Annotated in this window: 57 protein-coding genes and 2 tRNA genes (1 of these 59 only partly in view); 32 read left to right on the plus strand and 27 right to left on the minus strand. The window is 68.0% G+C overall.

Annotation, left to right across the window (positions count from 1 at the left end):
* Positions 1-194: 194 nt before the first annotated feature.
* Together VN779_RS01695 and VN779_RS01700 are read right to left on the minus strand one after the other, a co-directional pair.
* Positions 195-407: a hypothetical protein gene (locus tag VN779_RS01695; RefSeq protein WP_325719429.1), complete on the minus strand. Its 213-nt coding sequence runs from the start codon at positions 405-407 to the stop codon at positions 195-197.
* A 480-nt stretch (positions 408-887) separates the two neighbouring features.
* Positions 888-1,460 carry a MarR family winged helix-turn-helix transcriptional regulator gene (locus VN779_RS01700; protein WP_325719431.1) on the minus strand — a complete coding sequence of 191 codons (573 nt, stop codon included), beginning with the start codon at positions 1,458-1,460 and terminating at the stop codon, positions 888-890.
* A gap of 161 nt (positions 1,461-1,621) precedes the next feature.
* Here VN779_RS01700 and VN779_RS01705 point away from each other — a divergent pair, with 161 nt between their 5' ends.
* From VN779_RS01705 to VN779_RS01720, 4 genes are all read left to right on the plus strand, one after another.
* A complete protein-coding gene (locus VN779_RS01705) occupies positions 1,622-2,005 on the plus strand; it encodes a phage holin family protein (protein WP_325719433.1) in 384 nt (127 codons plus the stop codon).
* Between the two features lie 207 nt (positions 2,006-2,212).
* Complete coding sequence (locus VN779_RS01710) at positions 2,213-2,743, plus strand: low molecular weight protein-tyrosine-phosphatase (protein ID WP_414639552.1); 531 nt, start codon at positions 2,213-2,215, stop codon at positions 2,741-2,743.
* The gene (locus VN779_RS01715; RefSeq protein WP_325719436.1) at positions 2,740-3,588 is read left to right on the plus strand and encodes a fructosamine kinase family protein; all 849 of its coding nucleotides are present in this window, start codon (positions 2,740-2,742) and stop codon (positions 3,586-3,588) included. Before VN779_RS01710 ends, VN779_RS01715 begins: the two co-directional genes overlap by 4 nt.
* A gap of 318 nt (positions 3,589-3,906) precedes the next feature.
* A complete protein-coding gene (locus VN779_RS01720; protein ID WP_325719438.1) occupies positions 3,907-5,010 on the plus strand; it encodes a peptidoglycan-binding protein in 1,104 nt (367 codons plus the stop codon).
* A gap of 17 nt (positions 5,011-5,027) precedes the next feature.
* On the opposite strand, the gene VN779_RS01725 is transcribed toward VN779_RS01720, so the two are convergent.
* The gene (locus VN779_RS01725; protein ID WP_325719526.1) at positions 5,028-5,306 is read right to left on the minus strand and encodes a TfoX/Sxy family DNA transformation protein; all 279 of its coding nucleotides are present in this window, start codon (positions 5,304-5,306) and stop codon (positions 5,028-5,030) included.
* Positions 5,307-5,523: 217 nt separating this feature from the next.
* Here VN779_RS01725 and VN779_RS01730 point away from each other — a divergent pair, with 217 nt between their 5' ends.
* The gene (locus tag VN779_RS01730) at positions 5,524-5,847 is read left to right on the plus strand and encodes a multidrug efflux SMR transporter (protein ID WP_325719440.1); all 324 of its coding nucleotides are present in this window, start codon (positions 5,524-5,526) and stop codon (positions 5,845-5,847) included.
* A gap of 178 nt (positions 5,848-6,025) precedes the next feature.
* Complete coding sequence (locus tag VN779_RS01735) at positions 6,026-7,129, plus strand: hypothetical protein (protein ID WP_325719442.1); 1,104 nt, start codon at positions 6,026-6,028, stop codon at positions 7,127-7,129.
* Positions 7,130-7,141: 12 nt separating this feature from the next.
* On the opposite strand, the gene VN779_RS01740 is transcribed toward VN779_RS01735, so the two are convergent.
* Both VN779_RS01740 and pheA read right to left on the minus strand, forming a co-directional pair.
* A complete protein-coding gene (locus VN779_RS01740) occupies positions 7,142-8,077 on the minus strand; it encodes a hypothetical protein (RefSeq protein WP_325719443.1) in 936 nt (311 codons plus the stop codon).
* A 406-nt stretch (positions 8,078-8,483) separates the two neighbouring features.
* Positions 8,484-9,422 carry a prephenate dehydratase gene (pheA, locus tag VN779_RS01745; RefSeq protein WP_325719444.1) on the minus strand — a complete coding sequence of 313 codons (939 nt, stop codon included), beginning with the start codon at positions 9,420-9,422 and terminating at the stop codon, positions 8,484-8,486.
* A 192-nt stretch (positions 9,423-9,614) separates the two neighbouring features.
* Here pheA and VN779_RS01750 point away from each other — a divergent pair, with 192 nt between their 5' ends.
* The 6 genes from VN779_RS01750 (at position 9,615) to VN779_RS01775 (ending at position 13,328) form a co-directional block, all read left to right on the plus strand.
* Positions 9,615-10,079, plus strand: coding sequence for an ATP-binding protein (locus VN779_RS01750; protein ID WP_325719446.1), 465 nt, complete (start codon positions 9,615-9,617; stop codon positions 10,077-10,079).
* A gap of 33 nt (positions 10,080-10,112) precedes the next feature.
* The gene (mobA, locus tag VN779_RS01755) at positions 10,113-10,760 is read left to right on the plus strand and encodes a molybdenum cofactor guanylyltransferase (protein WP_325719447.1); all 648 of its coding nucleotides are present in this window, start codon (positions 10,113-10,115) and stop codon (positions 10,758-10,760) included.
* Between the two features lie 19 nt (positions 10,761-10,779).
* The gene (locus tag VN779_RS01760) at positions 10,780-11,046 is read left to right on the plus strand and encodes a DUF6457 domain-containing protein (protein WP_325719448.1); all 267 of its coding nucleotides are present in this window, start codon (positions 10,780-10,782) and stop codon (positions 11,044-11,046) included.
* An 87-nt stretch (positions 11,047-11,133) separates the two neighbouring features.
* Positions 11,134-12,111 carry an NAD(P)H-quinone oxidoreductase gene (locus VN779_RS01765; RefSeq protein WP_325719450.1) on the plus strand — a complete coding sequence of 326 codons (978 nt, stop codon included), beginning with the start codon at positions 11,134-11,136 and terminating at the stop codon, positions 12,109-12,111.
* Positions 12,112-12,156: 45 nt separating this feature from the next.
* Positions 12,157-12,729: a bacterial proteasome activator family protein gene (locus VN779_RS01770; RefSeq protein ID WP_325719452.1), complete on the plus strand. Its 573-nt coding sequence runs from the start codon at positions 12,157-12,159 to the stop codon at positions 12,727-12,729.
* Positions 12,730-12,758: 29 nt separating this feature from the next.
* Complete coding sequence (locus VN779_RS01775; protein WP_325719454.1) at positions 12,759-13,328, plus strand: dihydrofolate reductase family protein; 570 nt, start codon at positions 12,759-12,761, stop codon at positions 13,326-13,328.
* Positions 13,329-13,409: 81 nt separating this feature from the next.
* Here VN779_RS01775 and VN779_RS01780 read toward each other — a convergent pair whose 3' ends face one another.
* A complete protein-coding gene (locus VN779_RS01780) occupies positions 13,410-14,414 on the minus strand; it encodes a phosphotransferase enzyme family protein (protein ID WP_325719456.1) in 1,005 nt (334 codons plus the stop codon).
* Between the two features lie 151 nt (positions 14,415-14,565).
* Positions 14,566-15,843: a serine--tRNA ligase gene (serS, locus tag VN779_RS01785; protein ID WP_325719458.1), complete on the minus strand. Its 1,278-nt coding sequence runs from the start codon at positions 15,841-15,843 to the stop codon at positions 14,566-14,568.
* Positions 15,844-16,233: 390 nt separating this feature from the next.
* On the opposite strand from serS, the gene VN779_RS01790 reads away from it, so the two are divergent.
* Positions 16,234-16,566 carry a rhodanese-like domain-containing protein gene (locus VN779_RS01790; protein ID WP_414639553.1) on the plus strand — a complete coding sequence of 111 codons (333 nt, stop codon included), beginning with the start codon at positions 16,234-16,236 and terminating at the stop codon, positions 16,564-16,566.
* On the opposite strand, the gene VN779_RS01795 is transcribed toward VN779_RS01790, so the two are convergent.
* Both VN779_RS01795 and VN779_RS01800 read right to left on the minus strand, forming a co-directional pair.
* On the minus strand, positions 16,548-18,101 hold the full coding sequence (locus VN779_RS01795) for a hypothetical protein (RefSeq protein ID WP_325719461.1): 1,554 nt from the start codon (positions 18,099-18,101) through the stop codon (positions 16,548-16,550). The genes VN779_RS01790 and VN779_RS01795 overlap by 19 nt on opposite strands.
* Positions 18,098-18,835 (minus strand): glycosyltransferase family 2 protein, encoded by a 738-nt coding sequence (locus VN779_RS01800; RefSeq protein WP_349260598.1) that lies wholly within the window; start codon positions 18,833-18,835, stop codon positions 18,098-18,100. The genes VN779_RS01795 and VN779_RS01800 overlap by 4 nt, the downstream gene beginning before the upstream one ends.
* 177 nt (positions 18,836-19,012) lie before the next feature.
* Here VN779_RS01800 and VN779_RS01805 point away from each other — a divergent pair, with 177 nt between their 5' ends.
* Both VN779_RS01805 and VN779_RS01810 read left to right on the plus strand, forming a co-directional pair.
* Complete coding sequence (locus VN779_RS01805; RefSeq protein ID WP_325719463.1) at positions 19,013-19,639, plus strand: hypothetical protein; 627 nt, start codon at positions 19,013-19,015, stop codon at positions 19,637-19,639.
* A 263-nt stretch (positions 19,640-19,902) separates the two neighbouring features.
* Positions 19,903-20,673, plus strand: coding sequence for a TetR/AcrR family transcriptional regulator (locus tag VN779_RS01810; protein WP_325719464.1), 771 nt, complete (start codon positions 19,903-19,905; stop codon positions 20,671-20,673).
* Between the two features lie 194 nt (positions 20,674-20,867).
* On the opposite strand, the gene VN779_RS01815 is transcribed toward VN779_RS01810, so the two are convergent.
* A complete protein-coding gene (locus tag VN779_RS01815) occupies positions 20,868-21,503 on the minus strand; it encodes an ATP-binding protein (protein ID WP_325719527.1) in 636 nt (211 codons plus the stop codon).
* A 417-nt stretch (positions 21,504-21,920) separates the two neighbouring features.
* Positions 21,921-22,727 carry a glycerophosphodiester phosphodiesterase gene (locus VN779_RS01820; protein WP_325719467.1) on the minus strand — a complete coding sequence of 269 codons (807 nt, stop codon included), beginning with the start codon at positions 22,725-22,727 and terminating at the stop codon, positions 21,921-21,923.
* A gap of 119 nt (positions 22,728-22,846) precedes the next feature.
* On the opposite strand from VN779_RS01820, the gene VN779_RS01825 reads away from it, so the two are divergent.
* On the plus strand, positions 22,847-23,203 hold the full coding sequence (locus VN779_RS01825; protein ID WP_325719469.1) for a YbjQ family protein: 357 nt from the start codon (positions 22,847-22,849) through the stop codon (positions 23,201-23,203).
* Between the two features lie 141 nt (positions 23,204-23,344).
* Here the strand turns inward: VN779_RS01825 and VN779_RS01830 are convergent.
* The 4 genes from VN779_RS01830 to VN779_RS01845 all read right to left on the minus strand — a co-directional run bounded on the left by VN779_RS01830 (position 23,345) and on the right by VN779_RS01845 (position 25,729).
* A tRNA-Ser gene (locus VN779_RS01830) sits at positions 23,345-23,429 on the minus strand.
* A 53-nt stretch (positions 23,430-23,482) separates the two neighbouring features.
* A complete protein-coding gene (locus VN779_RS01835; protein ID WP_325719470.1) occupies positions 23,483-23,794 on the minus strand; it encodes a hypothetical protein in 312 nt (103 codons plus the stop codon).
* A 116-nt stretch (positions 23,795-23,910) separates the two neighbouring features.
* Positions 23,911-24,990, minus strand: a complete 1,080-nt coding sequence (locus VN779_RS01840) for an inositol-3-phosphate synthase (RefSeq protein ID WP_325719472.1) — start codon at positions 24,988-24,990, stop codon at positions 23,911-23,913.
* 97 nt (positions 24,991-25,087) lie between these two features.
* Positions 25,088-25,729: a PadR family transcriptional regulator gene (locus tag VN779_RS01845; protein ID WP_325719474.1), complete on the minus strand. Its 642-nt coding sequence runs from the start codon at positions 25,727-25,729 to the stop codon at positions 25,088-25,090.
* A gap of 385 nt (positions 25,730-26,114) precedes the next feature.
* Here VN779_RS01845 and VN779_RS01850 point away from each other — a divergent pair, with 385 nt between their 5' ends.
* Both VN779_RS01850 and VN779_RS01855 read left to right on the plus strand, forming a co-directional pair.
* The gene (locus tag VN779_RS01850; protein WP_325719476.1) at positions 26,115-29,159 is read left to right on the plus strand and encodes a transglycosylase domain-containing protein; all 3,045 of its coding nucleotides are present in this window, start codon (positions 26,115-26,117) and stop codon (positions 29,157-29,159) included.
* A 237-nt stretch (positions 29,160-29,396) separates the two neighbouring features.
* A complete protein-coding gene (locus VN779_RS01855; protein WP_325719478.1) occupies positions 29,397-31,076 on the plus strand; it encodes a glycosyltransferase family 87 protein in 1,680 nt (559 codons plus the stop codon).
* Here the strand turns inward: VN779_RS01855 and VN779_RS01860 are convergent.
* The 4 genes from VN779_RS01860 to VN779_RS01875 are packed head-to-tail and all read right to left on the minus strand — an operon-like array spanning position 31,066 to position 34,474.
* On the minus strand, positions 31,066-32,097 hold the full coding sequence (locus tag VN779_RS01860; RefSeq protein WP_325719480.1) for an alanine racemase: 1,032 nt from the start codon (positions 32,095-32,097) through the stop codon (positions 31,066-31,068). The two genes, VN779_RS01855 and VN779_RS01860, sit on opposite strands and share 11 nt — an antisense overlap.
* A gap of 1 nt (position 32,098) precedes the next feature.
* Positions 32,099-33,232 (minus strand): lipid II:glycine glycyltransferase FemX, encoded by a 1,134-nt coding sequence (locus tag VN779_RS01865; RefSeq protein ID WP_349260599.1) that lies wholly within the window; start codon positions 33,230-33,232, stop codon positions 32,099-32,101.
* 59 nt (positions 33,233-33,291) lie between these two features.
* Complete coding sequence (locus VN779_RS01870; RefSeq protein ID WP_325719484.1) at positions 33,292-34,110, minus strand: deoxyribonuclease IV; 819 nt, start codon at positions 34,108-34,110, stop codon at positions 33,292-33,294.
* 49 nt (positions 34,111-34,159) lie between these two features.
* Positions 34,160-34,474 carry a hypothetical protein gene (locus tag VN779_RS01875; protein WP_325719485.1) on the minus strand — a complete coding sequence of 105 codons (315 nt, stop codon included), beginning with the start codon at positions 34,472-34,474 and terminating at the stop codon, positions 34,160-34,162.
* Positions 34,475-34,698: 224 nt separating this feature from the next.
* On the opposite strand from VN779_RS01875, the gene rpsF reads away from it, so the two are divergent.
* The 5 genes from rpsF (at position 34,699) to dnaB (ending at position 38,156) form a co-directional block, all read left to right on the plus strand.
* A complete protein-coding gene (rpsF, locus tag VN779_RS01880; protein WP_325719486.1) occupies positions 34,699-35,001 on the plus strand; it encodes a 30S ribosomal protein S6 in 303 nt (100 codons plus the stop codon).
* A 93-nt stretch (positions 35,002-35,094) separates the two neighbouring features.
* The gene (locus VN779_RS01885) at positions 35,095-35,658 is read left to right on the plus strand and encodes a single-stranded DNA-binding protein (protein WP_325719487.1); all 564 of its coding nucleotides are present in this window, start codon (positions 35,095-35,097) and stop codon (positions 35,656-35,658) included.
* Positions 35,659-35,690: 32 nt separating this feature from the next.
* The gene (gene rpsR / locus VN779_RS01890) at positions 35,691-35,927 is read left to right on the plus strand and encodes a 30S ribosomal protein S18 (RefSeq protein WP_211469144.1); all 237 of its coding nucleotides are present in this window, start codon (positions 35,691-35,693) and stop codon (positions 35,925-35,927) included.
* Positions 35,928-35,944: 17 nt separating this feature from the next.
* Complete coding sequence (rplI, locus tag VN779_RS01895; RefSeq protein ID WP_325719488.1) at positions 35,945-36,391, plus strand: 50S ribosomal protein L9; 447 nt, start codon at positions 35,945-35,947, stop codon at positions 36,389-36,391.
* 337 nt (positions 36,392-36,728) lie between these two features.
* Positions 36,729-38,156 (plus strand): replicative DNA helicase, encoded by a 1,428-nt coding sequence (dnaB, locus tag VN779_RS01900; protein ID WP_325719489.1) that lies wholly within the window; start codon positions 36,729-36,731, stop codon positions 38,154-38,156.
* On the opposite strand, the gene VN779_RS01905 is transcribed toward dnaB, so the two are convergent.
* From VN779_RS01905 to VN779_RS01920, 4 genes are all read right to left on the minus strand, one after another.
* A complete protein-coding gene (locus VN779_RS01905; RefSeq protein WP_325719490.1) occupies positions 38,153-39,346 on the minus strand; it encodes a M20 metallopeptidase family protein in 1,194 nt (397 codons plus the stop codon). The two genes, dnaB and VN779_RS01905, sit on opposite strands and share 4 nt — an antisense overlap.
* A gap of 194 nt (positions 39,347-39,540) precedes the next feature.
* On the minus strand, positions 39,541-40,593 hold the full coding sequence (locus VN779_RS01910) for an ABC transporter permease subunit (RefSeq protein WP_325719491.1): 1,053 nt from the start codon (positions 40,591-40,593) through the stop codon (positions 39,541-39,543).
* Positions 40,590-41,483 carry an ABC transporter ATP-binding protein gene (locus tag VN779_RS01915; RefSeq protein WP_325719492.1) on the minus strand — a complete coding sequence of 298 codons (894 nt, stop codon included), beginning with the start codon at positions 41,481-41,483 and terminating at the stop codon, positions 40,590-40,592. The genes VN779_RS01910 and VN779_RS01915 overlap by 4 nt, the downstream gene beginning before the upstream one ends.
* Complete coding sequence (locus VN779_RS01920) at positions 41,480-41,869, minus strand: GntR family transcriptional regulator (RefSeq protein WP_325719493.1); 390 nt, start codon at positions 41,867-41,869, stop codon at positions 41,480-41,482. Before VN779_RS01920 ends, VN779_RS01915 begins: the two co-directional genes overlap by 4 nt.
* A 92-nt stretch (positions 41,870-41,961) precedes the next feature.
* On the opposite strand from VN779_RS01920, the gene VN779_RS01925 reads away from it, so the two are divergent.
* Positions 41,962-42,279, plus strand: coding sequence for a hypothetical protein (locus tag VN779_RS01925; protein ID WP_325719494.1), 318 nt, complete (start codon positions 41,962-41,964; stop codon positions 42,277-42,279).
* 48 nt (positions 42,280-42,327) lie between these two features.
* Here the strand turns inward: VN779_RS01925 and VN779_RS01930 are convergent, their stop codons facing one another.
* The gene (locus VN779_RS01930; RefSeq protein WP_325719496.1) at positions 42,328-42,978 is read right to left on the minus strand and encodes a class I SAM-dependent methyltransferase; all 651 of its coding nucleotides are present in this window, start codon (positions 42,976-42,978) and stop codon (positions 42,328-42,330) included.
* Positions 42,969-43,475: a hypothetical protein gene (locus VN779_RS01935; protein ID WP_325719498.1), complete on the minus strand. Its 507-nt coding sequence runs from the start codon at positions 43,473-43,475 to the stop codon at positions 42,969-42,971. Before VN779_RS01935 ends, VN779_RS01930 begins: the two co-directional genes overlap by 10 nt.
* A gap of 174 nt (positions 43,476-43,649) precedes the next feature.
* On the opposite strand from VN779_RS01935, the gene VN779_RS01940 reads away from it, so the two are divergent.
* Together VN779_RS01940 and VN779_RS01945 are read left to right on the plus strand one after the other, a co-directional pair.
* Positions 43,650-44,966 carry a sensor histidine kinase gene (locus VN779_RS01940; protein ID WP_325719500.1) on the plus strand — a complete coding sequence of 439 codons (1,317 nt, stop codon included), beginning with the start codon at positions 43,650-43,652 and terminating at the stop codon, positions 44,964-44,966.
* Complete coding sequence (locus VN779_RS01945; protein WP_325719502.1) at positions 44,954-45,616, plus strand: response regulator transcription factor; 663 nt, start codon at positions 44,954-44,956, stop codon at positions 45,614-45,616. The genes VN779_RS01940 and VN779_RS01945 overlap by 13 nt, the downstream gene beginning before the upstream one ends.
* A gap of 180 nt (positions 45,617-45,796) precedes the next feature.
* On the opposite strand, the gene VN779_RS01950 is transcribed toward VN779_RS01945, so the two are convergent.
* Positions 45,797-45,882: transfer RNA gene (locus tag VN779_RS01950), tRNA-Leu, on the minus strand.
* Positions 45,883-46,205: 323 nt separating this feature from the next.
* Here VN779_RS01950 and VN779_RS01955 point away from each other — a divergent pair.
* From VN779_RS01955 to pknB, 6 genes are all read left to right on the plus strand, one after another.
* Positions 46,206-47,042, plus strand: coding sequence for a DUF3662 and FHA domain-containing protein (locus VN779_RS01955; protein WP_325719504.1), 837 nt, complete (start codon positions 46,206-46,208; stop codon positions 47,040-47,042).
* Positions 47,043-47,174: 132 nt separating this feature from the next.
* Positions 47,175-47,669: an FHA domain-containing protein FhaB/FipA gene (locus VN779_RS01960; RefSeq protein ID WP_325719505.1), complete on the plus strand. Its 495-nt coding sequence runs from the start codon at positions 47,175-47,177 to the stop codon at positions 47,667-47,669.
* A 14-nt stretch (positions 47,670-47,683) separates the two neighbouring features.
* A complete protein-coding gene (locus tag VN779_RS01965; RefSeq protein WP_325719507.1) occupies positions 47,684-49,246 on the plus strand; it encodes a PP2C family protein-serine/threonine phosphatase in 1,563 nt (520 codons plus the stop codon).
* A 63-nt stretch (positions 49,247-49,309) separates the two neighbouring features.
* Positions 49,310-50,722: an FtsW/RodA/SpoVE family cell cycle protein gene (locus VN779_RS01970; protein WP_325719509.1), complete on the plus strand. Its 1,413-nt coding sequence runs from the start codon at positions 49,310-49,312 to the stop codon at positions 50,720-50,722.
* Complete coding sequence (locus VN779_RS01975) at positions 50,719-52,206, plus strand: penicillin-binding protein 2 (protein WP_325719511.1); 1,488 nt, start codon at positions 50,719-50,721, stop codon at positions 52,204-52,206. Before VN779_RS01970 ends, VN779_RS01975 begins: the two co-directional genes overlap by 4 nt.
* Positions 52,207-52,462: 256 nt before the next feature.
* Positions 52,463-54,373, plus strand: a complete 1,911-nt coding sequence (pknB, locus tag VN779_RS01980; RefSeq protein ID WP_325719513.1) for a Stk1 family PASTA domain-containing Ser/Thr kinase — start codon at positions 52,463-52,465, stop codon at positions 54,371-54,373.
* A gap of 12 nt (positions 54,374-54,385) precedes the next feature.
* Here pknB and VN779_RS01985 read toward each other — a convergent pair whose 3' ends face one another.
* Positions 54,386-54,870 carry the 3' portion of an aminodeoxychorismate/anthranilate synthase component II gene (locus VN779_RS01985; RefSeq protein ID WP_325719515.1) on the minus strand. 163 nt of this gene lie beyond the right edge of the window, so the window shows 485 of its 648 coding nt (coding positions 164-648); its start codon lies beyond the right edge, outside the window; its stop codon occupies positions 54,386-54,388.

Raw genomic sequence — 54,870 nt, forward strand, 5'->3', positions numbered from 1 at the left:
GCCGATCGACGACCCTGGCTGCGTTGCCGAAACATCCACAGACGACCCACGGTGTTGAATGAGGAGCGCGAGGATGCTCCGGCGCCTTGCCAGGCCCGCCGCTTGGCCGATTCGCCGTGCCGTACCCGACAATTGCGGCAATCCGCCGCTGATAGTGCGTGACGTGAGACCCCAAAATGGGATCAGCCGCCCTCTCAGTAGTCGCGACGGTTGCGGATCTGCCGCCGCCGGTAGGCGGGCAGCGAGTTCATGAACCGGCGGTATCCATACCAGAGCACGCCCACCGCCCCGACGGCGAGCGCGACGAAGAACAGCGAACTGAACACGGCGGTGACCACCGCGATCACGATCTTGGCGGCGATCACCACACCGGCGACCGCGATCACAGCCTTAAGCCAGGTTGGCATCTGCCTTCCCAACCCCTTCAGGAGCCTCGGGACACCGCGCGTCACGGCGTCTGCCAGAAGAACGTTCGGGCTCTCGCCCCCGTTCCCGATCCACGATATATCGCGTTCGGCTCCTGCGCCAGTGCCATCGCCAGCGTCCAGGAACGTATCCCGCGCCTGGAGACCTCGCCGGTACGAACCCCGTTAGTCAAGACGTCCGAAACGCGCCTCCCCGGCGACACCTTTCAGACGCGCCTAAGCCCGCCGGGACCTAGCGCACCCCGGCGGGCTGTTGAGCGCCTCGCCGCACAGCGCTTGCGTGCTGTGGGCGCGGCTGGTGTTTCCAAGCGTTGTCACGCTTTACTGCTGTTGCTTCTGCTGCTGCTTGATACCAGAGTGTCGCACTGAAACCTCTGATACGGCAGAGCATTGACTGCTGCCGCACTATCGCAGCAGTCAGTTGTGACGGCCGTGATGTACACCGGCTGTCGGGATCGCGGGTCAGGCCTTCTTGGCGCGGGTTGAAGCGCGCTTCGTTGCGGCCTTCTTGGCGGGCCTCTTGGCGGCGGCAGGTGCCTTCTTCGCGGTCGCCTTACGAGCCGGACGCGCAGCCGGGGCAGGAGTTTCCTCCGCCTCGACCTGAGCGGTCACGGTGGCGAACGCGCTGCGGCACTTCTCCAGCAGCTTGCGCAGCGACTGCTGGTCCGCCTTGCTGAGCTGCCCGTTGAGCAGCTCCTCGACCTCGAGGATCTTCTTGTCGGCGCGGCCGAGCAATCTCTTGCCCGCCGCGGTGATGTTCGTCTCCATCGCGCGGCCCTGACCCGGTACGGTGCGCCGCTCGATGAGACCCTTGACGGTCAGGTTGCCCAGAACCGTGGTCATCGTCTGCGGGGTCACCAAGCACCTTCGGGCAAGCTCCGCACCACTGATACCGGGCGTGTCAGCGATCACCAACAGCGCCGAGTATTGCGGGACGGTCAGGCCCATCGGGCGCAGTGCCGCGTCCTTCGCTCCGGAGAGCTCTTGCTCAAGGCTCTTGACCATGTGGCCGAGCCGGTCATCCACTGCTGTCATGGCGTCGATCATATCCTGTGTCGCACAAAATGCCCGTTTTTGCGGCGGGCTCTGACGCGGATGGGTGATACACAACGCTCTGCGAGCGCCACCCGTACCCTTCTACAACAGCTTGCCACACCTTCTTGGCCGAAGCGCGCTACTTGCGGGAACATGCGGCCATGAAGAAATTCGTGATCAAGATCCTGGTGAACGCGGTGGGCCTGTACGTGGCCTCAATCGTGGTCAAGTCAGGCATCGCGTTCCAGGGCACAGGCTTCCAACTGGTGTGGACAGTGCTGCTGGTCGCGCTCATCTTCGGCCTGGTGAACACGTTCATCAGGCCGCTCGTCAAGCTCTTCAGCTTCGGCATCCTGCTGCTCACATTGGGGCTGTTCACCTTCATCATCAACGCTCTCATGCTGTTGCTGACCTCGAAGATCTCCGACCACTTCGCGGTGCGCTTCCATGTGCAGAACTTCGGATACGCGCTGCTCGGGTCGCTGATCATCACCGCCGTCTCGCTGATCTTGCACGCGGTGCTGCCCGACGAGAAGCGTAAGTAGGCGTGGAGACAGCGCTCGAAGCTCAAGGTCCGGGTACACGATCATGACCGAAGAACAAGACCAGTGAACAACGACGCAGACATCCGTACCGGTGCGGACCACCGGGACGGCGAGCGCAGTGCTCTGCAACGCTCGCACGGTGGCAAGCAGACCCGGGGTCTGTACCGGGTCTGCTTTGTCTGCACGGGCAACATTTGCCGCTCGCCGATGGCGGAGTGGGTGCTGCGCGCGCGTGTCGCCGAGGCCGGGCTGTCGGACGTCGTCGAAGTGGACAGCGCCGGTACCGGCGACTGGCATGTGGGCGACGGCGCGGATCCGCGCACGGTGCGAGTGCTTGCCCGCCACGGGTATCCGTCGCGGCATGTAGCACGCCAATTCCAGCCGGCCGAGTTGCTGCGCAGGGACTTGGTGATCGCATTGGACCACGGACATCTGCGCACCCTGCGGCGCTGGGCCTCGTCGCTTTCCGGAACCTGGGGTACCAGAGCCGGCAACCCTTCGGATCGCACCGCCGCCGCCGAATCAGTGAAAACCAGCTCCGAACAAGACCGGGCGCACCTGGCCGAATTGCGCCTACTGCGCGAGTTCGACCCGGCCGCGGGGCCCGACCGGCTTGACGTACCGGATCCGTACTACGGTTCTCTAGCAGGCTTCGAAGAATGCCTGGCGATGGTGCAGGACGCGATACCGGGCCTGCTGTCGCACATCGGGTTGGCTTTGGAGACGAGGGCAGGGTGATCGGCGACCAGGTGGCCGCGGTGCTCGGGGGCGCTGTGGCCGGGGTGACTGCGCTCGGCACCGGCGCCGGTGGTGCGGGTACGTACCGAGTCTCGCTGCTCGCCGGCGGCAACGTCTTCGTCAAGGCCACCGGGGGCCAGGACCCGGAGTTCCTCGCCTCGGAGGCGGCCGGGCTGCGCTGGCTGCGCGAGGCGGAGGGCGTGCCTGTGCCCGAAGTGCTCGGGCTCAGCGACTCATTGCTGGTGACCACCTGGATCACGCCCGGCCGCGCGACGCCGCAGGGCGCGGAGGAGTTCGGACGGCAACTGGCGACGCTGCACGCGCGCGGCGCGCAGTCGTACGGCGCCTCCTGGCCCGGCTTCGTCGGCGCGCTGCCGATGGACAACACCGAAGAAGAGGAGTGGCCGGGCTTCTATACGCGGCGCAGAGTGCTGCCTTACCTGCGCGCTGCGGTGGAGCGCGGTTCGGTCGACGCGGACGGCGCGGCCGTCATCGAGCGGGTGTGCGACCGGATCGAAGATCTGGCCGGGCCGCCGGAGCTGCCGGCCCGGATCCACGGGGATCTGTGGGCGGGCAATATCCACTGGGACACCCGCGGCCGCGCCTGGCTGATCGACCCGGCGGCGCACGGCGGTCACCGGGAGACCGATCTGGCGATGATGGCGCTGTTCGAGCCGCCGCATCTGGACACGATCATCGCCGCGTACGACGAGGTGCATCCATTGGACGAGGACTGGCGCGAGCGCGTTGGCCTACACCAGTTGCATCCGCTTCTGGTGCACGCAGTGCTGTTCGGCTCCTCTTATGGGGCGCAGGCCGTAGCCGCCGCGCGCCAGTATTTGTAGGGCGCTACTTGCCCAGCGCAGCGCGCGAAGCGCCACGATGTACAGGTCGTCCTTCAGACTTGCGGTGAACCGCCTCGGCGGCGCCGCACGTGTGACACATTCGAAGTACTACGCCGACGCGGGTCGGAATCGGACTATCCGGACTTATCGGGGCGATAGCATCCCGGACGCACAATGTGACAGTCCTGTCGCAGGAGAGCAAAGGGTCGGTAGTAGATGTACCGGACACGCGCACAGCCGTACTACAGTTGCCGACCGGCAGTCGGGGCGGCGGGATAAGGCATTGACTCACGGGCTACCTATGGAGCGTGACGAGCGGTGAGCTACTGCAGCTCCTGTGGCGAGCCGGTGGAAGGCCGGTTCTGCCGGATGTGCGGCACCCCTTATGAGGTGGTTCCCGCGGAAGCGGTCGCGGCGACCAGCATGCAACAGGGCTTCTTCTCGGCCTCGCCTGCGCACCTTCCCACCCATGCACAGCCGCCCGAATCCGCGTTCGAATCGCTGTTCCGGCAGCCGGACGGGCAGATCAATCCGCACAGCCTGACGCAGATGATCCCGCCGGTCGAGGCCGATTACCGGATGCCGCCGCCTGGATCGCAGCAGTTCAACTCGTTCAGCGGTACGCCGGAGAAGACGACCGTCCTTCCGTCGCATCCCGGCGGAGGGGTCTACCCACCCGGACCCGGTAACGAAGCGACTGATGAGTGGAACGACGACGAGCCCGGTATGCGCAAGCCGGTGCTCTGGGGCACCATCGGCGCAGTCGTCGCGGCGTCGGCGGTAATCCTCGGCCTGCTTTACATCGGCAGCAAGGACACGGGGAACGCCGCAGGTGCCGGCAGCACCGCGTCGAGTACACCCTCCGCCGTGGTCTCGACGCAGCCGAGCCTGGGCAGCGTCGCGCTCGCACCCGGTTCGGCGGAGCCGTCTCCCTCCGCCAGCCCGTCGCCCTCGCCGGCCGCGTCGATGCAGGGGAATGGCGGCACGACGCTTCCGCTGTCACTTGGCTCGACCGGCACGTACGTCCACTACGTACAGACCCGGCTGCGGCAACTCGGCTACTACCACGGCGACATCACCGGGCAGTACGACCAGGCGACTGCACAGGCGGTCATCTCGTTCCAGGCCAAGGCCCAGGTGACCGGCGATCCATCCGGCACCGTCGGCCGGTCGACGCTCACCGCGCTGATCGCCGCGGGCTCGCAGCCGAACCTGCACGTCGGGCAGCGCTCCGGCGACGTCAAGCGGCTCCAGGAAGCGCTCAACAGCGCGGAAGGTGCCGGGCTCAACGTCAGCGGGCGCTACGACCAGGCGACGTTCCTCGCGGTAGCCAGCTACCAGACCCGGGTCGGCGTAGCACCCACCGGAACGATGAACGCGCAGACGTGGGCCGCGCTCCAATCCGGCTCGATCGTCGGATGATCACAGGTCGTGTCTGATCAGCGCAGCCCGGCTGCAGCGAGCAGCCGGTCCCGCTCAGGCCTGCTGATGGCAGTCCAGCGGACCGAGCGGATCGCCCCTTCCAGCGCGAGCAGGGTGTGCACGCACTCCTCGCCGGGGGTCTTGTCCGCGATCAGCTCCCAGGCCTGCAGCGCACCGAGCTGTTTGAGCTGCTCAAGGGTATCGATGCCGACGGAACTGAGCCGTTCGGAGAGCACCGGGCCGATATTCACCGCCCGCTCCATCGGCGTGCCCCGGGTCGATCCGCCTATCGACATCGCCACCGCCACCACCCTTCCTCCCGGCCGCTCCAGCTGGCGCCCACCCAACGAGCGTGACCCAACCGCCCCCAGTCGGCCACCCCATGCGCCCTTATGACTGATGCATGATGTGATCGGCCGCTTTTCCCCGGACACGCCGGGGATCCAACCGAAGGAAGGGGTTCGTCTGGTTTGAGTATTTGTGCGGGACCGCGCGCCCCCGGAGACTGGGAGCATGGCCTGGCTCCTCGTCATCATCGCCGGTCTCCTGGAGACCGGGTTCGCGGTCTGTCTGAAAATGAGCGACGGCTTCAGCCGGATCTGGCCCACGATCGGCTTCGCGCTGTTCGCGCTCGCCTCCTTCGGTCTGCTTACCTCGGCGTTGCGCCGGCTGGAGGTCGGCCCCGCGTACGCGGTGTGGACCGGGATCGGCGCGGCCGGAACAGTGCTGTTCGGAATGTTGTTTCTCGACGAGAGCAGTTCCCCGGTGAAGATCCTTTCCATCTCGCTGATCGTGGCGGGGGTGGTCGGGCTCAACCTGTCCGGGGCCAATCATTGAACCAATGCACCGGCCGATTGAACCGAGAAGGCCGCACGACCGTGACCGTGACCAGGTGGTTACCGCCCGGAGCATCGCGCCGCTTAGATATCGATCCTGCGTCAGACGCCGCCCGCCCCATGGCGTCTGCGCCGGCCGCCGATATCTTTACCGCGTAAGGACGCAGCAAGGAGGGGCCATGGACGTCTCCACGACGTCTGCCACGGCAGCCAACCCCTTCGGCACGGCACCACCGCCCACGGGGGGTCAGGCGGCGCCGTCGCTGGAGGAAACCGTAGCTACCGCCGAATCGGCACTCGCCGAGGCGCAGATCGCATTGGAGACCAGCAGGCTCGACCTCGACCGGCTGACCAGGCTGCACCACCATCATCTCGGGCCGCTCTACGACCGGCTCGACCAGCTCGACCTGTTGATCGCCGAGGCGAAGGCCGCGATGACCGGCGATCCGGAACAGGCTCGCCGCGCATACGAACTGAGGTACGGATCTTCGGGTCAGCCTACGTTCGACCCGCTGACGGATCCGCTGCCGACCGGCGAGCCGGAACCGGCGCCGCTGATCGACCCGGAGTACGCGAGCACACTGCGCTTCACCGAGCCGGTCGAGGAGCAGACGCAGAGCAACGACCCTGCCAAGACCCTCCAGCGGCTCTACCGCGACCTGGCTCGGCGTGCCCACCCGGACTTCACGCAGGATCCCCGGGAGAAGGAGCGGCGCAACGCGTTCATAACGCGGGTGAACGACGCGTACCGCCGGGCCGACTTGTACGAGTTGCAGCGTCTGGCCGAGGAATGGGCGGTAATCAGCGCCGAGGGCCCGGAGATGGGCGGCGAGGAGCGCCAGCTGTGGCTGCGGCAGCGCTTGATATGGCTGCGCGCCCGCACCGCTGAGGCGCGCGTCGAGCGCGAGACGTTGCTTTCCAGCCCGCTTGGCCAAGTGCTGGCCGAGTTCGGTGCGGAGCGGGCGCTCGATGCCTTGTATGCGCGGCTCTACGAGCAGATCCAGTACAAAGAGCGGGAGCTTCACGACGTGTACATGCCGCAGCCGGCGCACACGACGAACGGTGCCCACGCAGCGGCAGAGTCGGGTTACACGGCGCAGCATGCCTATGCGCCCGATCCGGCCTTCGCCACCGAATCTGCGTATGCGGCGGGTGTGCACAGCGCCCAGGGCGTGTACGCGACGGAATCACCGGCTCCGATCCAATCCGGTCCGATGCAGTACACGACGCCGTACCCGACTCAGGCGCAGCCGGAACCGCCGGGCTTGGGCTTCTTTGGATAGCCCGGCTTCGCGCTAGACGGCCAACCCGGTGGCCAGGGCTCGGCCGGTGGCGCGGTCGAGTAGGTACGGCTGTAGGTCCCCGCAGCTGCTCTTGATCTCGATGACCTCGTCTTCGATGCCGGGGCCGAAGCGCTCAGTCAGTTGCGGGGCGATCATCGCGGTCGGGTCGGTATGCGCCACGACGTTGGACCAGCGGCGTATCGCGGCGGGCCAGTGGCCCTGTTCGTTGCGCGGGGCCGGTTCCAGCCGGGCGAAGACCGGCTCGGGGCCGCACATGGCTGCGCCGAGCGAGACGAAGGCGACCGAGACCGCGTCGCTGAGCGCGCACAGCGCCTCGTAAGCGATCAGCGCACCGATTCCGTGGCCAACGACGACCTTGGTGTCCGGCAGGATCGCCGCTTGGGTCCGGTCCCGCACCTCGTGACGCAGTTTCAGGTCGGTCAGGTAGCGGCTCAGCGCGCGGGCCTCCGCCCCGGCCAGCTCCGGTGAGCCACGGAAGTAGGCGCTGCTGCCCAGCGCGGCGGAGAGCGCCGCACTCTGAGATGTCGAGTTCTGCGTTTCTGGCTGGTGGGCCGGCCGGCGCCGCCGGTCCGCGTGCGACTCCAACGTGCCGATCCGGGTCGCCGAGGTCCACCAACCGCTCAGCAGTGTCTCGGCCAGTTCATCGGCGTCGACGGGCGCCGCGGCGCCTTTCGGTTCTGCTTTCGGCTCCGCCGACGCCTTTCCGGCGCCTGGGTAAGTCTCCGCATCGTGCTCCGTGGGACGCCTCGCGAACAGGTCGGCGAAGTCGAGCACTACTACGTCCCCCGCTCGCGGCACCGGACCTCGTACCGCGCGCACCGACGATGACAGGGCAGTGACGACACGCTGTACCGGATCGGTGCGGCGCACCCCGGAGCCGACGGAAAGCGGGCCGACTGAGACAGGACCGACCGACAGCGGTCCCACGGAGATCGGTCCGAGCGACCGCGCGCCGGGCGATCGGGAGCCGCCTGGTCCGCTCGGTCCCGGAACCACGACTACGAGCGCCAATGTCAACCCCCTCGTGCGTCGGACTGTGCTCGCTGGACTGCGCGCTGTTCCCCGCGCCGACGCGGCCTGGCGGACATCCCGCCCCGGTACGCCCTCTTACGCCGCCCTGCGCCGTCTCTCCGACGCCGCCGTTCGACAAACGTGCGAACGGCCGGGAATCAGTCTTGTGGCCTAGCGTAACCGACCCAAGACGCCAGGTGAGACCTCTGGCGGGAACTTGCCGTCCTTGTGACGATGCATTCGGCATTGCATTCCGCATTGCGGCGCCTGACGCAGTATCAGTAGCGGCGCCTCACAACGTTATGCGCGACCTGCCCCGGCGTCACTCCGCGCCGCCGCCGCGGGCGTCGTCGAGCCACGCGCGCGCCGCCGCGAATTCCTCGTCGCTGGTGCCGAATCGCACCGCCGGGGCCTGGCCGTCAGCCCGCGGATACGAGCCGAGGAAACGCAGGTTCGCGCTCGACCTGCGCAGCCCCATCAACGCCTCGCCGACCCGCGCGTCCGCGATATGTCCTTCGCAGTCGATGAAGAAGAAATAGCGGCCCATACCCTGCCCGGTCGGCCGGGATTCGATCCGGCTGAGGTTCACGCCGCGGGTCGCGAACTGCTCCAGAATTTCCATCAGCTCGCCGGGGTGGTTGTCGCGCAAACCGACCGTAATCGAGGTCTTGTCCACTCCGGTCGGCGGCGGCACGGGGCCGGGCCTGGTCACCAGCACGAATCGGGTCTGTGCGCCGGCGATGTCGTGCACCGGCTCGGCCAGCACCTCAAGCCCGTAGCGCGGGGCCGCGAACGAACCCGCCAGCGCCGCGTCGTATACCCCGTCCTGCACCTGGCGGGCCGCGTGCGCGTTCGAAGTGGCGGCTTCCCAGCGCGCGTCGGGCAGGTTCTCGCTGAGCCAGCGTCGACACTGCGGCTCGGCTACCGGGTGGCTGGCGACCGTCTTGATGTCCTCGATCGCGGTACCGGGCCGCACGAGCAGCGCGAAGCTAACGGAAAGCAACAATTCGCGCACGATGACCAGCGGTTCACCGGAGGCCAATTCGTCTATGGTCGCGGTTACCGCACCCTCGACTGAGCTCTCCATGGCGACGATGGCGGCCGTACATTCACCGCGACGTACCGCTTCAAGCGCGGCCGGCACCGTCGGACACGGCACCGGCTCGACCGACCCAGACTCCGGCAGAGCGAGCAGCGCCGCCTCGGTGAACGTGCCTTCCGGCCCGAGGTACGCGTAACGGAGTGGTTGCTCAACGGACATGGTCACCACCGTATCCCTCCTCAAGGCCGCGATGTGCCGCTGTCTCGAGAAGGCCTTTAGAGGGCGGCGTACAGCCTTATGAGTGATCCCGTTACGACACGGTGTCGCGTTTCACGCTCTTCGAGCGCGTATTGATGCGCACTAGCGGTAATACGTAACTGCGTGCCCCTCGACCGTGGGAGGTTGTGGCTCGTGGACGTCAACTGGACCCTGCTGCTGCCCCGAGAGGCGGAGAGCGTGGGGAAGGCCCGGCGGATGCTGCGGGATACCGCGACGCTCGCCGGGATGGATCCCGAGGTCTCCTTCGATCTGGGCGTGGCGCTGACCGAGGCGTGCGCGAACGTCATCGAGCACGCCGGGCAGGCCGAGGGCTACTGGGTCGCGGCCGGGATCAGCGACGAGCGCTGCTGGATCGACGTGATCGACAACGGGGTCGGATTCGCTCCGCGCCGGCTTACTGAGCACACGGCGACGGCGAAAAACAAGCGGCCGGCGCGGATCGCGGCGGTGAGCATCGCGGATACCCCTGAGGGCGGACGAGGGCTGATGCTGATCGAGGCTCTGTGCGATCGGGTCGACATCCGCAATCACCCCGCGCGCGGCGCGATGATCCACTTCGAGCGGGACTTGAAGCCGAGCCAGTCGCTCGCCGCGTAGCGGACGGTCCCTCGGAGTGCGTTTACTGGGCGGGTGGACGTTCTGATACTCGCGGGCGGCGAAGCGCGCCGGCTGCGCGGGGTGGACAAGCCGATGGTCGAAATCGGGGGGAAGACCCTGCTCGATCGGGTCATCGAGGCCTGCGCGGCTCTCACCGGCGTGGGCAGCTCGGGGGAAATCGTCGTCGTGGGACCGCCGCGCACGACAGAACGCGACGTGCGTTGGGTCCGTGAAGAGCCGCCTGGTGGCGGGCCGGCGGCGGCCATCGCGGCGGGCCTAAGTGCGCTTCCGGGATCTACCGGCCGGTGGAGCCGTTGGATCGGCGTTTTCGCCGCCGACCTTCCCTTCCTGACCGCCGAGACTGTCCACAGCCTGTGGACAGCGGCCGCCAAAGTGGAGACTAGCTGCGACGGCGCGGTCGCCGTGGATGCGGAAGGGCGTGAGCAATGGTTGGCGGCGGTGTACCGACGCGACACGCTCCGATCGAAGGTCGCTGAGTACGGGCAAGACGGGGTGCACGGCCTCCCGCTGCGTCGGCTGGTCGGTGATCTGCGGCTGCTTCGGATCGCACAGACGGGGAATGCCGTGCTGGACTGCGACACCTGGGAGGATGTGGACGCGGCGCGCCGAATCGCCGCTTCCGCACCCCGGACCGTGATCGACGGTCCCGGTGCAGGCTGAGGAAGGGAACTGACAGCGCATGTTCGACTCCTGGCTCGGCGAGGCGGCTGCCGAACTCGGCCGCCCCGAACTCGCGCTGACCGCCGAGCAGCAGACGGCCCTGCTCGAACTGGCCCGAGTGGCCGCGCACTCGGTCGCTCGCCCAGCCGCGCCGCTGACCACCTTCCTGGCCGGTTATGCGCTGGGGATCGGCGGAAGCCTCGACGGGCTGGACAGCGTTGCCGCCACGCTCACTGCTGCGGCTGAGGCGCACGCACAGGCTCACGAGAAGGCGCACGAAGCCTGACCGGAGTCGCGGATCGCACTCGGACGCCCGCGGCGATGGGCCATGGCGGCCAGAAGCTTCGCCGCGCGAGGTCCTAGGGTGGGCGTCATGAAGGCGATCCAGATCACGGAACCTGGCGGTCCTGACGTACTCGACTGGACGGACGTTCCCGATCCGGTACCCGGAGTAGGCGAGGTGCTGATCGAGGTCGCCGCGAGCGCGGTGAACCGCGCCGATCTGTTGCAGCGCGCTGGCTTCTACCCGCCGCCGGCCGGCGCCAGCGACATCCTGGGTCTGGAGTGCTCGGGCCGGATCGCGGCTCTTGGGGACGGCGTCACGGGTTGGGACCTCGGCGACGAGGTGTGCGCGCTGCTCGCCGGGGGCGGTTACGCCGAACGGGTGGTAGTGCCGGCCGGTCAGGTGCTTCCGGTACCGAAGGGGGTCGACCTCGTTTCGGCGGCAGGCCTTCCGGAGGCCGTCTGCACGGTCTGGTCGAATGTGTTCATGGGCGCCGGGCTCCAGCCGCGCGAGACCCTGCTCGTCCATGGCGGTGCCGGCGGCATCGGCACGACCGCGATCCAGCTCGCCAAGGCGCTCGGCGCGCGCGTCGTGGCGACCGCGGGTTCGCCGGAGAAGGTGGCGCGCTGCCGCGACCTGGGCGCGGATGCGGCGATCAATTACCGCACCGAGGACTTCGTTGAGCGGCTGAGCGAGATCACGGCCGGGCACGGCGCGGACGTGATCCTGGACAACATGGGTGCTGCTTACTTAGGCCGCAACCTCGATGCGTTGGCAGTCAACGGGCGCCTGGTCGTCATCGGGCTTCAGGGTGGCGTGCGCGGCGAACTGGATCTCGGCCGGCTGATGGGCAAGCGCGCCGCGATCCTGGCGACCGGCCTGCGCGCTCGTCCGGTCGCCGAAAAGGCCGCGATCGTGGCCTCGGTGCGTGAACATGTTTGGCCGCTCACCGAATCCGGCACCTTGACCGTCGTCGCCGACCAGCGCTTTCCCATGGCCGAGGCCGCTGCGGCGCACCGGCTCGTCGAATCGTCGGGGCACGTCGGTAAAGTGCTGCTCGTTAGATAAATCATGCCTGTCAACCGCCGAACCGCCCTCCCGCCGGAGCAGCCGATGAACGCGCAGGACTCGGAATACCAGGACCAGACCGACTACCGGACCGGCGGCTACGTCGTGGTCGGCCCCGACGGGCACCCGGTGCTCGAGGCCGGCGCGGAGCCCGAAGAGCAGGCAGACGAGCGCAACGGCGAGGACCCGACCAGCGTGGCCGAGATGGTCGAGCAGCCCGCGAAGGTGATGCGGATCGGCTCGATGATCAAGCAGTTGCTCGAAGAAGTGCGCGCGGCGCCGCTCGACGAGGCCAGCCGGGTGCGGCTCAAGGAGATTCACAAGTCCTCGATCGCCGAGCTCGAAAAGGGCCTCGCGCCCGAGCTGATCAGCGAGCTTGAGCGGCTCTCGCTGCCGTTCGCCGAGGAAGGCGTGCCCAGCGAGGCGGAGTTGCGCATCGCCCAGGCGCAACTGGTCGGCTGGCTGGAAGGGCTCTTCCACGGCATCCAGACCGCGCTGTTCGCGCAGCAGATGGCGGCGCGGGCGCAACTGGAGCAGATGCGCAGGGCGCTGCCGCCCGGCATGTCCGTGGACCAGGCGCAGCCCGGTAACGCCGTGGTGTCCGGTCCGTACCTGTAAGCCACGCCTACCAGGCTCCGGGAAGTGTGATGCGAAAAGTCGTCGTTCAACTCTGCGTGTCCCTCGATGGATTCATTGAGGGACCGCACGGCGAGCTGGACTGGCACCTGGTCGACGAGGAACTGCACTCCCACTTCAACCAGTACCTGGGTTCGATGGGCGCGTTCCTCAACGGACGCGTGATGCATGAGCTGATGGTCGGGTACTGGCCAACCGCGGACCAGGATCCTGACGCGCCCGCTCCGATCGTCGAGTTCGCGCGGATCTGGCGTGAAATGCCGAAGCTGGTCTATTCCAGGACCCTGCCACAGACGGACTTGGACTGGAATGCCAGGGTCGTGCGCGAAGTCGTTCCGGAGGAGGTCCGCCGGCTGAAAGCGGAACCGGGCGGGGACCTGGCGCTCGGCGGCGCCGACCTCGCCTCGGCCTTCTTGCGGCACGGGCTGATCGATGAGTATCGGCTCTACATCCAGCCGGTCGTGCTCGGCGCCGGCAAACCGCTGTTTCCCCAGGGCACCGCGCGGACGGATTTCCGGCTGCTGGAAAGCAGAACCTTCGGCAACGGCGTGGAGCTGTTGCGGTATCAGTGCGCTCAATAACCGCGGCCCCGCACTCAGAATCTGTACTAAGGGTTCTGCGCTAAGAACCCTGCCACTAGCTCAACACTCTGCGTAGCGAGCTCAACGGCCGCAGAACGCGTCCAGCACTTTTTCGTAGTGGTGCGTCCACCACACCACGAGCGCCGAGGCGGCCGGGAACTGCTCGTCGGTGCGTGCATCCTGGCGTTCATAGCGCCAACTGAGCATCCAGAAGTCGGTCAGCCGTTCCCACCACAGCCGGTGCACGGCCGCGGTCAGCTCGTCTGCCATCCACGGCCGCACATCAACGTATCCGCGCACGTACTCGCGCACGCGGGCGAGGTCGAGCTGGCCGTCGTGCGGATCCACGAACAGGATGAGCGCGGAGCGCACCAGCTCCTCGCCATACGGCTGCACGCCGAGCCGGTCCCAGTCGACCACCGCGCAGACCTCGCCGTCCGCGCGATGAAAAACATTGAGACCGTGGAAGTCCCCGTGCACATGGCCGACCGTCAACTGCGCCAGATCGGTCGGCCGCCGATGCGCCAGCTTGTCGAGCAGACCCAGCCGTTCCACCAACCGGAACTCGGCCAGGTCGTCGATGCCCTCGCGTATCGGCCGGTTATTCAGCAGGTCCAGCAATCGCAGGGCCTTGGCTCGCGCCTCGGCCACCTGCGTCGTCGGCTGCGCCAGCGGTTGGGCGGCCGGGCCGAGGATGCCGGCGAGCGCGTCGTGCAGCCGGCCGAGCAGCGCGCCGAGGGCCCGGCATTGTTCGAGTTCGAAGGTGAGGCCGGGCCGATGCTCGCCGTCAACCCATGGATAGAGTGCGAACAAGCGCGATCCATAGCGATTGAGGGTCCTGCCGGACAGGTCGGTCAACGGAGCGACCACCGGCAGTCCGCGCGCGGCGAGGGCGGCCGTCGCGGCGTGCTGCGACCGGATCGTATGCGGCTCCTGATCCAGGTAGTGCTTCAGGAACAGCCGGCCGGAGCCGGTGCTCACCACGAAGGCGCGGTTGAGCAGGCCCTCGTCGAGCGGTTTGAACCCGAGCACATCGGCGATCCCATACCGCCGAAGCAGTGCCGCCAGCGGTGAGTGGCGTGGCATGGCGGTACCTTACGCCCGCGCGCACGCCGGGGGAGCGCGTTTTGCGGAACGCGCTCCCCTCCCGCCATGCCATCTCAAAGGCCGGACAGTCTGGCCTTGACAAACCGGCTCAAACCGGTCGGTTAAGGTCAGCGCCGACTTAGTCAGCCGGTTACTTGGCCAGGGGGCTGAGAACCTCGCGGCCGCCGAGATACGGCCGCAGCGCCTGCGGCACCCGGACCGACCCGTCAGCCTGCTGATGGTTCTCCAGGATGGCCACGATCGTGCGCGGCATGGCGCACAGCGTGCCGTTGAGCGTGGCCAGCGGGCGCACGCCGTCGGCGTCGCGCAGCCGCACTGAAAGCCGGCGGGCCTGGAATCCGGTGCAGTTCGAGGTCGAAGTCACCTCGCGGTAGCGGCCCTGGGTCGGGATCCACGCCTCGCAGTCGAACTTGCGCGCGGCCGAGGAGCCGAGGTCGCCGGCCGCCACGTCGATCACCCGGAATGGCAGTTCGAGCCGGTCGAGGAACTCCTTCTCCCAGCCGAGCAGCCGGCGATGTTCGTCGAGCGCGTCCTCGGGAGCGCAGAACGAGAACATCTCGACCTTCTCGAACTGGTGCACGCGGATGATTCCACGGGTGTCCTTGCCGTAGGAGCCGGCTTCGCGCCGATAGCAGGACGAGTAGCCGGCGTACCGCAGCGGTAGCGCGGAGGCGTCGAGGATCTCGTCCATGTGATACGCCGCCAGCGGCACCTCCGAGGTCCCGACCAGGTACAGGTCGTCCTCGGCGAGGTGGTAGACGTTCTCCGCGGCCTGGCCGAGGAAACCAGTGCCCTGCATCGCCGCGGGCTTGACCAGCGACGGCGTGACGACCGGGGTGAAGCCGTACCCGAGCGCCTGCTCCATGGCGAGGTTGAGCAGCGCGAACTCCAGCAGCGCGCCGACCCCGGTCAGGTAGTACTGACGCGCACCGCCGACCTTGGCCCCGCGCTCCAAGTCGATCGCGCCGAGGATCCGGCCGAGCTCGACATGGTCGCGCGGCTCGAAGCCTTCGGCGGTGAAGTCGCGCGGGGTGCCGACGTGCTCGAGGACCACGTAGTCGTCCTCGCCGCCTTCGGGCACGCCCTCCTCGACCAAATTGGAGAGCCCGAGGGCGAGCTGGCGCGCTTCTTCCACGGCCTCGCTCTGCTCGGCGTCCGCGGCCTTGACCGCCGCGGCGAGTTCGTTGGCCCGCGCAAGCAGCGCGGCCTTCTCCTCGCCGGTGGCCTTCGGGATCTGCTTGCCGAGATTGCGCTGCTCGGAGCGCAGTGTGTCGAACGCGAGCGAGGACGATCGGCGCCGTTCGTCGGCCGCCAGCACCTGGTCCACCAGGGCCGGATCTTCGCCGCGGGCGCGCTGGGACGCGCGGAAGCGGTCCGGTTCGTCACGAAGCTCTCGTAGGTCGATCACAGGGCAAAAGCTACCTTGAACGCGGTGCTGATCGGTAATGAGATCGGCCTGGCGACCCGGGGACCGGGGAGGCAGCGGCGCCTGCCTCCCCGGCATTTTGGGGGACCGAAGTCCGCCCCCGTGTTTCGTCCCGAGTCGGGTTTTGGCCGTGGCGGGGCAGCGCGGTTCGGTGCGCGGTCTCCTCGGAGGTTTCCAGGACACCGCATCCGACCGGCGCTTGCACAACCCGGCATGCCAAAAATGGACTAGACCAGATCGGGTGTCAAGAGCCCGCGGAACCCTCGATGAACTATCCGGCGCGCCCTGTGCTTCGCTTAACCTTGCATTGACCCGATCTTCAGGGCGCACCCGCCACACCAGACCCAGCAGAGACGGAGCGAGGCCTCGATGATCTTCAAGTCCCCGAACCCCGCCGTGGACGTCGCGGCTCTTCCCGCCGACGCCTACCTCATCGACGTGCGCGAGGACGACGAATGGCAGGCGGGCCACGCGCCGGACGCGGTGCATCTGCCGCTGAGCGAACTGGTCGTTCGCATGGAGGAGGTGCCGGCTGATCGTGATGTATACGTTATCTGCAAGGTCGGCGGCCGTTCGGAGCAGGCGGTGCGTTACCTCAATCAGGCTGGCCGCACGACGGTGAACGTGTTGGGCGGGATGCTGGCGTGGCAGGCGGCCGGTAAGCCCATGGTGAGTGAGAGCGGCGGTCAGCCCTTCGTCGCCTGAGACGTCGCCTGAGGCAGAGCCATGGCGGCTGAGCGGCGTGGCACGCGCCACTGCCGGATGCCGAGCGCTACGCAGGCGAGCAACGCGGCGATCGAGAACACAGGTGCGGCGTCGGCTCTGATCCAGGATGCCCAGCCGGCAACGCCCGATGGCAGTGGTACGTCGAGGCCGGGCACGTAGGCCGCGGCGAGGAGCGTGGTGCGCGCGATGAGCAGCAGATCCAGCGGGCCGGACGCGCACACGACCAACGGCGCCCACGCGACGATGTCGTACCAAGGCAGCGTGTAGGGCGCCGCCAGGACCCACGCGATGCCGAGCAGAGCGAGCGCGTGTGCCGCCTGAACGCCAGGCGATGCAGCCCTTTCCACATCGGCACGGCTTAAGCCAGACGTCTCTAGATCAGCTCCGGCCAGATCGGCACGGCGTGCGCGCAGCAGCGGGGCGAGCAACACGACCAGCAGGACGAGCACAAGCCAGCCGAACGCGGAGATCAGGTCCCTGGCCGTGCCGTCGCCTACCGCGTGCTGAAGCGGCGCGAGCAGTGGTCGCCACGCCGAACCGAGCGAGACCATGCGTGCCGCTTCACGCGCCGGCTGCAGCGCGACCCGTCCGTAAGACAGGTATGTCAGTCCGCCGACGACAGCAGCGCAGAACACGAAGACGCCTGCACTGCGCCAGCGGCGTCGCAGCCCCCAGATCCCCGCCAGAACGGCCAAGCCGAGCGAGAGCTTGGCCGCGCAGCCCAGACCGATCAGCGCGCCCGCGAGCGCCGCGCCGAGGGCGTCCTGACGCCGGTGCAGCGCGTAGAGTCCCGCGACCGCGAAGAAGACCGCGAAGGCGTCCAGGTGCGCCGCGTTCACCGTCTCCAGCAGCAGCAGCGGATTGAGACCGAATAGCACGGTCACCCGTACCGGATCGCCGAGTCGCCGCAGCATCGCGCCCATCGCGACGAACGCCGCCGCGCCGAGAAGGGCGAGCACGAAGACGGCGGTGTGGATGGAGTCGCCGCCGATCCACGAGGCCAGCGCCTGCTCGGCGGTGGCCAGCGGTCCGTAGACGGAAGAGGTGTTGGTCCACGGCGGCTGGACCGCCAGGCCGACCGGGTCGCCATGCGCGGCGAGCGTGGCGGCAGTCTCGGTGTACGGGTTTCCGCCGGTGGTCACCAGACGGCCGTAGGCGGCGTAGACGAGATGGTCGGCGGAAAGCATCGGCGGTACGAGCACCATCGCTCCGGCGGCCGCCCAGGAGCCCGCGATCAGACCCCTGAGGCGCGGAGCCCACCCCCGCCGCAGCGCGGACCAGGCGAGCACCAGCCCGGCCGCGCCGGAACCGAGGGCGAGATCAGGCAGCGCGGTCACCAGCCAGGCCGGCGGCCCGGCGCTGAACCAGAACGGCGGCCCGGCTATGCGGCCGGGCAGCGCGGCTTCGGCGACGGACGGCCCGAGCAGTCCGGTGAGCACGATCAGCGCCAGGGAAGCGGTGATCAGGACGAGCCCGAGCCGACCGCGCCGGTTCGCCGTTGTTACGGCCGTCATCCCGAGCGACGGCCGCGCCAGGTCGCCGGGCGCAGCTCGGCCGGGAGGCGCCGAGTCGCCAGCGCCAGCGCGACGTCCCGGTACTGCCGGGCGCGGTGCAGTTGCGCGGCGAGGTCGGTGCCGGTGACCCGGTGCCGGAACTCCACCTCGACCTCGGCGATCCGGTAGCCGGCCCGCAGCACGTCGATGGTCAGTCCGGTCTCCACGCCGAAGCCGCGGGCCAGCGGCAGCGCCGCCTCGAAGGCCGCGCGGCTCAGGCAGCGCTGCCCGGACAGCGGCTGACGCGCCTCGAAGCCGACCGCGGCGCGGATGCCGTCGCGAGCCAGCCGCACCACGAGGCCGTGTCCGCCGCCCGGCTGTGGCGGCAATGTCGCGATGGTCATGCCGGCCGCGCCCGAGCGCACCGGCTCGGCCAGCGGCCCGGCGTTGCCGGCGGTGGCTTCCAGGTCGCCGTCGAGGAACAGCAGCAGCCGGGGCTCGCCGCGGCCTTCGCGGCCCTCGATCGCGGCGACCGCGGCCGCTCCGCTTTCCATCGCCGCCGCCTTGCCGCGGTTGCGTGAGTGCCGGACCACGACGGCACCGCACTCGCGTGCGATTCGCGCGGTTCCGTCCGCCGAGCCGTCGTCCACAACCAACACCAGATCGACGCCGGGCACCTTGGCCGCGGCCTCGACTGTGGCCGCGATCCTGGCCTGCTCGTCGAACGCCGGGATGATCACGGCTAGGTCACTGATTTCCACGCTCTGATCCTATGTCGTCACGATCCGGCAAAAGTGCAGCCCGGAAGAGTGAATCCACTACCGGCCGGATAGATCGCGGGACTAACATTCGGTCCGGCACTGATCCGGTGTTCATCCGATCAGACCATTGATCCTTCTCACTAACTCCCCGCTCGAAGGGGGCCGCCCTCCATGCCGCAAACCGCCGGACCCGTCCGCCGCAGCACCGAATCCTCGCCGCTGCGGCCGCACCATGTGCGCTCGATCGCGCTGGCCGGGGCGGTAGTCGGCGTCGTGGTGCTGCCCATCGCCGCCGCCCAGGCGAGCCCACCGGCGAAAAACCACGACATCCTGTCCGCCTCCGGAGGTCAGGGTGCGAACAGCGGCCAGCCGGGGGCGGGTCAAGCCTCGGCGACGCCCTCACCGTCCGCGGGGTCCGGAGCACAGGCTCTAGCGCCGGAATACTGCGGCGCGCCGCTCACGGCGACGGTCGCCGGGGGCGCGGTGCGCGTCCAAGCGTGCGTCAACCAGTCCGCCGGTTCAGCGTCTGCGCGTGTGTACGTGGCCAACGGGACGAACGCGCAGCAGACCGTGGCGCTCAATCTGACTCGGGCCGACGGCAGCGTCGTGCAGGTGCAGTGCACGATCGCCGCCGGCGACGCGGCGGGTCTGTGCGCGACGAGCCCGACCGCGATCAGCGACGGCAGCGGCGCGTACAACGCCATCGCGGAAATTGCCACGCAGGGCGCTCCGCTCTCGGCGGGTGTGTTGCACGCGGAGTCGGGGCTGGTCGCCGCGGCGCAGACCGCCGCGCAGTGATCAGGACGGCGCACTTATCAGGTCGGCGCCGCGCCCGACCGCTTTGCACCGGGTCGGCGTCGTGTCGAGCTCGTTCCGCCCCTTTTTCTCAAACAGTGAACTCATCCGGCGATCCGGTCGTGCTTCAGCGTGACTGAAGCTGTTGTTCAAGCGTCGCGGCTGACAATGGCGTCAGCCCGGCCCGCGTCCCCGTTCCGGCAACGGAGCGGCCGTTGCGGGCAAGGTGGTTACTGTCCGGTAGCTTTTTGCGTACGCTGGCGGTGATGAGTACTACCCCCTCGGTGCCCACGGCCAACGGCGGCCGTCCCCGCCCCCTGCGTTTGAGCGAGCGGCAGATCCTCGACGCGGCGCGGGCCTGCATCCTTGCCGCCGGGGTACACGACACCACACTCAACGACGTCGCCCGGCGGGCCGGCGTGAGCCGGATGACGCTCTACCGGCGCTACTCCGACATCGGCTCGCTGATCAGCGAGGTGCTGGGACACGAGTTCGCCCGCATTCTTCGCGAGCACACCACGGAGCCGCCGAATGCGCCGCCGGATCCGCGCCCGGCCCGCCGCAAGCTGGTGGACACGGTGCTCAACGTGGTCCGCGCCTTTCATGCCGACCCGCTCATGCATCAGGTGCTTCAGGCCGAGCCGGAGATCCTGATGCCATACCTGGTCAGCCGGTTCGGCAGCACGCAGCAGATCGCGATCACTTTGCTGGCGCACCGGCTCGACGCCGGATATCGGGACGGTTCGGTCCGCCGCGGCTCGATCGCGGTGCAGGCTCACGCGATCGTGCTTACCGCGCAAGCCTTCATCGTCTCGGCCGCGGCCAGCGGTCCAGTGCCGGTCTCCAGACTGCTCGCGGAACTCGCCGAGATGCTGGACGCCTATCTGGCACCTGGCCGCGACGACGGGCCGGACGCCGGCCGCGCGGAGGGGGAGGAACGGCCGGTCGACAAGCCCGTCGACGGGAGCGGTCCGGCCGCCGGCGACGGGGGATGCACCGGCGACCGAACCGATCTCGACCTTACCCCGAATGCGTAGCGCGTTCGCAAGACCACTGAGCGAAATGAGAGCACTGTTTTGCCCGGTCTTGACCGGTGGATGAGCGCCGCATTACAGGGTTCTTCAATACTCGGCCTGCTGGGCTGCCGCGGATCCACGCGATGCGGCCTTACGGTTCAAGAAACGCGGCCGGACCGGCGCACACGCGACCTGGCTAGCGCGTCGGCAACCCGCTAGCTCTGCGGGTATGTCGGCAGCAGATGGATCACTGCGGCGGCTGGCTGCTCGGCCGGCGAGGGGCGCTTGCGGGCGGTCGCCTTCGGCTGCTTGGCGGGTTCGGCCGGCGCGCCGTCGTTCGGATTGGCGGGGGCGGACGGCAGTGCGGTCACCGTCGCGGTCACCGGTCCGGTGCGATCCGCGCGCAGCCTGCGCCCGGCGTGCCGGGCGCGCACGGCCAACTCGGCCCACACCGTGTACTCGTCGCCGCCTTCCTCCCGCTGGGAGCCCCAGCGATCGGCTAGCCGGTCCACGATCTCCAGCCCGCGGCCGGCGTGCGCCGACACGGACATCGAGTACGGCTTCGTGGAGGGCCTAGTGGTGCCGCCGCCGTCGGTCACCTCGATGCGCAGCAGGCCTTCGCCGCTGAGCTCCCAGGAGACCCGTATCGTGCCCGAGTTCAGCGCGCGGGCATGGCGCAGCGCGTTCGTCACGAACTCGGAGAGTATGAGCACGGCGTCGTCCACGAGCGACCCAAGCACGTCGCGTTCGTAAAGTGCCGAGGCGAGTTGAGCCCGGGCCTGCCGGACGCTCACCGAGGAGTGCGGCAGATAGCCGGTGTACGAGGCAGGTGACACCCGCGCCACAGGCATGATCACCCCCACCGACCCCTCTCGCAGCTCCCGGGTGCCCCGGTCGGAATCCGGACGGCACCATGGGATCGATGCCCATGGCCGCTGCGGGGGAAACGACCCGTTTCGGTTTGCAACGGCGGTTTCACGCCTAGCTCGCGCCGCGTGCGCCCCATCGGGCTCCAGGTCACGACCCGTCACCTCGAAACCGCCCTGGCCATCGCGCGGCGGGCGCTTTAGTCGCGCAACCCCTCCGATGCCTCGGCTTTACCGAGATTTGAGGCAGGCGGCAGCGCAGGCAAAGTAGGTTACGGATCCGGCATCTCAGAGCGTGTTCATGCGAATACGCGACGCACACGACCAGACAGCCCGTTCGAACGTGAACCGTGGCTCAATCATGTTCGGCGCAGACTGTATGCCCGTCAGATCGTATGTCGTTCAAGCATCGACCAACGCGCGGACCTCGCGCGGCCGGTTGGTGATGATCGCATCCACGCCGAGCTTGACGCACAGTTCGACATCGCTCGGATCGTCCACGGTCCACACGTGCACCCGCCGCCCGGCGCGGTGCAACCGCTCTACGTATTCGGGGCGTGAGCGCAGAATCTCTATCGCCGGCCCGCCGATCGGCACCCCGCGCGGCAGTATCCCGTCGCGCAGCAGATACGAGAACGGCTCCATGAGGAAGACGGTCTCGAGCCGCGGCGCGAGCCGGTGGATCCGGCGCACCGCGAGCCGGGAGAAGCTCATGATCCGTACCGGCGACGGCTCCCCGCCGCGCGAATGCGCCCAGCCGAACTCGTCCAGCAGTTCGACCAGCCGCCGCTCCACCAGACCGGCGTATCGGGTCGGGTGCTTCACCTCGATGGCGAGTTCCACCCGCTTCGGATGCTGCGCCACCAGCTCCAGCAATCGACGCAGCGTCAGGACTCGATTGCGGTCGAGGTCCGGTTCCTCGGGGTCGTGCGAATCGTGCCAGGAGCCGAAGTCGAGTTCCTCGAGCCGGGCCAACTCCAGCGTGGAGACCTTGCCGCGACCGTCAGAGGTCCGGTTGACCCGCCGGTCGTGCACACACACCAGATGCCCGTCGATCGTCAGCCTGACGTCGCACTCCAATGCATCAGCACCTACGGAGAGCGCTGTGCGGTACGCCGCCAGGGTGTGCTCAGGCGCTTCGGCTGAAGCACCGCGGTGCGCGACGACTTGGGGGCGCTGGTACTCGGACTGCGCTACCGCATGCTTCACAACCCCATGCTCCACAGGCCCATAGTCTCAGGCCGCGTGGCGTGTCTGGTGATACACACCGGACGGCGATAGGAAGTACCGGTGAACACCCTGTCACTTAACCAGCTTGGAGCGCACCGATGAGCGATTCATCAGGATGGACCGGCCCGCAGTTCCTCGTCGTCACGTCCAATGACGTGCCCGGCTACCGGATCGAGCAGGTGCTCGGCGAGGTTTTCGGCCTGACCGTCCGTTCGCGCAACGCCTTCAGCCAGATGGGCGCGGGCCTGAAGTCGATGTTCGGCGGGGAGCTGCGCGGCATGACCAAGAATCTGGTGGAGAGCCGCAACGAGGTCATGGGCCGGATGATCGGCGAGGCGCAGGCGCGCGGCGCCAACGCGGTCATCGCGATGCGCTTCGATACCTCGGAGATGGGCGACGTGTGGACCGAGATCTGCGCGTACGGGACTGCGGTGCGTATCTCGCCGCTCGGCTGATCGCGCCGTCCCACTGATCACGCCGTGTCGGCAATTCGCGCAGCCTTGGCGAATTGACCGGTGAACTTGAGCTGACGATCTTTCAGTTCCACGGCCGCTTGAGGACCGGAGTGACGTCCACCGCATGACATTCAGTCCCGGCGGAGGGCGTGGGATTCGAACCCACGGTGACTTGCGTCACTCCGGTTTTCAAGACCGGTGCATTAGGCCGCTATGCAAGCCCTCCTCGCGGCGGCCTGCATCGACGGGCCGCCGTGGCGCTCAGTCTCTCATGAGCGATTACTTCTTTGCTGCGCCATTCGCCGCGGCGGTGCACAGCACGAAGGCCGCCGCGGTCTTGGGGTACTCCACAAATGCCTGCGTCGTGCCGCTGACCGCGTCGCACTGGTTCGAGTCGTCTCCGGAGAACTTCGCCAGCACCTGTAAAGCGCCGGCACTACCGCAGGAGACGTGCACCAACTGCCCTGACTTCGGGCTGGACACACAATCGCCGACCGCCGCGTAGTGGCTGCGGCCCTGGCTCACCCAGTAGAGGTAACCGCCGATGAGAAGCACCCCGGCGACGATCCCCCACAACAGCTTGCGCGACATGCGGCCGAGCCTACCGGCCCGGCCGCATGTCGCCACGTCGTGCATTCACAGAGCGCTGACGCTATGGAGACGCCGCAGGTCAGCGGCACGTCCGAGCCAACGCTTCGGTCGCTTGGTCAGCGCTCGACCTCGCCGCGGATGAACTTCTCCACCGCGTCGCGCGCCTCGTCGTCGAAGTACTGCACCGGCGGGGACTTCATGAAGTACGAGGAGGCCGACAGGATCGGGCCGCCGATGCCGCGGTCCTGGGCGATCTTCGCGCAACGCAGCGCGTCGATGATGACGCCGGCCGAGTTCGGCGAGTCCCAGACCTCCAGCTTGTACTCAAGGTTCAGCGGCACATCGCCGAACGCGCGGCCCTCGAGCCGCACGTACGCCCACTTGCGGTCGTCGAGCCAGGACACGTAGTCGGACGGGCCGATGTGCACGTTGCCCTTGCCGATGTCGTGCGAGAGCTGCGAGGTGACCGCCTGGGTCTTGGAGATCTTCTTCGACTCGAGCCGCTCGCGCTCGAGCATGTTCATGAAGTCCATGTTGCCGCCGACGTTCAGCTGCATGGTGCGGTCAAGCACCACGCCGCGGTCCTCGAACAGCTTGGCCAGCACCCGGTGCGTGATGGTCGCGCCGACCTGCGACTTGATGTCGTCGCCGACGATCGGGACGCCGGCCTCGGTGAACTTGTCAGCCCACTCCTTGGTGCCCGCGATGAACACCGGCAGCGCGTTGACGAAGGCGACCTTCGCGTCGATCGCGCACTGCGCGTAGAACTTGGCGGCCTGCTCGGAGCCGACCGGCAGGTAGCACACGAGCACGTCGGCGCGGGTGTCCTTGAGCGCCTTGACGATGTCCACGGCCTCATCGGGCGACTCGTCGATGGTCTGCTGGTAGTACTTGCCCAGACCGTCGAGGGTGTGGCCGCGCTGCACGATCACGCCGGTGGGAGCCACGTCGGCGATCTTGATCGTGTTGTTCTCGGAGGCGTGGATGGCGTGCGCCAGGTCCTGGCCGACCTTCTTGGCGTCCACATCGAACGCGGCCACGAACTCGATGTCGCGCACGTGGTACTCGCCGAGCTGAACATGCATCAGGCCGGGGACTCTGGTGGCCGGATCGGCGTCCTTGTAGTACTCGACGCCCTGCACGAGGGATGAGGCGCAGTTGCCCACGCCCACGATGGCTACGCGAACCGAACCCATGCGGTGTTGCTCCTTCTTCATTAGTCGATCTCTCGGTGGGCGGGGGTGTTCGCGCCCTCGATCGTGGGACGTTTCCGGCGGACCGCGCGCTGTCGGGTCAGCCGGCCGGCGGGCCCAAATGCGGGCCCACCTGCTGGTCGTGCTCGGTCTTGATCAGCTCGTTGAGCCAGCGCACCTCGCGCTCCACCGATTCCATGCCGTGCCGCTGCGCCTCCAGGGTGTAGCGGTCGAGCCGCTCCCTGGTGCGGATCACCGACTGGCGGAACAGGTCGAGCCGCTCCTCGAGGCGGGAGCGGCGCCCCTCCAGGATCCGCAGCCGGACGGCGGCGTCCGTGCGGCCGAAGAAGGCGAAGTGCACACCGAAGTTCTCGTCCTCCCAGGCCGAGGGGCCCGCGTCGGAGAGCAGTTGCTTGAACCGGTCCTCGCCCTCCGGGGTGAGCCGGTAGACGATCTTCGAGCGGCGCGGCGCGGCGCTCAGCCCGGCTTCGCCGCGAGCCGCGGTCCTGGCCGCGGCGGCTTTGGCCGTGGCCCGGCGCGGGGCCGGTTCGGCTTCCGCGTCCTCGATGAGCCAGCCGCGCGCGACCAGTTCCTTGAGGCACGGGTAGAGCGAGCCGTAGGAGAACACGCGCAGCGACCCGAGCAGGACGTTGAGCCGCTTGCGCAGTTCGTATCCGTGCATCGGCGACTCGTGCAGCAGGCCGAGGACAGCGAACTCCAGCACTCCGGAGCGCTTCGCCATCAGGCCTCCTGGTCGTCAGCGTGCCGATCCGGCGTTGGATCGGGCGGCCGCGGGGCTTCCACGTGCCGGACACTGGCGGTACTTTGCGTGTCCAGACGGTGAAGACTCTAACCGATGTATCGGTTCGATACATCGACACGATAGATCCGAGGCGGCGTGGCTGACAAGTCCGCCGTGCGACACGCATGCGAATACCGTCGATTCATCCGTCTTGCGGACATTAACCGCGAACACGCAGAAAACGATCACCTGGCTTCAGCGGGCTTGGGGTGTCGGCGTACTCTGCTTGCCAATCGTGTTCGTTTGGGCGCGGGGAACCGCCCCCGGAAAGGCTCTCGTCCTTCTGGGGAAGGCCAGGCAACAGGCACAGGGAGCAGACGCGGCTATGGGCGGAGATCACGAGTACGGGCGCAGTAACGCGCCCGGAGACGGTTCGCGGTCCTATGGGGGCGGCAGACGCGGCTACGGCGCCGGCTCGGACGAGGCCAACGGCTCGGGCGGCGGTAACGGTGCCCATTCCGGCCAAGAGGCACAGTCGGAGTACGGGGCCGGTGCGGGATACGGGCAGTCGCCCGGGTCCGAGCCGCGCGGATACGGCGACCGAGGCTATGGGGCAGCATCAGGTGGTGCGCCGAGCAGTGGGAGCGGCGCACGCGGCTACGGGCAGAGCGGGGACAGCGGATCAGACCGCGGCTACGGAGGCTCACGTGGCTACGGCCAGCCCTCCCCAGACCCTTATTCGGGCACCCGACGCGGTAAGCAGGGCCCGATTCAGGGCGAGGTCGTGTACGGGGACGGCGCTTCGGGCGGAACCCGGCAGATGCCTGGCTTCCCCGATCAGCCGACGAGTGTCGGCGACGCAGCGGTAAGCGCACCCCCGCGCCGCAGCCGCGTGGAGGAGCGCCGCGCCGCGCGAAACGGCGCCACCGACGCGCCGGAGTATGCCCCCGGCCAGGAGCGTTCGGACCGCTACGGCCCGAGCGCGATCGACGGCCGTCCCACCCGCAACGGAGCCGGCCGCCGAGCCAGCGAGCGCGCGGCCGCACGCCCGGCGAAGAAGGTCGGCTATCACCGCTACTTCGACTATCCGCGCACCGGCAAGAACGGCTGGCGGCACTGGGTGCCGTCGATCAAGCAGGTCTGCTCGTTCATGCTGGCCGGATTCTTCCTGGTCATCGGCCTGATCGCGTTCGAGTACGCGACGGTGCAGATCCCGACCGCCGAGTCGCTGGCCTCGCAGGCACAGATCACCAACTTCACCTACGACGATGCCAGCACCACGTTCGCCAAGCTCGGTGCCACCAACCGGCGCGACGTGAACATAAGCGACATCCCGATGACGATGCAGAACGCGATCATCGCCGCTGAGGACAAGACCTTCCGCACCAACCCCGGCATCTCCTACACCGGCATGATCCGCTCGTTCATCAACGACGTGGAGGGCAAGCCACTGCAGGGCGGTTCGACGCTGACCCAGCAGTTCGCGAAGAACGCCTATCTGACCCAGAATCAGACCTTCAGCCGGAAGATCGATGAGATCTTCATCGCTCTGAAGATCGGGCATACCTGGTCGAAGGACCGGGTGATGCAGGAGTACCTGAACACGGTGTTCTTCGGCCGCAACTCCTACGGCATCCAGGCGGCGTCCAAAGCCTGGTTGGGCAAGGACGTCACACAGGTCAGCGATCCAGCCGACGCCGCGTTGCTTGCCGCCTTGGTGAACCAGCCGACCAACTTCAGTAAGGGCTACGACTCCTCGGTAGATCAGGCGACGCAGCTCTACTGGCAGGGCCAGTTGAAGGCGCGCTGGGCCGCGGTGCTCAAGAACATGCTGGACTACGGCCTGATCAAGCAGTCCGACTACGACGCCGCGGTCGCCAAGTTCCCGACTGTGATCGCGCAGAATGACACCTCGGAGACCATCGAACAGCAGCAGATGAAGCAGGCGGTCTCGAACTGGATCGATTCGTACGCGGCCGCCAACCCGAACAGCGGGCTGCCGAACATGGACCAGATAGAGCGCGGCAACGGCGGCTATACCATCGTCACCACCTTCAACCAGCACTACATGGATCTGGCGAAGCAGGCGGTGCAGGACCAACTGCTCTCGAAGCTGAACAGCAAGAACTGGTACGACCAGAATCTGTATCCAGCGCTGGCCGCGGTGGATCCATCGACCGGTGAGCTGGTCGCCTTCTACGGCGGGACCAGTCAGTTCAACTGGGCGACGCAGGGTCAGGTGCAGCCGGGTTCAACGTTCAAGGCGTTCACGCTGGCGACCGCCTTCGGGCAGAACATTTCGCCGGACAGCTACATCAACGGCAACTCGCCCTGGCCGGATAAGAACAATCCGACCGAGGTGGCCGAGGCCACGGGTGACAAGACCGTGTCGAACGACGACGGCGGGCACGGCATGATCACGATCAACACCGCGACCTCCGAGTCGGTGAACACCGCGTTCGTCCGCCTGGCCAACCAGGTGACCTACAAGGACGTGATGCAGACGGTCAACAACCTCGGCATCACGGATGCCAACGCGCAGGGCCTCCACGCGGACTCCCGACTCACTCTCGGCATCTCCTCGGTCAGCCCCGCGCGAATGGCCGCCGCGTATAGCGCGTTCGCCAACAACGGCAGTCAGTATCCGTTGATCGAGGTCAAGGAGATCAAGAACGCCAGCACCGGCTTCGACTGGAAGCCGGAGGCCAAACCGAAGCCGGTGCTCGACCCGAACGTCGCCGAGACGGTCACCCAGACGCTGTCGCATGTGACCCACGACTCAGACGGCACCGCGTACGGCGCGACGAACCAGAGCGGGTTACAAAACATCGCCGGCAAGACCGGCACGTCGACGATGGAATTGGCCTCCCTGCAGAAGAACTATCCGGACATCTACAACAAGACCCAGAACGGCTACTTCACCACCGCAGCGGTGTGGTTCAACGGGTACAGCGCGAAGCTGGAGACGGCGGTCGCGGTGTCCCGGTGGATCACCGAGAAGGACCCGAAGACCGGCAAGAGCGTCCAGATCCAGGCGCCAGTGGACAACATCAACGGCGCCGGGTTCTCCTTCGGCGCCTCGGTCTCGCTGCCGATCTGGTCCGAGTTCATGAAGCTGATGCAGGGCACGCACTCGAAGTTCGTCGGCGACACACCCTTCCCGACGCCGAACACCGCGAACATGACGATCTCGAACAGCCCGGCCGCCAGCGCCTCGCCCTCGGCTTCGGCGAGCAAGGCACCGAACGGTGGCGGGCAGCCGTCGTCGTCTACATCGCCGAGCGCGAGCCCGAGCAGTAGCGCGACTTGTCAGACCGGGTTCCTGGGCGGTCTCGCGGGTGGCTGCGGCGGTGGCGGAGGGGGCGGTGGCGGCGGAACGCCGAGCACCAGCCCGTCGCCGTCGCCCAGCGCGTCGCGAAAACACGGTTAGCCGGGTCATCCCGGCTCCAGCAGCGCCTCGTGGCCCTGCGGTCTCCGGATCGCAGGGCCACGCGGCTTTTCTAGCTCGATAAGTCCCCAATCACGCTGACGCTTTCACGACATAGCGACGCCCGTGAGCCGTGTTCACGCCGATAACTGCGCGTCAGAGCGACGTACCGCAACCAACTGGCCACAGATACGCCATGCCGTCGCATCAGTCCTTGCGTCGCTCGCTATGGTTACGCGCATGACCGTCAGCACTGCCGAAGTCGACGAAGCTCCTGAGCCGCCGCGGGCGCCCGAGCGCGAGGCGCGCCCGAAGACGTTCGTGGTCACCGCGCCGAGCCTGGACGACCCTGTGGCGAACCTCGGCTCGGACGGCTTCGGCGGCGTGATCGGCCGGCGCGCGCGGCTGCCGCGCGGCCGGGCCACCGTCGCTTTCCTGCTGCTCCTGCTGACCCTGCTGTCCACCGCGGTCGGCATCGGAATGCGCCAGCCCTGCTTCAGCACGGCGTGGACCGGCGGCGGGAACCAGCAGTACACGCACATGTGCTACACGGACATCCCCTTCATGTACCAGGGCCGCGGGTTCTCGCAGGGCGAGGTGGCCTACTACTCGACCAATCCGAACAACTACCTCGAGTACCCGGTGATCACCGGCGCCGCGATGGAGACCGCGGCGCTGCTGGCCAGGCATGTGCCCGGGGACGCGAACAACCAGGGCCGCTGGTTCTATGTGTTCACCACCTGGTTCCTGCTGGCCTTCGCCGCGATCACCGTGGTAGCGCTGATCGGGATCTCCGGGCCACGCCCCTGGGACGCCGCGATGTTCGCGATCGCGCCGGGGTTGATGCTCAACGGCTCGATCAACTGGGACCTGATCGCCGTGGGCCTGGCCGCGGTCGCGCTGCTGGCCTGGGCACGCAGCAAGCCGATCCTGGCCGGAGTCTTCATCGGCCTCGGCACGGCGGCGAAGCTGTACCCTGCCCTCTTGCTGGTGGCGCTGGTGCTGTTGTGCTGGCGGGCCGGGAAGATGAAGGCCTGGGCGCTGTGCATGGCCGGCGCGATCGGGTCCTGGCTGGTGGTGAACCTGCCGTTCATGATCGAGAACTGGCACTCCTGGATCTACTTCTACACGTTCAACGAGAATCGCGGCGCGGACTGGGGCTCGCTCTGGCTGTTCCTTGAGTACAGCCCGCTGCACATGACCTTCAATGCCAACCAGATCAACACACTGTTCGCGGTGCTGCTCGCGGTCTCCTGCGTCGGCATCGGGTTGATCGCCTGGCTGGCCAGGAACCGGCCGCGGGTCGCGCAGATCGCCTTCCTCGCGGCGGCGGCGTTCATCCTGTTCAACAAGGTGTACTCGCCGCAATACGTGCTCTGGCTCATTCCGCTGGCGGTGCTGGCCCGGCCGCGTTGGCGCGACTTCCTGATCTGGCAGGCCTGCGAGGTCATCTACTACGGCGCGATCTGGCTGTACCTGATCACCGTGAGCAACGATGCGAATCGCGGTCTGCCTGAGGGCGGCTATGACTTCGCCATCGCGATCCACATCGGCGGCACGCTCTTCTTCGTGGTTCAAGTGATCCGCGACATCTTCGACAACCGGCGCGACCCGGTACGAGCCGGCGGCTTCGACGATCCCGGCGGCGGCGTGCTCGACCAGGCGCCCGACGTATACGGGTTCCGCGACCCGTTCGCGCCCGCCGTTGTTCCCGCCCAAGCGCGGGCCGACAAGCCAACGGCCAAGGAGGATGACGGCGACGCCGGCGAACGCGATGGCGAGACCGCCTCGGAATCCGAGCCGGACGAGAACGCCATCGAAGTCGTCGAGCTTGGCGAGAAAGGTGCGGCCGCGAACGAGGACGGCGGCGGCAGCAGCAGCGGCAGCAGTCGGGCGAACCCGCCTGAAATCAGCGCATGATGACCTGGTCGAAGTGCGTGGAGGTGTGCCGCAGCTCCGCGGGCAGTTCGGTACCCGGCTGCGGCGGTTCCACCTGCCGGGGCAAGTAGAGCATCGAGACCAGCATGTGCGGTGGCTCGGCGAACCACTGTTTCCGGCCCTGCCAGCTGAACGGCGAGCGCGTCCGGTTGACCGCTGCCAGCCCGGAGCGCAGCAACTCCTTGCCTCGCGGCGCCAGACCGCGCAGGATGCGCGGCGCTTCGAGCCCGACGCCCTGCACGGTTCCGCCGCTGACCACGACGACCCAGCCGTCCTGCCGGGATCGGGCCTGCCGATAGCCGATTCGGTCGCCGCGTTGTACCGGGAAGGTGTCGAGTACGGTCGCGCGGGCCTCGACGGCGGTGGGCTCGCCGAGCCAGAGCTGGGTCCCGATCCGCGGCCGGAACCGAGTGCCGGGACAGGCACGCTCCAACCCGGCGATTTCCATGCGGCTCAGATGGCTGACGTATATCGTCCGCACGCTGAACCCAGACTCGGTCAGGGCCTTGACCCACGACACCGTCTCGGCCGCCGGATCGGTCGCGGCGGGCCGGTCCAGCGGCAGGTGCAGCGAGAAGCCGTCGATCTGCTGTCCGCCGAGCGCCTGAGCCGCGAGCGGCAGATCGGCGCGGGAAAGGCCCTGGCGTCGCAGCGAGCTGCGGCAATCGATGATCATCCGGTGTCCGGCGAGTTTCCGCACCGCGTCGACCGAGGCGGCCGTGCGTACGATGCGGCCGTCAGACAGCGCCGGTTCGGCTCCATCCAAGTAGGGCTCAAGGATGATCACATCACCGGAGAAGCAGCCGAGTACCGCGGCCGCTTCCTCCGCGGTCCCGACCGCTAACTGATCTACGCCTAGCCCGGCGGCGGCGCGGGCGAGCACCGGCACCGTGAAGCCGTAGCCGTTGCCTTTGGCCACCGGGACCAGATCGGGCTCCGCCTCGGTCACGCACATCTGGTGGTGGCGCCAAGCTCCGCGATCGACATACAGCGTGAGAGGCATGTCAACGCCGTGCCAGGTAGAACTGGAAGGCCCGATGGAGCACCGGATTGATCGGGTAATCCCATTCGCCGAGGTATTCGACCGCTTCGCCACCGAGCCCGACCTTGAAACGCAGCAGGCCGTGAAGGTGGTGCGCCGGGTCCAGGGTGTCGCTGATGCCGCGCAGGTCGTAGACGCTCATACCGTCGGCAAGGCAGTCCTCGATCATTCGCCACTGCAACGCATTAGAGGGCCGGTGTTCGCGGCCCTCGTTCGCCGACGCGCCGTAGCTGTACCAGGCGTACGACCCGACACGCACCATCGTGGCCGCGGCCAAAGACTCGGTACCGCGCTGTGCGATGTACAGCCGGATGCGTTCCGGGTCCTCCGCGTTTATGACGTCGAACATGCGCTGGAAGTACTCCAGCGGCCGGGGCGTGAACTGGTCACGCGCCGCGGTCTGCGTATAGAGGCGGTGAAACTCGGGCAGTCCGGCGCTGTCGACTCGCTCCACCTGCACGCCGGCCCGCTCGGCAAGCCGGATATTGCGCCGCCACTGCTGGCTGAACTCGGCGCTGACCTGCTGCTCGTCGCGTCCGTCAAGCGGCAGCCGGAAGAGGTAGCGCGGCTGGAAATCGCTGAAACCGTCACCGCCGCGGTCCATGCGCCGCCAGCCGAGCGACCGAAGGCGAAGTGACAGCTCGTCAGCGCGCGCGTCTGCTTGGTCGGCCGGAACATCGCCCAGCCGTCGGTACGTGCCCTCTGCGATCGCCCGCTTAACCGTCGCGGCTGACCAGGCACGCGCGATCACCTTGGGCCCGAGCTTGACGGTGAACACGCCGCGCCGACGCAGCGCGCCGATTAGTGGCTTGAGCCAGTCCTCGACCGCAATGCCGGTCTGGTCGCCGAACCAGTCGATCATCGGCCCCTCGGGCAGATAGGCCAGCGACCGCCCCATGCGCGGCAAAGCGCGGTATAGCACCAGACCGGCGCCGACCAGGTCGCTGCCGCGAAACCAGCCCAGCGACTCGCAGCGCCAACCGCTCTTCACGGCTCCCCACGAGGGGCACTGCAAGAAAGACAGCCCTGCTCCGTCGTCGCTTCGGCTGCGCACAAACTCCAGGTGCTCGTCGCGACCGAGAGGTCGAATGACCAGTCCGCTGGTCGCTTTACGTGATGATCTGCTCGCGTAGAGTAGTGCCACGCCGATGCAGATTACTCCGGCTCGGCGAGCCTTTCGCGGATCCAGGCGATATCCGCCGCCTGCGCGGCGACGTCACCCGGCGTCTCACACACGAAATCGGCGCCGACCGCGGCCGCCGCGCGCACCGCTACCGCCAGATCGTCCAAGTGGATGGCGCCGTCGCCGAAGTTCGCGTGCCGGTCACGGCCCGAGTCCAGACCACCCTGCGAGTCGTTGGCGTGCACCAGGTCGATCCGTCCGGTAATGCCGACGACCTTGTCCACCACGGTCTCCAGCGGCTCGCCGCCGGCGAAGGCGTGGCAGGTGTCGAGGCAGAAGCCGACATCGTGGCCGCCGACCGCGTCCCACAGCTTCGCGATCGACTCGAGCCGCCGGGCCATCGCGTGGTCTCCGCCCGCGGTGTTCTCGATGAACAACCGGCAGGAGAACTCCAGCCCCTCCACCGCCTTGCGCCAGTTGTCGAAGCCGGCCGCCGGGTCGTCGTTCTTGGTGATATGCCCGCCGTGCACCACCACGCCGAGCGCGCCGACCTCGGCCGCTGCATCCAGCGTCTGCTGGAGCAGCTTGCGGCTGGGGATCCTGATCCGGTTGTTCGCCGAGGCCACGTTGATGACGTACGGCGCGTGCACATACAGCGCCAGCCCGGCGTCCTTCACCGCCTGCTTCAGCGCCGCTGCGCCGTCCGGGTACAGCGTGGCCGGCTTGGTCCAGCTCTGCGGGTCGCCCAGCAGAATCTGCATCGCCTCGGCGCCGCGCGCGGCCGCGGCGCCGAGTGGGTCGGCGGGGTCGACGGTGCAGCCGATACGCGGCTGCGGGCTCTTGTTCACCATGGGGGCAACCGTACTGCCGCCCGCGGACAGCCGTTGCTGTCAGTGGTCGTCAGTAGAGTCCACCGTGAGCGAGTCCGAACAGCAGACCGAGCCCGGAAAGGACGACCCCGGCGATGTTCACGAAACGCTCGGCCGTCGTCGCCGAGATCATCTGCGCCCAGAGGCCGGCGCCCATGCCGGCCAGACCGGCCCAGGAACCGAGGATGTGCATCGAAGGGAAGAAGGCGCAGACCGCGGCTACGATGCCGAGGATCGCGGTGAGCACGCTGCCGGTGTTCTCCAGCGGATGCCGCGCCCCATCGGTGTTGAGCGTGAACGTCAGGTGGTGCCGGTGGGCTTGCTCCGGGGAGATCGTGCGGGCCATCGGTGGCTCCTTCCTGCCTGCTGCGATGGGAAGTCACCCTTCCCACTGTCGCCGTTCCCACTGTCACCATCGATGCGTTGCCCGCCGATTTCAAGGGTGCGACGGCATCCGGGTAGACTTGCCCGAACCCGGTCTGTGCTCGCACCTGAGCACGGCCCGACGCATCACCCTCCTGTCGCGGAAAGTCCGCGACCGTTTTGAGTCCATAGGAGGTGGGTTTCCGCATGCGTCATTACGAAGTCATGGTCATCCTCGACCCGGACCTCGAAGAGCGTCAGATCGCTCCGTCGGTGGAGAACTTCCTGAACGTGATCCGCAGCAACGGCGGCACGGTCGAGAAGACCGACATCTGGGGCCGTCGCCGGCTCGCCTACGAGATCAAGAAGGGCGGCAAGAAGGTGTCCGAGGGCATCTACGCCGTCATCAACCTGAACGCCGAGCCCACGGTGGTGAAGGAGTTCGACCGCCAGCTCAACCTCAACGAGGGCGTGCTGCGGACCAAGGTCATCCGACCCGACCAGCGGTAAGTGTTCTTCCAACACCGAGCTGCGCCGGGCATGTGTCACCGTCGGGGCGGCCAGCCCCACAAGACCGCTAGCCCGAAAGGCGAGTAGAACCCCATGGCAGGCGAGACCGTCATCACCGTCGTCGGGAATCTGACCGACGACCCCGAGTTGCGCTTCACCCCGAGTGGCGCGGCGGTGGCCAGCTTCACCGTCGCCTCGACTCCGCGGACCTTCGACAAGGCCACCAACGAGTGGAAGGACGGCGACGCGCTGTTCCTGCGCTGCTCGATCTGGCGGCAGGCCGCGGAGAACGTGGCCGAGAGCCTGACGAAGGGCATGCGCGTGGTCGTGCAAGGCCGGCTGCGTCAGCGCTCCTACGAAACCCGCGAGGGTGAGAAGCGCACCGTGGTCGAGCTGGACGTCGAGGAGGTCGGCCCGTCGCTGAAGTACGCGACGGCGAAGGTCACCAAGGCGTCGCGCGGTGGCGGCGGCGGGTTCGGCGGCGGTGGCGACTCGCGCGGTGGCGGTGGCGGCGGCTGGGGCGGCCCGAGTGGCGGCTCCGGCGGCGGTGGCGGTGCGCCGTCCGGCGGTTCCGCTCCCCAGGACGACCCGTGGGCCTCCGGTGGAGGCTCCGGCGGCGGCTGGGGCGGCGGCTACTCGGATGAGCCCCCCTTCTAAATCTCGATTACGCAGGGAAACAGAGAGCGATCATGGCTAAGCCCCCCGTGCGCAAGCCCAAGAAGAAGGTTTGCGCTTTCTGCAAGGACAAGGTCACGTCCGTCGACTACAAGGACACGAACCTGCTGCGGAAGTACATTTCCGACCGCGGCAAGATCCGTGCCCGTCGGGTGACCGGCAACTGCACGCAGCACCAGCGTGACGTCGCCACGGCTGTCAAGAACAGCCGTGAGATGGCGCTGCTGCCGTACACCAGCACGGCGCGCTGAGGAAGGGCGGAACAACAATGAAGCTCATCCTCACGCACGAGGTCACCAACCTCGGCACTCCCGGCGACGTGGTAGAGGTCAAGGACGGCTACGGCCGCAACTACCTGCTGCCGCGTGGCTTCGCGATCTCGTGGAGCAAGGGCGCTGAGAAGCAGATCGAGACCATCCGCAAGGCCCGCAAGGCCCGCGAGGTGCGCGACCTGGGCCACGCCCAGGAGCTGAAGGCCGAGATCGAGGGCCTGACCGTCCGGCTGTCCAGCCGCGCGGGCAACTCCGGCCGGCTCTTCGGCGCCGTCACCGTCGCCGACATCGCCACCGCGGTGTCGAAGGCGGGCGGCCCGGCGCTGGACAAGCGGAAGATCGAGATCACCACGCCGATCAAGACGGTCGGCAGCCACAAGGTCTCCATCCGGCTGCACCCCGAGGTAGCGGCCACCATCGGTCTGACGATCGTCGCGGCCTGAGCCTCGGCTCAACCGCGCCGCGTCGCGCCGGGTACCGACACGGTGTCGGGTGCCGCCCTCCGCGGAGAGGCGGCACCCGACATTTTTTCTTCCACAGACGGTGGATAAGCGCTCGGCCGACCACCGCACCTCACAGGGTGAGCCGGTCGCGGAGCGTCAGTGTCCACAACCGGTTGTCCACCGCATACGCACAGGAAGAGCCCCGGTTTTCAACAGGAACGGCGCCGTTATCCCCAGGTTATCCACAACCTCTGTGGACGTGTCGCTCGCGCGCCGAGCGGCCCCGCCCGTACCGTAGACAGCCCGCACCGCCCGACCCGAGGAGGCGAGCCACCCAGTGTCCGCCTTCAACGGCCCGGATGGCGTTCCAGAGCCCCCGGATGAGGGCCCGCTCGATCCAGGCCCGGCCGGCTATGGCGGCGGTGGTGGCCGCTCATCGTACGATCGCACTCCGCCACAGGACCTTGCGGCCGAGCAGGGCGTGCTCGGCGGCATGCTGCTGTCCAAGGACGCGATCGCGGACGTCATCGACGTCATCAAGGGCCGGGACTTCTACAAGCCGGCCCACGAGCTGATCTTCGACTCGATCCTCGACCTCTACGGCCGGGGCGAACCGGCCGACGCCGTCACCGTCTCCGCGGAACTGACCAAGCGCGGCGAACTGGCCAGGATCGGCGGCGCACCGTACCTGCACACCCTGATGTCCTCGGTCCCGACTGCGGCGAACGCCGGCTACTACGCGGTGATCGTGCGAGAGCGGGCCATCCTGCGCCGCCTAGTCGAGGCCGGCACCCGCATCACGCAGATGGGTTACGCCACCGACGGCGCGGACCTCGACGAGATCGTCAACCGCGCCCAAGCGGAGATCTACGGAGTCACCGAGCAGCGGGCGGGTGAGGACTATGCCCCACTCGCTGACGTCATGGAGGGCGCGCTCGACGAGATCGAGTCGATCTCCAACCGGTCTGGCCAGATGACCGGCGTCCCCACCGGCTTCACGGACCTCGATCAGCTCACCAACGGCCTGCACGCCGGCCAGATGGTCATCATCGCGGCGCGCCCGGCGATCGGAAAGAGCACTTTGGGCCTCGACTTGGCCCGCTCCTGCTCGATCCGCAACGGCCTCACCAGTGTGATCTTCAGCCTGGAAATGGGCCGCAATGAGATCACCATGCGCCTGCTCTCCGCGGAGGCACGCGTCGCCCTGCACCACATGCGCGCCGGCACGATGACCGACGAGGACTGGTCCCGCCTCGCGCGGCGGATGGGCGAGGTCTCGGCGGCCCCGCTGTTCATCGACGACTCCCCCAACATGTCGATGATGGAGATCCGGGCCAAGTGCCGAAGGCTCAAGCAGCGGCACGACCTGCGCCTGGTGATCGTCGACTACCTCCAGCTGATGTCCGGCGGGGGCTCGCGCCGCCCGGAGAGCCGCCAGCAGGAGGTCTCCGAGATGTCCCGCGCGCTCAAGCTGCTGGCCAAGGAGCTGGAACTCCCGATCATCGCGATCGCCCAGCTCAACCGAGGCCCCGAGCAGCGCACCGACAAGCGCCCCATGATGTCCGACCTGCGTGAGTCCGGCTCGCTCGAGCAGGACGCCGACGTGGTCATCCTGCTGCACCGCGAGGACGCCTACGAGCGCGAGTCGCCGCGGGCCGGCGAGGCCGACCTGATCGTGGCCAAGCACCGTAACGGCCCCACCGCCACCATCACGGTCGCCTTCCAGGGCCACTACTCCCGCTTCGTGGACATGGCGCAGAGCTAACGCCCGCCCGACCGAGCCGCCAGCCGTTCGGTGAGCAAGCCGGCCATGGCACGCACGCCGAAGCCGATCGCCCGCTCGTCGGCAGCGAAGTCCGGGGTGTGCGGCGCGCCATTCATCCCCGACTCGGCGTTCGCGACGCCGAGGTAGAACTGTGCGCCCGGCGCCTCGTCCAGGAACAGCGCGAAATCCTCGCAGTTGAACGGCCAGGACGCCCCGGCCCACAGCACGGACTGCGATCCCAGCGCCCCACTCAAGTACCGGCCGGCCGCTGTGCTCAACTCGGCCGAGTTCACCATGGCGGGGAACGGGTCGCCTGGAAACTGGATCTGCCCACCCGCGGCCGCCGCGAGTTGCTCGACCTGCGCACGCAGTTGCGCAAACCGCTGCTGCGGCCAGACACGCAACAGTACGTTGACGACAAGCTGCCCGTCGGGCTCGCGCTCGGTCCAATGTGCGACGCACACGGATTCTTGAATCGACGCGGCGGTCTCGGGTTCCATCAACGCGCGGAAGCGCGCGTTGTACTCGGCGATACTCTGCGGGAAAGCGACGGTGCCGAGCGCCGACACCTCGGCTGTGAAGGCGGCCGCCACGTCGTCGCCGCCGGGCAGCACGATCCGGACATGGTCCATCCCGGGCAGGCCGTATCCCGGAGACACTCCGATGGTGCCGCAGGGAAACGGGCTGCAGTGCAGCGCATAGAATTCGCGCGGCGCGAGCTTTTGCACCACACCGCTTTCCAACATCGCGCGCGCACCCTGCAGCGGCTCCTCGGCCGGCTGGAAGACGAACACCAGCCGGCCGCGTACCGGCTCAGCGCCCGTAGCCAGCGCCCGGGCGACGCCGACGCCGATCGCGGTGTGCAAGTCGTGTCCACACAGGTGCGCGACGCCGGGGACGCGCGAGGCGAAACCCTCGTCGAAAACCCGGTCCGGACGTGGGAAAGGCAGCACGTTCGCGTTTGTATCCACGGCGTCCATGTCCGCCCGGTACGCGACCGTCGGGCCGTCCGCGGAACCGTCGAGTACCGCGACGATTCCGTGGCCGCCGACGCCGGTCGTCACCTCAAGCCCGGCCGCACGCAGCTGCTGCGCGACCAGCCCGGCCGTCTCCCGCTCCTCGCCAGCCAGCTCGGGACGGTGGTGGATCTCCCGGCGCAGTTCGATCAGTTCGTCGTCAAGATTCGTCACCGCTGAATCTTGCCCACAGCCCCCGACTCCGCGCACCGCTTTATCAGTCCGCTTGATTGGTCGAGGCGGGTTCCCGCAGATCCCTGACTACTTGCACTTCAAGAGACGCCGCAGGTCCCAGATGGTTGAAGCTCAGCCGAGGCCGGAGCCCGGACCGAAATCAGGGCCGGTCGTTTCTCAACCGTTCACCTCGTTCAGCCCAGCCGCCGGATACGCCGGAAGCAGAACGCGGCGAGCAGGGCGGCCAGAACGGCGTAGAGGGCGGTCTCGATCCATTGCAGCGGCCAGTAGCGATCAGCGGGCTGATAGGTGACGTTGACGTGCAGGTTGAGCGGCGCGAGGCAAGCCCCGAGGGGCGCGAAGGGCGCGTTACCGCTGCCCTTGATCGCGACCGGTCCTCGGCTGATCATCTGGTTCCAGCAAGTCAGGATTTCGCTGGTCTGGATCGGCTGGCCGGCGCTGTTCAAGGCTGGCGTCTGCGACAGGTTCCAGGAGCCGGGCGGCGCGGGCAGGTCGATGGTCACCGGGCCGGTCACCTCCCGGGCGCGGTCGAATCTCAGGGCCTGACTCATCGTGGTCTGATTGATCGGCACCGTGGTGACGATCGCGGGCATCACGTTCGGGCGGACCAGGACGGTCACGACGAGTTGAACGGCGATGAAGATCGCGAGGGTGGCGGCCATCGCGGGCAGGGTGCGCCGGAGCAGCAGGCCGAGGGTGACGCCGAGCGCGAAGGCGAAGGCGGCGTAGCCGAGCGGCACGACGTTGCGCGCGTTGAACGCCTGGGTGCCGAACCGGTTGCCGGACATGGTGTCGAGCGGGCTGGCCCACCACGTCATCAGGAGGCTGATGATTCCGGCGGCCGCGATGGAGGCCAGCGCGATGGCGGTGAGCTTGACTGCGAGCCAGCGGGTGCGGGTCACCGACTGGTTCCAGGTCATGTAGTGCGTGCCGCGCTCGAGTTCTCCGGCGATCAGCGGCGCGCCCCAGAAGATCCCGACCAGGCCCGGGGCAGCCAGCACGAGTAGCTCGAAGAGGTCGAGCGTGCCGTTGTAGTCGCTCTCCAGCCCGTTGAGCAGCCCCGCGCAGGTGTACTCGGCGCTTGAGGAGTGACAGGTGATCAGGTCAGCGCTGTAGGAATGCCGCAGCTGCGTCCCGGTGATCAGCAGGTAGACGGCTGCCGCGGCGAGGAGCGCGGCGGCCACCAGGGTCTGGGTCCGGAACTGACGCCAGGTCAGCCAGATCATCGGGTCACCTCCGAGTCCTGCCGCGCCGGGCGCACGGTGGCGGCGGTTTCCATGTAGGTCAGCACAAGGTCCTCCATGCTGAGGGATTCCGCGGCCCAATCCCCGACCGGCAGCGGAGCATCGGTGCGCACGACGAAGGTGCTCTGTCGATCGGTGTGCTCTGCCGAGACCACCTCCAGACCGGCCGGAAGTGTGTCGGGGTCACGTCGGGTGCACACGATGCGGTGATGCGCGGCGGTGATCTGATCGACCTCGCCGGCCAGGCGCACTCGGGAGGAGACGAGCACGATCAAGTAGTCGCAGACCCGCTCCAGGTCGGAGATCAGGTGCGAGGAGAGCACGACGCTGGTGTCGTTGTCCGCCACGGACTCCATCAGGTGCTTGAGGAATTCGCGGCGGGCGAGTGGGTCGAGACTGGCGACCGGCTCGTCGAGCAGGAGCAGTTCCGGCCGTTTGCCGGCCGCCACGGTCAGCGCGAGTTGCGCCCGCTGGCCGCCGGAGAGCTTCCCGGCCTTCTGCGCCGGGTCGAGGTCGAGCTGGGCGACGCGTCGTTCGGCGAAGTCCTGATCCCAGCGCGGATTGAGGTGCGCGCCGAGTCGCAGGTGGTCGGCGACGGACAGCTGCGGGTACACGGGGGCGTCCTGGGCGAGGAAGCCGACGCGGGCGAGTTGCTCGGGGCGCGAACCCGGCGCGTTGCCGAGAACGCGGATGCTTCCCGAGCTCGGGCTCAGCAGACCGCAGGCGAGTTTGAGCAGCGTGGACTTGCCCGCGCCGTTCGGGCCGACCAGGCCTACCACGTGCCCGGGCGGGATGTTCAAAGTGCAGTCGGTCAGCGCTTGGCGCCGGCCGTACCGCATGCCCAGCGCGTGGGCTTCCAGAATCGCGGTCATCTCTCCTCTTCGGCGGTGGCGCGGAACGTGCTGGTGAACAGCGCTTCGATCGCCGCCTCGGTCAGGCCCGCGCCGCGGGCCCGCTTCAGCCAGGCAGCCAGATCGTGGCGCAGCGGTTCGTGTTCGGTGAGCGAGGCCTGACTCAGGGTTCGGGTGACGAAGGTGCCGACCCCTGGCTTTGCCGCGACCAGGCCTTCGCGTTCAAGGTCCCGATACGCCTTGAGCACGGTGTTCGGGTTGATCGCGACCTTCGCCACGACCTGCTTGACCGTGGGCAGCTGGTCGCCCTCGGACAGCAGGCCGAGCAGCAGCGCCTGGCGTACCTGCTGGACGATCTGCAGGTACGGGGCGATGCCGGAGCGCGGGTCCAGATGGAACTCGATCACCGTGACCTCTATTCATCTAGTTCCCTAGTACAATAAGTCTTTGCCGCGGTCGGCTGTCAAGACCCAGAGCTGGCGGGGACGATCCGGACCGGGTGTTCGTGTTCTTCTTCGCCAAGGCCACGTCCGCGCAGCAGACCTTCGCCTGGCTCCAGAGCCAGTACGGTCCCTCCCGCATGCCGGGAAGCGGTATGACGATCACCAAAACCGCCAGGCACGGGCAGATCGGCGCTGCCCGGACAGACGCCGTAAACAAAAACTCGCTGGAGAGACCACCGGCCTCTTCAGCGAGTCATTTGCGCTACTTCAGCACCTATTTACATCTGGCACTTCAGTCAATGGTGCACCGACGAAAGTCGGGTGAGCTGGTTGAGCCAGGTCGTCGACGGCTGATTCTCCCGCGTTCGGATTGATTGTTTCCCAGGGTCGGGCTCGCCCCTGTTTGCTTGTCCAAGTATTCGTCAGGCCGCAGCGCAGGGGCGGAATCGGGCCAGATAGGCCATGCTCAGGCCGCGGCGGGCAGTCAGGTGCAGCCCCTGTGCGTCGGCCAGGCGGTGCAGCCGGCTGAACGGGATCCAATGCCGGTCGAAGAACTCGCCCACCACCAGCCGTCCGCCAGGTTTGAGCACGCGGGCGGTCGCGGCCAGCACCCGGCCCGGTTCGGGGATCTCGCCGAGCGCGGTCACCAGGTAGACCGCGTCGAAGGTCCGGTCTTCGAACGGCAGCTCGCGTGCGTCGGCGCGGTGCGGGTGGACGATGTCCAGCGCCTGCTCGGCAGCCCGGCTCATGACGTGGTCCAGCATTTCCTGCTGGATGTCCACGATGTCCAGCCGGCCCTCCGGGCCGAGCTGTGGCGCTATGTGCAGCGTCTGCAGGCCGGTGCCCGGGCCGAGTTCCAGCATCCGCTCGCCGCTCCGGGGCTGCAGGATCTGGTCCAGGTCTGCCTTGGCCAGGAACGGCAGTTGCAAGTCCAGCATTCGGCGTTGGGCGTAGGGATAGGGCGCCTGATCGGTCAACCACCAGGCGCCCGCCGCCAGGGCGGTCAGCCCGGCCGCGGCGGTCAGGCCGGTGCGTCGCGTGGCCAGGCGGGTTGCGGCGTGGGTCAGGGACATCTCTGCTCCTCCTGCGTGTCGGTTCCGGCAGTCTCGGTGGCCGATGGGAACGGCTGACGGATCAGCCGCAGCGCCAGCGCGATGCAGGCCAGGGCTATCGGGACCTCGGCGAAGGCGGCCATCGCGATCGCGGTGAGCAGTTCGTCGCCCGGTGCGGCAGAGGTCACGTCGAGCCAGGCGTCAGTCAGCAGGAGCACCGCGGTGGCGGTGGCGGCCAGGACACAGCGGTTGTCCGCGCGCAGCAGCAGTCGGCCGGTGGCGAACAGGGCCAGTGCCTCGCAGCTGTCCAGGCCCACCCAGGCCAGCGCCCAGTGGCCGTCGGTGGCGCTGGCTGGCAGGGTGAACGCGAGGTAGAGCAGCCATGGGATCATGGCCAGGCCAGCCGTGACGCATGCTCGACCGAGCCGGCTGTGCGTACCGCCGCGTGCCGGGCCGGGCGGATTACCCGACTGAACCGGGCATCGGAGCCGATCCGCCTGGTTCAGCGTGCCGAGCATGACAGTGGTCTCCTTGTCTCGCCGCCCGATCGTTCGGGCCGAGAACCACTCTGGCCGCCACCGGCCGGTGAATCAGTAGCGTGCCTTTCCGTCTTCGGGGTGGTGCTGGGTACAGCCGCACGCGGTAGGTAGCGACATGGACCCGCGGTGATCAGGCCTTATACGGTGAGCTCCATGAGCTCCGGCACCACCGGCACCGAATCGGGAGCGACAGGGCTCCGCAGCATCCTGGCCAGCCCGTGGGCTCGCCGAACCTGGCGCGATCTGGGGTTCACCGTCCTGTCCGCGGGTCTGAACCTGCTGCCCCTGCTCGTCATGGCGCTGCCATGGACCTTCTACGTGCCGACTTCGTTGCTGGCCGTGCTCACCTGCGTGTTCGTCTCGGTTGCGGCGGCGGTGGCGCTCTGCCCATGGCTGACGGTGCCGCGCAGGGCGTGCTTCTACGAGGTGCTCGGAGTGCGAATCCCGAGGCCGCCGACGCTCGAGCTGTCCCCGGCCTCCTCCGGCAGCGTGTGGTCGGCGCTTCGCGATCGCCTGCGCTCGCCGCGCACGTGGCGGCAGGCGTGCTACCACCTAGTCGTCGCCCCGGCGGTGAACCTGCTCGGCCTGCTCGCCGGCCTGCTCTGGGTCGCCGCGCTGATCGGTTTGGCGACGTCGGCGGTGCTCGCGCTGGCGACCGCCGTCGGCGTTTTCCACTACACGGGCCCGCGTCTCTGGGGCGGCGCGCTGATCTGGTTCATGCTGCTCAGCGTGGTGCTGATGTACGTGAGCCCGTGGATCGTCTCGGCAGCGGTGCGGATGGACACCCGGGCAGCCGCGGACCTGCTCGGCCCTAGCCGGGCGGAGAAGCTGGCGCAGCGGGTGGCGAAGCTGACCGAAAGCCGGGCCGCGACGGTCGACGCGGCCGACACCGAGCGCCGTCGGATCGAGCGTGACCTGCACGATGGCGCACAGCAACGTCTGGTCTCCCTGGCGATGAACCTCGGCCTGGCCCGGGCGACCTTGGCGCACGAGCTGTCCGAGCGGGCCCGCCAGGCGCTGCAGGAAGCGCACGAGGAGGCGAAGGAGGCACTGACCGAGCTGCGCGAACTGGTGCGCGGACTGCACCCGGTGGTACTCGAAGACCGCGGTCTGGACGCCGCGCTGACCGGGATCGCCGCCCGCTCCCCGGTGCCGGTACGGCTGAGCGTGGACGTGCCCCGCCGGATCTCGCCCACGGTGGAGGCGGTGGGGTACTTCATCGTCTCTGAGGCCCTGGCCAACGCGAACAAGCACGCCCGGGCCACGGCGGTGCAGGTGGACGTGCGACTGGACGGCCTGATGCTGCGGATCTCGATCACGGACGACGGGATCGGCGGCGCGGACGCGGGCCGGGGCACCGGCTTGACCGGGCTGGCGCAGCGGGCCGCCTCGGTGGACGGCAGCTTCGGGATAAGCAGCCCGCTCGGCGGACCGACGACGATTAAGGTGGACCTGCCATGCGAACTGTGATCGCCGAGGACTCGGTCCTGCTGCGCGCCGGACTGACCAAGCTGCTGGAAACCACCGGATTCGAGGTGGTGGCGGCGGTGCACGACGCGACCGCGCTGCTGGCCGCGGTGGAAAAGCACCGCCCGCAGCTGGTGATCGCGGACGTGCGAATGCCGCCGTCCTTCACCGACGAGGGCATCCGCGCGGCCCTGGTGATCCGACGCCAATGGCCGGAGGCGGCAATCATGGTGCTGTCGCAGTACGTCGAGGAGCGCTACGCCGCGGACCTGCTGGCCACCCAGACGACCGGTATCGGCTATCTCCTCAAGGACCGGGTCGCGGACCTGGACGTGTTCTTGGAGGCGCTGCGCCGGGTCGCTGCGGGCGGGACTGCTCTCGATCCGGAGGTGGTAGCCCAACTGCTACTGCGCCGCCAAGACCGCCCGACGGACTGGCTGACCGCCCGGGAGCGCGAAGTACTATCCCTGATGGCCGAAGGCCGCTCCAATGCCGGCATCGCCGAATGCCTGGTGGTCAGCGAGAGCGCGGTGGCCAAGCACATCAACAGCATCTTCACCAAGCTGGACCTGTCCCCGGCCGAAGGCGACCATCGGCGGGTCCTGGCAGTGCTGCGGTTCCTGGAAGGCGCGGGCGCCGCCGAGCGCAGCTGATTTGATTGTCTGCCGTGGGCTCTCGGCCCGGCTTCGCGAAACCGCGGTTCCGACTGAGCTCAAACACCCTCTCGCAGCGGTCCGCTGCGGACACCCCCGAAAACGAACTTGGCGATGACCATAAACACGGTCACCGCCAATTTGCGTCACTTCGGCACCCAACTTCCGTTGGTGCACCTTTGGTGCGCGAGGGGGGAGTTGAACCCCCACGCCCTTGCGGGCACTGGAACCTGAATCCAGCGCGTCTGCCATTCCGCCACTCGCGCGTAACGAGGATGACCATAGCAGTCGACCAGTCGGCGTCCCAAATCGTTTCGAGACGGTCGCATAGCGGGGACGCGTGGAATACGCGCCGCGGGGGAGGATGGTGGCGAACAGGTGACGTCCGTCCGGTCGGCGCAGATACGATCAGTGCCGGAACGTCAGCTTGACCTGCTTCGCACTCACTCTTACGAGCGCGGCGCTGCGGCGAACGCGCGCGCAATGAGAGAGTACGAGGTGCACACGTAACCGGCCCGGTCGACGGCCGCGGCGCGGAGCCGCGTGCAGCCACAGCCAGCGACCGCCTACACGCCTGAAGGGGGTGTCCGTGGGAGTTCTACAGCGCTTCGAGCGTCGCCTTGAGGGATTGGTCAACGGCGCCTTCGCGAAAGCCTTCAAGTCGGAGGTGCAGCCCGTCGAGATCGCCAGCGCGCTGCAACGCGAATGCGACGATCGCGCGGCGGTGGTCAGCCGCGGCCGCACCATGGTGCCGAACGACTTCACCGTCGAGCTCGGCGACCACGACTACGACCGGCTCACGACGTACGCCGCCCCGCTGTCCGCCGAGCTCGCCGATCTGGTTCAGGAGCATGGGCGCGACCAGCGCTACATGTTCGTCGGGCCGGTCGAGGTGAAGTTCGAGCGCGCTCCCGACCTGGCCACCGGCATGTTCCGGATCCGGTCGCAGGCGCTGGCAGGCGTTGTGCAGATGCCCGGTCCGGGGGGCCAAGGCGGCTACCAGGACCCTGCGGCAGGGTACGCGGCTTACAGCGGCGCACCGGGCTACCCACCTGCGGCGGGCGGCATGGGCGCGGGCGGTGTGGGAGCGCCCCCTCGGCCCGCTCCGGGCGGATTTCCGCCACCCGGCCCGCCGATGGGTGGTGCGGCGGCTCCCTCGTTCTGGGTCGAGATCAACGGCGTGCGGCATCCACTGAACCGTCCGGTGACGTCTATGGGTCGAGGTACTGATGTGGACCTGCGGGTCGACGACCCCTCGGTGTCCCGCAGACACGCCGAGATCCGCACCGGGACACCCTCGGTGATCTCCGATCTCGGCTCGACCAACGGCATCGTGGTGGACGACCAGCATGTGCGCCAGGCCCAACTGCGTGACGGATCGGTGATCCACCTGGGCAACACCACGATCGTCTTCCGTCAGGTCTGAACCGGACCGGGCATAGCCGACGTCAGTGCGGGCAATAGCGCGTGCCCGTACGAGGCCGGCGGCTATGGCGTATCCGGGGTCTCAGGGTACGGTGACCGCGCGGCAATCGCTTCGAGGAGTTAGTAAAGGACGATGACCGGTCTCACCCTCACCCTGATGAAGCTGGGGCTGCTGGTCGGCCTCTGGGTGTTCGTCCTGATCTCGATCGCGGTGATCCGCACCGATTTGTTCGGGGCGGCCAGTTCGCGCATCCGCGCCGCGCGGCCTTCGGCCCGACCGGTCTCCGGCGGCGTCCCGGTCGGTCAGGCGGCCGCCCGGCCGCGCCGCAGCGGCACCCCGACCAAGCTGCTGGTCACCTCCGGCTCGCTGGCGGGCACCAGCGTTCCGCTCGGATCGCAACAGATCACGCTCGGCCGCGCGCACGATTCCACTATCGTGCTCGACGACGACTTCGCTTCCAGCCGCCACGCCCGGATCTTCCCGGACTCCTCGGGTCAGTGGGTGGTGGAAGACATGGGCTCCACCAACGGCACGTACCTGGACCGGACCAAGCTCACCGGCCCCGCCCCGGTTCCCGTGGGCGTGCCGATCCGAATCGGCAAGACCGTCCTCGAGCTGCGGAAGTAGCGGAAGAAGCGTAGATGAGCCTGTCCCTGCGATATGCGGCCCGCTCCCACGTCGGCCTGATCCGCGACGGCAACGAGGACTCGGGTTACGCCGGACCGCGGCTGCTTGTGGTGGCCGACGGGATGGGCGGCCAGGCGGCCGGCGAGCTGGCCTCCTCCGTGGTGGTGCAGACCATCGCGCAACTGGACACCGCCGCGACGCCGCAGCCGCCTGCCGATCCGGTGCAGGCGCTGGCCGAGCGGATCAGCGAGGCGCACGAGCGGCTACACACGATCATCACGGACAACCCTCAACTTGAGGGGATGGGCACCACCCTCACCGCGTTCCTATTCAGCGAACACAGCGTGGCCTTCGCGCACATCGGCGACTCACGGGCATACCGGCTGCGCGGAGGCAGACTCGAACAGCTGACGGCGGATCACACCTGGGTACAGCGCCTGGTCGACGAGGGCCGGATCAGTGAGGAAGAGGCGGGGCACCACCCGCAGCGTTCCCTGCTGATGCGGGCGCTCGACGGGCGCGGCCAGGTCGCCGACGCCGACTTGGCCCCGACGGATATTCAAGCCGGGGATCGGTTGATGCTGTGCAGCGACGGGCTGTCCAGCTTCGTGTCCTTCGACACCCTCGAATCAACGCTCGCCGGATACGCTGACCCGCACCAGGCCGCGGAGTCGCTGATCCAACTGGCATTGCGCGCCGGCGGGCCGGACAACGTCACGTGCATCGTGGCCGACATCTTCGATCCGAGCGCACCTGGTGCCTCGCCGAACGCGGAGACTCAGTACATCGAGATGCCGGTGACGGTGGGCGCCGCCGCCGAGCACGCCGGTGGTGCCGGGCTGCCGTCTTTTGGCGCGCCGCCCGCGCCGGCGGCTGGGCCCGGCACGGGTCAGGCGCCGCGCAACACCGATGAGATCCCGGCTGACACACCTGCGGGCAGAGCGGCCCGGCTGCGTAAGCGGGACCGGCACGAGAAGCCCGCCGACGAAGCGGAAGGTCCCCAAGTAGGGGACTGGGCGCCTGATCCCAAACGGCGACGCTGGGTCAAACCCGTTGTCATCGCCGTGGGAGCGGTCGTGGTTGTGGTCGGCGGCTTGGGCGGCGGCGCGTACTACTGGACGCAACAGCAGTACTACGTTGCATCCGAAAACGGCAAAGTCGCCATCTACCAAGGCGTGAACACGTCCTTCGTCGGCTTCCACCTCTCGCACGTGTACTCGACCGACCCGCAGGTAACGGTGAGCACGCTGCCGACGGCCAGTCAGGAATGGGTGCGTAACACGATAACCGCGACCAGCCTGTCTGACGCCCAGTCGATCGTGCACACCCTGTCGGTGCTCGGCGCGGACTGCACCGCACTGACCACGGCCCCGAGCGCTTCGGTGAACCCGATGGCGTCCGCGAGCGTCTCTGCGTCTGCGACGGGTGCACCGACGGGGGCTGGAAGGCCGTCCACGACGGCGAGCAAGCCCGCGTCCCCAAGCCCGTCGCCCAGCGCGAGCATCGCCGAATCGAACCAACTGTCGGCGCAATGTCCCGGTGCTTCGGGCAATGCGTCCGGCAACGGGTCAAGCTGACGACGGCGATGGGCGAAAGCCGACCGCGGCGTCGGCGACCAGGATGACAGGAACGTGATGCGCATGACGAGTACGCCGTTGGCCGCCTCGGCGGCTCAGGCCCCCGCCGAGCCGCACGTTCCAAAGCGGCGCAACGTCGAGGCGATGCTGCTGCTGTTCGCGCTCGCCATCGCGATGTTCGCATACGCCGACGTCGGCAAGGCGATGACCGGCAAGACCCCGGGCAACCTGTTCGCGCTCGGCGCGGAGTTCGGCGTGGCGCTGCTGGCCGCGCACCTCGTGGTCCGCCGCTTCGCGCCCTACGCCGACCCGGTCATCCTGCCGGTCGCGGTGATGATCAACGGGCTCGGCCTGGTCATGATCTACCGGCTGGACCCCTACAACATCGCCAACAAGCTGGCTCCGAAGGGCGGGGCCGCGCCGAACCAGGCGATCTACACCGTGCTCGGTCTCGCCGTCTTCATCGTGATCGTGATCTTCCTGCGCGACCACCGAATTCTGCAGCGCTACGCCTACATCTCGGCGCTGGTCGGCCTCTTCCTGATCGCGCTGCCCGCGGTGCTGCCGGCCAGCATCTCCGAGGTGAACGGCGCGCGCAGCTGGATCAGGCTCGGCGGTTTCTCGGTGCAGCCGGCCGAGTTCGGCAAGCTGCTGCTCGTCAGCTTCTTCGCCGCCTACCTGCACGCGAAGCGGGACGCGCTGGCGCTGGCGAGCCGCCGGTTCCTCGGCCTTTACCTGCCCCGCGGCCGGGATCTCGGGCCGATCCTGGTCTGCTGGGCCTTCGCGATGCTGATCCTGATCCGGGAGACCGACCTCGGCGTCTCGCTGATGTTCTTCGGCGCGTTCGTGATCATGTTGTACATGGCCACCGAGCGCACCAGCTGGCTGATCTTCGGCCTGCTGCTGTTCGTCGGCGGCGCAGCGGCGGTGGCGAACATGTCCTCGCACGTGATGGTCCGCGTACACGCCTGGCTGCACCCGTTCTCCGACGTGACCGGCCAGACCCGGCAGCTCGCCCAGTCGCTCTACGCGTTCGCCAACGGCGGGCTGTTCGGCACCGGGCTCGGGCGCGGCTACTCGTATCAGATCGGCTTCGCCAACAACGCCGACTTCATGCTGGCGACCGTGGGTGAGGAACTCGGCTTGGTCGGGCTCACCGCGCTGTTCATCGCGTACGCGATCATCGTGGTACGCGGCGTGAAGACGGCGCTGCTGGTCCGGGACCCCTACGGCAAGCTGTTCGCCGCGGGTCTCGCGGCTACCTTCGCGCTCCAGGTCTTCATCACCGCGGGCGGGGTGACTCGCATCATCCCGCTGACCGGCCTGCCGATGCCGTTCCTGGCATACGGCGGCTCCGCGCTGATGGCCAACTGGATCCTGGTGGCGCTGCTGATCAAGATCTCCGACGCGGCCCGGCGCCCGCTGCCGCCCGCGATTCCGCTCAGCGACGAGATGACCCAGGTGGTGCAGGCGTGAACCGGCCGATCAAGAAGGTGGCGATCTTCTGTCTCGCCCTGTTCGCCGCCTTGTTCGTGAACGCGAACTACATTCAGTTCGTCAACGCGTCGTCGTATTCGGCGCACCCTGACAATCGCCGCAACCTGATCTACGCCTTTCAGAACCCGCGCGGCGAGATCATCGTGGACGGCAAGGCGATCGCCACCTCGACGCCGACTACCGGCACCCTGAAGTACCAGCGGCAGTACACGAACGGCCCGCTGTACGCCCAGGCGACCGGCTACTTCTCAGTGAACTACGGCTCCACCTCGATCGAGCACTACGAGAACTCGATTCTGCAGGGCACTGACTCGCGCCTGGCCACCCAGCAGTTCCTCAACACGATCGAGAACAAGGGCAAGAGCGGCGGCTCGGTGGTGCTCACCCTCAACGCCGCAGCGCAGCAGGCCGCGTACAACGGTCTGGCGAATGCCGGCGGCGGCAAGGAGATCGAGGGCGCCGTGGTCGCGCTGGACCCGAAGACCGGCGCGATCCTGGCGCTGGTCTCGGCTCCGTCCTTCGACCCGAACACGCTCGCCACGCACAACACCAAGGATGAGGCGAAGGCGGCGAACGCGCTGGCTGCCGACCCGCTGCAGCCGAACCTCGACCGGGCGCTGCTGCAGACCTACCCGCCGGGCTCGACCTTTAAGATCATCACCTCGGCCGCGGCGATGTCCAACGGGATCAACAACCAGCCGGTGGACGAGAACACCGTGATCCAGTCGCCGCTCAATGTGATCACCTTCCCGGACACCACCGCCACCCTGTCCAACGACGCCGGCGAGACCTGCGGCAACACCACGCTGATCCAGGCCTTCACCCAGTCTTGCAACACCGTCTACGGCACCGTCGGGCTCGACGTCGGCGGCGCGAAGTTGCAGGCCGAGGCGGAGAAGTGGGGCTTCAACCAGACCGGTCCCTCGGTGCCGATGACCGCGGCCTCCTCGGCCTTCCCGAAGAACGTGACCTTCGACGCATCGGTCGCGCAGTCCGCGATCGGCCAGTTCAACGTCCGCATGACCCCGCTGCAGGGCGCGCTGATGGCCGCGACGGTGGCGAACGGTGGCGTGATGATGGCGCCCTATCTGGTCAAGCAGGAGCTGGACACCAAGGGCAACGTGATGTCTACGACCGAGCCGAAGCAGCTGTACAACCCGATCACTTCCGACCAGGCCGGGCAGCTTCGGGACATGATGGTCTCGGTAGTGCAGAACGGCACGGGAACCGCGGCGCAGATCAACGGCGTCCAAGTCGCAGGCAAGACGGGCACCGCGCAACGAGGCGCCGGGCAGAACGCGCTGGCCTGGTTCGTTTCCTTCGCCCCGGCGAACGACCCGAAGGTCGCGGTCGCGGTGCTGGTGCAGGACAACCAACCGAACGCGGGTGACGTGTACGGGGGCACGCTGGCCGCGCCGATCGCTAAGGACGTGATTCAGGCGGTGCTCGGCTCGCAGAAGTGATCCGCGGTAAGCGGCCCGCGCCGGCAATCCGGCAAGGCCGATCCAGCTGGGGTGATCCGGCTCGGGTGAACCTTCCGGACACCCGGCTCGTGCTCCCCCGGCGCGCAGGTACGACGCCACTGCCGCCAAGCTCTACTGCGCGCCTCGCTCGCCGTGAAACAATCGCGCAGAGCACGTTTAAGACGGAACCCGGCGGATCGCCGCCTCCCGCGGGCACAAGGCCCGGCGGAACGGCGACAGGGGAAGGGCTGAACTGATGGAAGAGCCGCGTCGCCTGGGCAACAGGTACGAGCTCGGCGCGGTACTGGGTCGCGGCGGCATGGCCGAGGTGTTCATGGCGCGCGACATCAGGCTGGGCCGCGCGGTCGCGGTCAAGACGCTGCGCGCCGACATGGCGCGGGACGCGACGTTCCAGGCCCGTTTCCGCCGCGAAGCGCAGTCCGCCGCATCACTCAACCACCCGGCGATCGTCGCGGTGTACGACACCGGCGAGGACTACATCGGCGGCGTGTCGCTGCCTTACATCGTCATGGAGTATGTGGACGGCTCCACGTTGCGCGATCTGCTGCACTCCGGCCGGCGACTGCTGCCGGAGCGCGCGATGGAGATCACCTCGGGCGTGCTTCAGGCGCTGGACTACAGTCACCGCAACGGGATCATCCACCGCGACATCAAGCCAGCCAACGTGATGCTGACCCGGGCCGGCGCGGTGAAGGTGATGGACTTCGGCATCGCGCGGGCCATGGGCGACCAGGGCATGACGATGACGCAGACCTCTGCGGTCATTGGCACGGCGCAGTACCTCTCCCCCGAGCAGGCCAAGGGCGAGACCGTCGATGCCCGTTCTGACCTGTACTCGACCGGCTGCCTACTGTACGAACTGCTCACCGGCCGACCGCCGTTCGTCGGCGATTCGCCGGTCGCGGTGGCGTATCAGCACGTGCGAGAGGCACCGCTGCCGCCGTCGCACCACGACCCCGAGGTGCCCGCGGTCGCCGACGCGATCGTGCTCAAGTCGCTGGGCAAGCACCCCGACGAGCGTTACCAGTCGGCCGATGAGATGCGTGCGGACATCGAGCGCGCGCTCGATGGACGCCCGATCGCCGCCGCACCGACGCTCATGGCGGGCTATGGCGCCGCGAACGCGCCGACGCAGGTGGTGTCGAGCGCAGCCGGCTACGGCGGCCAGACCACGGCTGGGTACGGACCGCCGACGCGTTATCAGCCAACGCAGTATCAGCCGTCCTTCGAAGACGCTCCGCCGGAAGACGCGGTCCGTCGCCGCGGGGACTCGGCGGGCGCAGGCGGCGGCCGCAACAAGAAGTCAGACAAGACCGGGTACATCATCCTGGCCGTCGTCGCCGTGATCGCAGTCGTGCTCGCCGTCGTGGTGTTCAACAAACTGCTCGGCGGCAGCGGGTCGAGCAGCAAGACCACGGCGGTGCCGCCGATCACGGGCAAGACCGTCGCACAGGCGCAGCAGGTGCTATCGGCGAACGGGTTGAAGCTTGGCAGCAACACCTGCACCGGCGACGCGGCGAACAGCGACACCGTTCCGGCCGGTCAGATCATCTCGCAAAATCCGCAAAGTGGTGCGTCCGCGCAGTCCAACTCCACGGTGAGCTACTGCCTGTCCGCCGGCGCGCAGCAGAAGACGCTGCCGGGCAAGGACGCGCTGAACACCAACAGCAAGGACACGGTGGAGAAGACGTTGCGCAGCAACGGCTTCAACAACTTGTCGGACCAGAGTCAGGCGAGCAACACCGTTCCGGCCGGCAACGTGATCGACCTGCAGGACGGCAACGGCAAGTCGCTGGCCGGGCAAGCCGTTCCGCTGAATACGCAGATCACGGTGGTCGTCTCCAGCGGTCCCGGCAACGCGACGGTGCCGTCGGTCATCAACCAGTCCTGTGTTCAGGCACTGCAGACCGTTCAGGGCGCTGGGTTCCAGACGCAGCAGGTCATGCAGTTCAGCAATGACGTGCAGAGCAACAACGCGATCGGAACCGATCCCGGTGCCAATGTGCAGGCCGGGAAGGGCAGTTTGGTAAAGGTGTTCTGCTCGAACGGTCCCTCGCCGGCCCCGTCGGCGTCGAGCAGCCCGTCGCCGAGCGCCTCGGCGTCCGGTGGCGGAGGCCTCCTCGGCGGTGGCGGCGGAAACGGCTGACGGCGAGCCGCGCTAGCGGCTGACCGTCTCGGACGGCCTCGTACCCACGACGGGCGCGAGGCCGTCCGAGCGTTTGACGGCTTCGGCGTCGCCGCAGACGGCCAGCCAGTTGGCCAGCATCCGGTGGCCGCCTTCGGTCAGCACGGATTCGGGGTGGAACTGCACTGCCTCGATCGGCAAGTTCGCGTGCCGAACGCCCATGATCACATCCGTGTCGGTGCGGGCGGTCACGAGGAGCTCTTCGGGCAGCGAGCCGGGCTGAATCGCGAGCGAGTGATAGCGCGTGGCGGTGAAGGGGTCTTTCAACCCGGCGAAGACGCCGGCGCCGTCGTGCGCCACCAGGCTGGTCTTGCCGTGCAGGAGTTCGGGAGCGCGTTCCACGACGCCGCCGAACGCGACCGCGATCGATTGAAGGCCGAGGCAGACGCCGAACAGCGGCTTGCCGATCTCGGCGCAATGCCGAGCCATCGCCACGCAGATGCCGGCTTCCTCGGGGG

Source organism: Actinocrinis sp., from assembly GCF_035605935.1.
Lineage (GTDB): Bacteria > Actinomycetota > Actinomycetes > Streptomycetales > Catenulisporaceae > Actinocrinis.

What these genes read in the sequence shown, in the direction of transcription:
- VN779_RS01695 (WP_325719429.1), bottom strand. Translation starts at nt 407, where the DNA reads ATGCCAACCTGGCTTAAGGCTGTGATCGCGGTCGCCGGTGTGGTGATC.
- VN779_RS01700 (WP_325719431.1), bottom strand. Translation starts at nt 1,460, where the DNA reads ATGACAGCAGTGGATGACCGGCTCGGCCACATGGTCAAGAGCCTTGAG.
- VN779_RS01705 (WP_325719433.1), top strand. Translation starts at nt 1,622, where the DNA reads ATGAAGAAATTCGTGATCAAGATCCTGGTGAACGCGGTGGGCCTGTAC.
- VN779_RS01710 (WP_414639552.1), top strand. Translation starts at nt 2,213, where the DNA reads ATGGCGGAGTGGGTGCTGCGCGCGCGTGTCGCCGAGGCCGGGCTGTCG.
- VN779_RS01725 (WP_325719526.1), bottom strand. Translation starts at nt 5,306, where the DNA reads ATGTCGATAGGCGGATCGACCCGGGGCACGCCGATGGAGCGGGCGGTG.
- VN779_RS01730 (WP_325719440.1), top strand. Translation starts at nt 5,524, where the DNA reads ATGGCCTGGCTCCTCGTCATCATCGCCGGTCTCCTGGAGACCGGGTTC.
- VN779_RS01735 (WP_325719442.1), top strand. Translation starts at nt 6,026, where the DNA reads ATGGACGTCTCCACGACGTCTGCCACGGCAGCCAACCCCTTCGGCACG.
- pheA (WP_325719444.1), bottom strand. Translation starts at nt 9,422, where the DNA reads ATGTCCGTTGAGCAACCACTCCGTTACGCGTACCTCGGGCCGGAAGGC.
- VN779_RS01760 (WP_325719448.1), top strand. Translation starts at nt 10,780, where the DNA reads ATGTTCGACTCCTGGCTCGGCGAGGCGGCTGCCGAACTCGGCCGCCCC.
- VN779_RS01765 (WP_325719450.1), top strand. Translation starts at nt 11,134, where the DNA reads ATGAAGGCGATCCAGATCACGGAACCTGGCGGTCCTGACGTACTCGAC.
- VN779_RS01770 (WP_325719452.1), top strand. Translation starts at nt 12,157, where the DNA reads ATGAACGCGCAGGACTCGGAATACCAGGACCAGACCGACTACCGGACC.
- VN779_RS01775 (WP_325719454.1), top strand. Translation starts at nt 12,759, where the DNA reads ATGCGAAAAGTCGTCGTTCAACTCTGCGTGTCCCTCGATGGATTCATT.
- VN779_RS01780 (WP_325719456.1), bottom strand. Translation starts at nt 14,414, where the DNA reads ATGCCACGCCACTCACCGCTGGCGGCACTGCTTCGGCGGTATGGGATC.
- VN779_RS01795 (WP_325719461.1), bottom strand. Translation starts at nt 18,101, where the DNA reads ATGACGGCCGTAACAACGGCGAACCGGCGCGGTCGGCTCGGGCTCGTC.
- VN779_RS01805 (WP_325719463.1), top strand. Translation starts at nt 19,013, where the DNA reads ATGCCGCAAACCGCCGGACCCGTCCGCCGCAGCACCGAATCCTCGCCG.
- VN779_RS01810 (WP_325719464.1), top strand. Translation starts at nt 19,903, where the DNA reads ATGAGTACTACCCCCTCGGTGCCCACGGCCAACGGCGGCCGTCCCCGC.
- VN779_RS01815 (WP_325719527.1), bottom strand. Translation starts at nt 21,503, where the DNA reads ATGCCTGTGGCGCGGGTGTCACCTGCCTCGTACACCGGCTATCTGCCG.
- VN779_RS01825 (WP_325719469.1), top strand. Translation starts at nt 22,847, where the DNA reads ATGAGCGATTCATCAGGATGGACCGGCCCGCAGTTCCTCGTCGTCACG.
- VN779_RS01835 (WP_325719470.1), bottom strand. Translation starts at nt 23,794, where the DNA reads ATGTCGCGCAAGCTGTTGTGGGGGATCGTCGCCGGGGTGCTTCTCATC.
- VN779_RS01840 (WP_325719472.1), bottom strand. Translation starts at nt 24,990, where the DNA reads ATGGGTTCGGTTCGCGTAGCCATCGTGGGCGTGGGCAACTGCGCCTCA.
- VN779_RS01845 (WP_325719474.1), bottom strand. Translation starts at nt 25,729, where the DNA reads ATGGCGAAGCGCTCCGGAGTGCTGGAGTTCGCTGTCCTCGGCCTGCTG.
- VN779_RS01850 (WP_325719476.1), top strand. Translation starts at nt 26,115, where the DNA reads ATGGGCGGAGATCACGAGTACGGGCGCAGTAACGCGCCCGGAGACGGT.
- VN779_RS01855 (WP_325719478.1), top strand. Translation starts at nt 29,397, where the DNA reads ATGACCGTCAGCACTGCCGAAGTCGACGAAGCTCCTGAGCCGCCGCGG.
- VN779_RS01860 (WP_325719480.1), bottom strand. Translation starts at nt 32,097, where the DNA reads ATGCCTCTCACGCTGTATGTCGATCGCGGAGCTTGGCGCCACCACCAG.
- VN779_RS01870 (WP_325719484.1), bottom strand. Translation starts at nt 34,110, where the DNA reads ATGGTGAACAAGAGCCCGCAGCCGCGTATCGGCTGCACCGTCGACCCC.
- VN779_RS01875 (WP_325719485.1), bottom strand. Translation starts at nt 34,474, where the DNA reads ATGGCCCGCACGATCTCCCCGGAGCAAGCCCACCGGCACCACCTGACG.
- rpsF (WP_325719486.1), top strand. Translation starts at nt 34,699, where the DNA reads ATGCGTCATTACGAAGTCATGGTCATCCTCGACCCGGACCTCGAAGAG.
- VN779_RS01885 (WP_325719487.1), top strand. Translation starts at nt 35,095, where the DNA reads ATGGCAGGCGAGACCGTCATCACCGTCGTCGGGAATCTGACCGACGAC.
- rpsR (WP_211469144.1), top strand. Translation starts at nt 35,691, where the DNA reads ATGGCTAAGCCCCCCGTGCGCAAGCCCAAGAAGAAGGTTTGCGCTTTC.
- rplI (WP_325719488.1), top strand. Translation starts at nt 35,945, where the DNA reads ATGAAGCTCATCCTCACGCACGAGGTCACCAACCTCGGCACTCCCGGC.
- VN779_RS01910 (WP_325719491.1), bottom strand. Translation starts at nt 40,593, where the DNA reads ATGATCTGGCTGACCTGGCGTCAGTTCCGGACCCAGACCCTGGTGGCC.
- VN779_RS01915 (WP_325719492.1), bottom strand. Translation starts at nt 41,483, where the DNA reads ATGACCGCGATTCTGGAAGCCCACGCGCTGGGCATGCGGTACGGCCGG.
- VN779_RS01930 (WP_325719496.1), bottom strand. Translation starts at nt 42,978, where the DNA reads ATGTCCCTGACCCACGCCGCAACCCGCCTGGCCACGCGACGCACCGGC.
- VN779_RS01935 (WP_325719498.1), bottom strand. Translation starts at nt 43,475, where the DNA reads ATGCTCGGCACGCTGAACCAGGCGGATCGGCTCCGATGCCCGGTTCAG.
- VN779_RS01940 (WP_325719500.1), top strand. Translation starts at nt 43,650, where the DNA reads ATGAGCTCCGGCACCACCGGCACCGAATCGGGAGCGACAGGGCTCCGC.
- VN779_RS01945 (WP_325719502.1), top strand. Translation starts at nt 44,954, where the DNA reads ATGCGAACTGTGATCGCCGAGGACTCGGTCCTGCTGCGCGCCGGACTG.
- VN779_RS01960 (WP_325719505.1), top strand. Translation starts at nt 47,175, where the DNA reads ATGACCGGTCTCACCCTCACCCTGATGAAGCTGGGGCTGCTGGTCGGC.
- VN779_RS01965 (WP_325719507.1), top strand. Translation starts at nt 47,684, where the DNA reads ATGAGCCTGTCCCTGCGATATGCGGCCCGCTCCCACGTCGGCCTGATC.
- VN779_RS01970 (WP_325719509.1), top strand. Translation starts at nt 49,310, where the DNA reads ATGACGAGTACGCCGTTGGCCGCCTCGGCGGCTCAGGCCCCCGCCGAG.
- pknB (WP_325719513.1), top strand. Translation starts at nt 52,463, where the DNA reads ATGGAAGAGCCGCGTCGCCTGGGCAACAGGTACGAGCTCGGCGCGGTA.